The following is a 57671-nucleotide window of genomic DNA, read 5'->3' on the forward strand; positions in this document are numbered from 1 at the left end:
TAGGCTCAGGACTCATAGCCAGAAGATGACGGTTGCGGCGAGACAGATTGCCGAGAAGAAGACGGTCGGGCATCTGTCATAGCGTGTTGCGACCCGTCTCCAGTCTTTGATCCTGCCGAACATGATTTCGATACGGTTGCGTCTTTTGTATTTCCGTTTGTCGTATCTGACCGGTTTTCCACGAGATTTTCGGCCAGGAATACAGGGTTTGATCCCTTTCTCCTCCAGAGCATCCCTGAACCAGTCAGCGTCATAGCCCCGGTCCGCCAGCATCCATTCGGCTGATGGGAGGTTGTCCAGAAGGGCTGCGGCACCGGTGTAATCACTGACCTGACCTGCCGTCATGAAGAAGTCGAGCGGACGTCCGTTCCGGTCGGTGACGGCATGCAGCTTCGTATTCATCCCGCCTTTGGTCCTCCCGATCAGACGGCCTGGCCCCCCTTTTTTAACCGCAGGCTTGACGCCGTGCGATGGGCCTTGAGATAGGTCGCATCAATCATGATCGTCTGAGGCTCTGCCTTGCCGGTAGCCAGTCCCTCCATCATGCGGATGAATATCCCCATAGCACTCCAGCGCTTCCAGCGGTTGTAGAGCGTCTTGTGTGGACCGTATTCCCGGGGTGCATCACGCCAGCGCAGACCATTGCGGTTCACGAAAATGATCCCGCTCAACACACGACGGTCATCAACGCGAGGTTTGCCATGGCTCTTCGGGAAAAAGGGCCGCAGACGTCCCATCTGCTCGTCCGTCAGCCAATACAGGTCACTCATCTTCAGTCTCCTCAAGGAGCCTGAATCACATCATGACGCCCATATCAATGGGTCCTGAACCTAGGAAAGAGTCACCCTGCAGAAATCATGTTCTACCAGTCACTAGCCAAGTCTGCGCATGACGCGTTTACATGACGGTCGGGCCGGGCGACACTTCTTGAGCCGCCTCATTCGAGACAATAAAGAAAGCAATAATCCGGCATCGGTAAAGGCATCACAGACCGACGGCCACGATCCCGATCAGTACGACGACAGCCCCCGCGATCCGACGCGCGAGATGGTCCTCGTGAAAGAGCCAGCAGGCGAGAAGAGAGCCTATAACGATGGACGACTCACGCAGGGGCGCAACGAGCGCCACAGGCGCCGTTTGCATGGCGCTGAGTATGAGGATGTAGGCCAGAGGGGAAAGCACGGCGACAATAAGAATCGGCATGGCATTTGTGCGGACAGCAGTCGGGATTCGATGTCGCCGACGAAGTGCGCTTGGCGTTAGCAATATGCCCTGTAGCAGCAGCGTGCCGGTGTAATAACTTATTGGTGCGAGATGCAGCGAATTTACTGAATAACTGTCCCAGAGAGTGTAGCCAGCAATGGTCGCGCCGGTCGCAGCACCCCATAATGCACCCTGAAGCGGGTGGTGACTTGCGCGCCTGAACGGATTCCCTGTGACAACGAGGATTCCTGCGATGATCAGGGAAGCGCCAAGCATCGCGACTGCAGTAAGGTGTTCTCCCATCAGGAGAACCGCGAAGAGCATCGTCAGCAATGGCCCCGTACCGCGTGCTACCGGATAGACTACGCCTAGCTCAGCACGGTCATATCCGGCCTGCAAGATCAGGGAGTATGCGATATGGAGCACCGCCGAGACGGCCGCACCCAAGGCGAGCCGCCAGTCGAGCACCTGTTGCCCCGTGATCACAAGCGCGACGCAGATTGGCACACACAACAGCGCCGAGGTGCCGGTATAGGTCCAGACGAACAGCAGGGTATCGCCCCGCTTGTATTTCGAAGCCAGGTTCCACATCGCATGGGCGACCGCCGCGACAAGGATTATTGCAACGGTACTCGGCTGCATCAGGCAAGATCGGGCAGGTCGATACCCGCTCGCTCCGCTCTTCTACTACGCTCCGGATCGCGTAAGGCAAGTGCTGCGGCCAGTGCATCAATGACGACGAGTTGGGCCAGTCGGCTGCCGGCGGCGGCCATCTGTGCCGGCAGTGGTGCGCCACCAACGACCAGTGCAATGTCCGCAAGGGTGGCCAACGGTGTGCCGTACTGATTGGTGACCGCAATAAGCGATGCTCCTGCGGCAACAGCTGCATCGGCGACACCGAGCGTCGTTGGCGTGCGACCCGTCGAACTGACAGCTATGACGACGTCGCCCGGGCCGAGCAGGCGCGTGGCAATCATCGCCGACAAATAATCCGGGATGCCGATGGTCGTCACGCCAAGTGCGCGCAGGCGGAACACCGCGTCGGCGGCAACCGTCGCTGACGGACCCGCGCCAAAGGCGATCACCTGGCGGGCACTCTGGATAGAGGCAACGGCCTTGTCGAGCGCAGTCGTGTCGACGGCGCCGCCGAGCGCAGTCAGGGCGTCGATGCCCGCACGAATGGAGGTTTCGAGTACGGTAGTGGTCGTCGCATTCGCAGTGAGTGTTTCAGAAGGGGCGAAGAATTCGGCAGTGCCACGAGCGCGAGCGATCTCAATCTTGAGTTCCGTGAAGCCGCCGAACCCGATTGCACGCGCGGCGCGGATGACGCTTGGTGCTGAGACGCCTGCTCGAGCGGCTACCTGCGCAGTCGTGCTGGTGCCGACGAACAAGGGGTCGGTGAGCAGGAGTGCGACCACCTTCTCCTCGCTGGCAGCAAGGCCGCCGCTCCGTGCCTGAATGCTGCCAAGCCATTGGCCCAGCCGCCCCGCAGAATCCGAAAGTTTATTACAGAAATCAATCATGATGTGTAATACATTACAAAACACGCATCGAGCGCACAAGCTCCATGTGCGCCAATGCATTGCATATGAGCCGAAGGTGTCGCCAGGGAGATCGTTTTCATGAATACGGACAGGAATACCGCTGTGGCTGTCATAGGTCCCGGGGCAATCGGCACCGTGATCGCGGCGGCGCTATATGAAGCTGGCCACACTCCGGTGTTATGTGGCCGCACTCCGCGAGAGCATCTGACTCTTCAGGACAACGATTGCCTCATCACCGTCCCCGGACCGGTAAGGACTGACCCCAGACAAATCGCTTGGGGTGCTGACCTTGTCTTCCTCGCGGTCAAGGACACGCAAACCGAGGCGGCGGCAGAATGGCTGTCAGTATTGTGTCGCCCAGGGACCGTCGTGTGTGTGCTGCAAAACGGGGTGGAACAGGTGGAGCGCGTTGGGCCACACTGTCCGCATACGCAGGTCATACCTGCTGTCGTGTGGTTTCCTGTTCAGGCGCAGGCCGATGGCTCGGTGCGCTTGCGTGGGGATGTGCGTCTTACCCTGCCAGACATGTCGGCGTCACACATCGTTGTCGAGGCGTTGCGTGGCACCCGCTGTTCCGTAGACTTGGCCGGGGATTTCCTCTCTCAGTCCTGGCGCAAGCTGCTGCAGAACGCGGCGGCCGGTCTAATGGCTCTTACGCAGCGGCGCTCAGGCATGTTCAGCCGGTCGGACATCGCCAGACTTACGCTCGCTTATCTACGGGAATGTCTGGCCGTGGCTCACGCCGAGGGCGCTGAACTTGGTGACGAGGTGCCTCAAGCGATCCTCGACAAGTTTCAGGCATCTCCTTCTGACATGGGCACGTCCATTCTTACGGACCGTGAAGCGGGTCGACCCCTTGAATGGGATATCCGCAACGGTGTCGTCTTGCGTCGAGGTCGTGCCCACGGGATCCCGACGCCGATCAGCGATGTGATTGTGCCACTTCTCGCGGTCGCAAGCGATGGCCCAGGCTAATTCATGGATGAAACGATCGAAAGATTATTGATTAAAATTTTTGCGATCTGATTTCGATGGCAAAGAAAGGCGTTGAATGGCTTCCCAGCATTTGATCCGAGATTGGATCTTTCAGTCTCCATGCTAATCTGCGTATACGAACTGCTCACCAGCACCGACCTCCAGCCATACTATCCCACGCTCGCAGCGTGGGATAGTATGAATGTTCTGCCTTGGACCACCGTCCGCAATTGGTGGACGGCGTCCCATCCTTTCAGGATGGCGGCGGATGAAGAGGCTGCATCGCGCCTTCTTCACACCAGCCGACTTTAACTCCAGATGAAACGGCCGCCATTCGACCTCTGGCAATTGCTGTGCGTGCGAGCAATCGCACAGCATGGCAGTATCCATGGCGCGGCGCGTTTCCTGAACACTCGCCAGTCAGCCGTCAGCCGGTCCTTACACAACCTGGAGGAGCGGCTGAATGTCAGGCTGTTCACCCGCTCCCCGGCGGGTGCCGCTCCGACTGTCTTCGGTGAGGAGTTCGTCCGCTGGACCCAGACGATTCTGGACAATGTGGCGGGTATGAACGCCCGCGCACGGCGAACGGGCAAGGGCGAGCACGGGCAGATCTCCGTCGGCATCCAGACCTGCGTCCTGCCTGGACGATTTTCCGCCTTCACGGGCGAGTTCCGCACCACACATCCCGATATCGTCTTCCGTTATTCCGAGGGCACAGGCAAAAGGCTTTTGCGTCGCCTCCAGCGCGGACAGATTGATTTCGCGGTCGTCACGCGCCGCAATTTGGCTCCAGCCCTGCGGGTCATGCCACTGTGGAGCGACCGCATCGTAGCAGCACTCCCGGTCAGTCATCCACTGGCAAACCAGCGCGAAATCTCGTGGCATGATCTGCGGCACGATATATTCCTGATCGGACGGGATAACGCGGGTCAGGATTTCGAGGAACTTGTCGGACGAAAACTTGGCGAACCAGATATGCACCCGAAAATCCGGCGCCATGATATCGGCAGCAACCGGATCATAGCACTCGTCCAGAACAACGAAGGCGTCGCCCTGCTTCCTGCGTCGTGGCTACCGCTTGTTCACGATCAGCATGGGCACAACGTTGCAATCACGGACATACGTGACACGACCGGTTCGTCTCATCTGGAATTCGGGATCGTCTGGCGAGCCGACAATGAAAATCCCTGCGCCCGGAGCTTCGCCCGATATATCGAAGCCCGCAGAGCATGAAACTATCCCCCCGACGTCACCGCTTTTTCCTTTCTCCGTGCCCTGGCGAACCCCTTATCCGACATCATGAACTGCCTGAGCATGGGTGCGACCAGCCGGGCCGGGTCCGTTGCCCCATCACTACCGGAAAGAAGTGCTGCATAAGCCAGCAAATCACGATGAACGTCAGGTGGTAACGCCACGGTCATTTTCACCAGTTTCTCGTCGGGAAGCTCCCGGATCTTCAACTCTGTCATCGTGGACGTCCTCCATTCTGGTAAGGCCTGAGTAACAGGTCGTGTCCAACAAGAATCGTAAACGGCAGCCCCGGCCGATCGGTCAGGGTCGGCTGGACGTTGAGGCTGCGATCGATCAGCCGGTTGCCAACCATCGAGAAGCCGTTGCTGGCCCCGGAGCGGATAGCCTGGGCCAGATTGTTCTCGCTCTGGCTGGTTCCGGCCTCGGAACCAACGCTGAGAAGCGTGGTCACGATGGCGGCCTTGAAGAGTTGCCCCCAGTGATTGTTCACTTCATCGGACAGGCCGGACTGACCGATGGCATCGCCACCCGGCAGCTTCTCCAGCACCAGGCTGTCACCATTCGGGAAGATCAGCCGGGTCCAGATGATCTGGCTGCGCTGCGGCCCGAAAGAAATGCCGCTGTTATAGGCTCCAAACAGCAGACTCCCCTGCGGGATCAGCAGGAATCGGCCGGTCGGGCTGTCATAGACGTTCTGGGTCACATGCCCGGTAATATGGCCCGGCAGGTCGGAGCTGATTTTCGTGTTTAGCGCTCCCGCGATGACAGTGCCCGCCTGGAGGATATAAGGCGACACCGGAGGCATGATGCGATCCGGGCTCGTCGTCGCCCGGTCGGGCTGTCCCGCCAGAAAGGCACGGTTGCCAGATTGTGCGTCGGTCGCGGGAGACGGGTTCGCCTGAGAGGCAGAAGCACCTGGCGCGGGTAGCGTTGCCTGTTCGGTGCCCCGGTTCCGGTCCCCCGTCTGCACGAACAATTTGCTGGCGATCGCAGCCTCCACCTCCTGCGCGGCGCGGCGATCATCGCCACCGGACGCCCCCCTTCCCTGCTCCTGTGCTTTCAGAATGGTATGCCCCAGATCACCAGGCAGCGCTGGTCCCAGCTTCGGCACATCTTTGCCGAGATAATCGGACGGCAACCCCGCCAGACCATCGGCAGACGGGCGGGCGTCCGTGTCCTGGCTGACGGCCGGGGGTGAAGTCTGACGACTACTTTCCAGCGCATAGCCCAGAGCAAACGCCACCGCGATCATGCCCATGCCTCCCAGCGACCAGACCACGGTGCGCGACAGCCGCACCACACGGGGCCGCTCCGCCCTCAGCCGCAGATCTGGCGGTGACGACAGGGTCGCAGGGGGCACGTTTTCCGTGCTGCCATCACCCCTGTCATCCCGTGCTTCTTCCTGCCCGTCCGTCATGAGCGCCGTCCATCCGTCCGGACAATGCGCACCCGCTGCTCGGAGTGTTTATCCCCCAGCCGCAGTTCGGCGGCGGCAAAGAGGCGATCCACGATCATCCAGTTCTGTCGGACCCGGTAATTGACCAGTTCCGGGCCGCCATCGGCTCCCAGCACGAACAGTGGCGGCAGTTCCCCCTGCCCTATTCCCGATGGGAAGGCGATATAGACCTTGTGCCCGTCATCGAACGTCCGGCTGGGTAGCCAGGCCGGTGTGCCGCCCTTCACCGGCTGGATGGCGTAGCGAAAATTCAGGGCGTCGAGAGTGAGGCCCGCATCCACCGGCGCTTCGTCCTCTGCCGCACTGTCCTGCCGGCGCAGGGCGATCAGATCGTCTTCGGGATAGTTCCAGGAGACCGATGCCATATAAGTGGCTGGCGTTGACCTCAATTCGGCAAGATAGGTCCGCCGGTCCGTGTTGACGATCAGGTTGGTCGTGAGATCCGGCCTGGTCGGCTTGACCAGAATATGGATGCGTTTTGTCGCCCCTGCCCCGCTTTCGGTATCGCCTATGATCCAGCGCACGGTATCCCCAGCAGCAACCGGCCCTGTGCCCACCAGCTTCTCACCCTGCTGGAGCATGATGTCGGTGATCTCGCCGGGCGAGGTGTAGACCTGATAGAGTGCACCCGGACTATAGGGATAGACCTGCACGGCATTGATGAACCCGGCCCGCGTGGGCTGGATGCGCGCTGCCAGATTGGCCTCCGTGACGCGCACGGTCGGATCAGGAACCTCAGGAGGAGGACGAACAGCCCGTCGCACCGGAAGAGCTTTAAGCTGCCCCGGCAGGGGAAGCAGTTTCGGGACTTCCACCACCTGCACCGGTTTCGGCGGATCGGGCAGACGCGTCGCCTGCACGGCGTCATCGTAACGGATGACCGGCGGGTGATACTGCTGCGCGCATCCGGCCAGAGGCAAGACCAGCAGCGGCAGGACACGAAGCGCATGACGGATCATTGGCCCAGCTCCTTCGACCAGTTGATGCCAGAGACGTAGATACCCAGAGGATTTTTACGGAGATGGTCGGCGTCACGCGGCGTGCGCAGCACGATGGACACGATGGCCGTCCATCGCTCCTTGCCGGTAAAGGTGCCATCGCGGTAATGCCGGTCGGTCCAGGCGACACGGAAACTGCCGGGCGAGGCGCGGATCACCGAGGCGATGTCCACCTCGACCTGCTCATGCCCAATGCGTGAGAAGGGATCGTTGAGACGGGCATAGTCGTTCAGCGCCACAGCACCGGACGTGGTGGTGAAATCGTAGGCCCGCAGCCAGTTATGCCGGACCACCACGGCATCGGACGACAGGGAGCGGACATCGCCAATAAACTGCGCCAGATACCACGCGATCTGCGGGTCCGCAGGCGTATAACCCGCTGTTGCCGGAGTCACGACCTGCGCCTGCCCCAGCCGATCGACCTGCACCACCCACGGCGTGATGGTGCCACGGGCCGATTGCCAGACCACCCCCGCGCCCAGTCCGGCGGACAGGACTAATGAGCTGAAGGCCATCAGCCGCCAGTTGCGCGCCTGCACACGGGCGGAGCCGATGCGCTCGTCCCAGATCTGCGCCGCTTTCTGATAGGGTGTCACGGGCTCGGGCGTGGTCCCATAGCGTGTGGTGGAGCGACGGAACATCGCGTTTATTCCTTTTCCGAGAGATCAATGGACGCCGACCCGCCTCCGCCATCGGCGGAGCGGATGACATGAGCCGCCTCGGAGGCATGGGTGGCAGCGTTGCGGCGCTTCATGCTCCGTGCCCAGCGCGGTGGCTCGCCGCCGGTTGTCGGACCGGAACCGCCATCGGGACCAGACGGACCAGAACCGGCAGGGCCGTTACCCGTGGGGTCACCACCACCACCAGATGAACTGCCGTCACCGCCATCGCCCGTTGGACTGTCGCCCCCCATCCCGCGCGCGGCCCAGCGACCGCCGGCGGCGTAGCTTTCCTTGAGAGATGTGCCTGCACGCGAGGCCGCCCCTTTTGCCGCATTCGCGATATTCCCGCCGACAGCCCGGCCCATGCCTCCGATGCCGGCGGCCATGCTGCCCGCGCCACCAGATGCGTCAGCGGCTCCGGCCGAATAGGCTGACGTGGCGGCCCCGGCGATCGCAGCCCCGCCACGTGCAGCAGCGGCGGTCGCGCCAACGGCTGCGGCACCGCCAGAAGCGACGGCTCCCACACCGGCGACCGCCGCAGCGCCCATCGCGCCCACCGCCATACCAGTGCCAACGGCGGCCCCTGCTCCAAGCTGGGGTGCGCCGGAGATAAGCCCATTGGCAATGCTGCCGCCAAAAATGGAGAGCCCAACAATCGCTAGAGAGGCCAGCACCACTGAGGTCGCCTGTCCGACCGTGGGAACAGCATCGCCGTAGGACGTCGTAAACTGCTTGAAGAGCACCGAAGCGATGGCGGAAATGACCGCCAGCACCATGATCTTCACGCCCGAGGACACGACATTTCCTAGCACCTTCTCGGCCAGAAAGGCGGTGCGATTGAACAGGGCGAAGGGGATCAGCACGAATCCTGCCAGCGTGGTCAGCTTGAATTCGATCAGGGCGACAAAAAGCTGCACGGCCAGAATAAAGAACGCCGCCAGCACGATCAGCCAGGACAGACAGAGCACGAAGATCTGGATGAAATTCGTAAAGAAGGCGACCGGGCCGAGAAGATTATGTACAGAGTCCAGAAGTGGCTGGGCCGCATCGAAGCCGGTTGACGCCAGACGACCGGGACGCAGGAAATCCGAAAGCGCCAGCGTTCCGCCCCCTGCCCTCAGACCAAGCTGAGCAAAACTGTCGAACATCACCTTCGACAGATGGTCAAAATCATTGATCACAAAAGCAAAAAATCCGATATAAAGCGTCTTCTTCACCAAACGCTGGATGATGTCCTCATCCGCAGCCCAGGCCCAGAACAGCCCGGCCAGTGCGATATCCAGCACAGACAGCGTTCCGGCCAGCGAGATCACGTTGCCCTTCACCAGACCGAACCCGGTATCGATGGTGGTCGTGAAAGTGTTCAGGAAACTATCGATAACGCCAACGTCGCCCATTGCCATGACCTTCAGTTCCCGCTGCTGCCGAACATGGACACCGTGCCGGGCACATAGGCGTCATGCTGGGAGAAATGCTGATACTGCGCCTCGCTTTCCGCTTCCGTCGCGGCATCCCGCGCCTGTTGCAGGGCGGTGGCGCGGCCGTTGGCGGCGAGTTCCGCCTGGATGTCGGACAACTGGCGGGATTGCAGGGCCAGAAGCTGGTTTCCAGCTTGGGCGGCCTGCAACGCGCCCGTAGAGGTCTGGCTGGAGGAGACAAGCTGGCTCATGGCCGAGCTGTCGCTCGGGATATTTCCCACCACCCGCGCCTGCAATTTCAGGGCATCTTCGAACCCGCCCACAGAATTCTGCCAGCGGGTCTGCGCCTGGGAAAACAGGGCGCTGTCAGACATCCCGGAAGACACTGACGTATACGCCTGCTGGTATTGCTGTTCGACGGACTGGACGCTGTAGGCGATGTTCTGCGCCTGCGCGAGGAGTGCTGTCGTCTGGGAAATTGTCGATTGCAGCGTCGACAATGTCGAGAGCGGCAGGCTTGCCAGATTGCGCCCCTGGTTGACCAGCATCTGGGCCTGATTGGCCAGTGACGTAATCTGGTTGTCGATCTGCTGGAGAGTCCGTGCCGCGATGAGAACATTCTGGACATGGTTGGCTCCGTCATACACCGCCCATTGGGCATGAGCGGGTCGTGAGAGATCGAACGCCCCGCCGACCGCCAGCATTGCAGAAGTGAGAAGGACACCTCGGCGGAAATGTTTTTCGTGAGCGCGACCGAAAAATTCAGTCCAAGGCCGGAAAGTTTTTTCCGTCATGGCACGCCCTCCGATCGGAGGTTTTCACGCAAAAGATCCGCCGCCCATGACACGCCACGCGCCTCAAACCACGCGGGGAGAAAACCGTCGCGGCCGTGTTCCGCCAGAACCGCATCAATCAGCCTGTGATCGTCCTTGCCGGATGCGGCGCACAGGGCCAGCGCCACCGGACCAAGACCGAGTTCAAACAGCCGGTTTCCCCGCTGCGTCTGGCAGTAATACTCCCGCTTCGAGGCAGCCCGCGCGATGATGGCAATCTGGCGGTCGTTCAGACCGAAATCGCGATAGATCGCCATAATCTGCGGCTCGATGGCACGTTCGTTAGGCAGAAAAATCCGTGTCGGGCAGCTTTCCACCACGGCCGGAGCGATGGGCGAATTGGCAATATCTGACAAAGACTGCGTGGCGAAGATGACGCTGGAATTCTTTTTGCGCAGCGTTTTCAGCCATTCGCGGAGCTGGCCAGAGAAATTCCCGTCATCAAGAACCAGCCACCCTTCGTCGATGACCAGCAGGGTCGGGCGGCCATCCAGCCGTCCTTCGATGCGATGGAACAGATAGGATAGCACCGACGAAGCCGCCCCGGAACCGATCAGACCTTCGGTTTCGAAGACCACCACGTCGGCATCACCCAGTCGCTCGGCGTCCGCATCCAGCAGGTGACCATAGGGGCCGCCAAGGCAGTATGGGGCCAGCGCCTGCTTCAGCGCGTTGGACTGGAGAAGGGCAACCAACCCCGAGAGAGTGCGTTCCTGTTGGGGTGAAGACGCCAGGGAATTCAGGGCCGACCAGAGATACGCCTTGACGTCTGGCGTTAACGTTACCCCCTCGCCGGCAAGGATCTGCCCCAGCCATTCGCTGGCCCATTTGCGCTCGTCCGGATCATCGATCCACGCCAGTGGCTGGAGTGCAACACCGGGAAAGCCGTCCACGCCCAACCCGTCCTCATCCGTCAGACCACCACCGAGATCATGCCAGTCGCCGCCCATGCCGAATGTTGCGGCGCGCATCGAGCCACCGAAATCGAAGGCGAATATCTGCGCGCCCAGATAGCGCCGGAATTGCAATGCCATCAGCGCCAGCAGGACTGATTTGCCCGCGCCTGTCGGTCCCGCGATCAGCGTATGACCCACATCGCTTGCATGGAGAGAAAATCGGAACGGCGTGGCGCCTGCCGTCTTACCGTAAAAGAGCGGTGCGGCCTTGAAATGCGCGTCCTGGTCCGGTCCCGCCCAGACGGCGGAGAGCGGAATCATATGCGCGAGGTTAAGCGTCGAGACGGGTGGCTGCCGCACATTGGCGTAAACATGGCCTGGCAAGGAACCGAGCCAGGCTTCCACCGCATTCAGACTTTCCGTCATGCAGGTAAAGTCACGGCCCTGGATGATCTTCTCCACGAGACGGAGTTTTTCAGCGGCGATGCTGGCACTGCCATCCCACACCGTGACAGTGGCGGTAATATAGGCTTGGCCCACATCGTCAGCGCCGAGCGACTGCAACGCCAGATCGGCATCCGCCGCCTTGTTGGCGGCATCATTGTCCACCAGAACGGATGCTTCGTTGGTCATGACTTCGCGGACAATGGCCGCAATGCTCTTGCGCTTTGCGAACCACTGGCGCCGGATCTTCGTCAGAACCTTCGTGGCATCGGTCTTGTCCAGCAGGATGGCGCGGGTAGACCAGCGATACGGCATCGCCAACCGGTTCAGATCGTCCAGGATTCCGGGAAAGGTGCGGCTGGGGAAACCCGTGATGGTCAGAGTCTTGAGGAAGACGTCGCCGAGTTTCGGCTCCAGACCGCCCGACAAAGGCTGGTCGACCAGCAGAGCGTCAAGGTGCATCGGAATCTCGGGCACCCGGACCCGCTGATTCCGGGTTGAGATGGTGCTGTGCAGGTAAGTCAGCGTCTCACTGTCATCAAGCCAGGCGGTTTCGGGCATGAATCCGTCCAGCAGGGCAAGAAGCCGATCACTGCGATCCACGAACGCATGGAGCATGCCATATGGATCGGGACCGTCACGTTCCCTGCCCTCATAGAGAAACCGCGCTGCACGGTCAGAAGATTCCGCAGGCGGCAGCCAGACCAGGGTGAGGAAATACCGGCTCTCGAAATGCGCGCCCTCATCCTCGAACTGCTCCCGGCGTTCCAGATCGACCATCTGACTGGCTGCGTCAGGGAAATCGCTGTCGGGATAAAGTGTCGCCGGCACACGCTGTGCCTCCACGAACACGGCCCAACCCGAACCAAGACGCCGCAGGGCGCTATTTAAGCGCCCGGTCACACCCACCAGTTCAGCAGGCGTTGCACTATCGAGATCGGGACCACGTATTTTTGCGATGCGCTGAAAACTGCCGTCCTTGTTCAGGACAACACCTTTCGTAACCAGTGCTGCCCAGGGCAGGAAGTCGGACAGGAGGGAATTTCGATTGCGATATTCGCCAAAGGACATCATGGCCGGTCTCCCTATGCCCGCAGCCAGGCGGGATAGCGGAGATGCCGCCGCCCCACCTCGATGAACAGCGGATCACGCCTGGCCCCCCAGACCGCCAGCGTGTGCCCCACGACCCAGAAGGCAGCGCCGATCAGCCACAGACGCAGACCCAGCGCGATCGCAGCCGCCAGCGTGCCATTGGCAATGGCGACCGCGCGGGGCGCCCCACCCAGCAGGATTGGATCGGTCAGCGAGCGATGCACCGGGACATGGAATCCCGGCACAGCATCATCCTCATAGGCCGCCATCAGATCAGCGCCCCGCCCGAGAAGGAGAAGAAGGACAGGAAGAACGAGCTGGCGGCAAAAGCGATAGACAGGCCGAATACGATCTGGATCAGCCGCCGAAAGCCGCCCGAGCTTTCCCCGAAGGCCAGCGTCAAACCGGTCACGGTGATGATGATCACCGAGACGATCTTGGCGACCGGCCCCTGCACGGATTCCAGTATCTGATTGAGCGGCTCTTCCCATGGCATGCCTGCCCCCGATGCCCAGGCCGATGACCCAAGGCAGAGCGACAGCAGCATCGCTGTGCCGATCACACGACTATCGGGCAGGCAGCGAGCAGACCGGGCGACGGAATGGAGGCGTGAACGCGACATCATGATGACTCTCCCTTCCCGGAGAATGGTGTTTCGGAGGATGACAGGCTGGCCGGACGGATGCGGTAAGCGCCTTTGGCGGGATCAAGACCGTCGATTTCGGCCAACTCACTCAGACGACGGGCGGTGCCGCGCCCTGACAGCACGGCGACCACGTCAATGGTTTCGGCAATCATCGCGCGTGGCACAGTGACGACGGCCTCCTGAATCAACTGTTCCAGCCGGTAGAGGGCAGCCAGCACCGATCCGGCATGCAGAGTGCCAATCCCGCCCGGATGGCCGGTTCCCCAGGCCTTGAGCAGATCAAGAGCCTCGGGACCACGCACCTCGCCAATCGGGATACGGTCAGGGCGCAGGCGGAGTGCCGATCGAACCAGTTCGGACAGTGTGATGACACCATCCTTTGTACGCATAGCGATCAGATTGGGCGCCGTGCATTGCAGTTCGCGCGTATCCTCGATCAGCACGATGCGATCGTCAGTTTTCGCGACCTCGGCCAGCAATGCGTTGACCAATGTGGTCTTGCCAGTGGATGTGCCCCCCGCGACCAGAATATTTTTACGGTCCGCGACTGCCTGGCGAAGATATGCCGCCTGCCCCTCCGTCATGATCCCGGCAGCGACGTAATCATCGAGCGTGAACACCGCGACGGCGGGTTTACGGATGGCAAAACTCGGGGCCATCACCACGGGTGGCAGCAATCCCTCGAAACGCTCACCGGTCGGCAATTCCGCCGACACGCGGGGCGCCCCCTCATGCACCTCCGCGCCGACATGATGCGCCACCAGCCGCACGATGCGCTCGGCATCGGCGGGGGTGACGGTTTCGCCAGTGTCGGACAGCCCTTCGGACAGACGGTCGATCCACAACCTGCCATCGGGATTGAGCATCACCTCGACAATGGCAGGATCAGCGAGGTGCCGGGCAATCGCTGGCCCCATCGCCGTGCGCAGCATGAACATGCCACGCTGTCGGGCTCCACTTTCAATGGGTGTGACCGCCATGGAAATCCCCCGTCTCTGCGGGTCATCCGGCCTCTCCGGACGACGACGGGGACAATTAGAGAGTGCTGCTTTCTCCCGATTTCAACAGTATTTTCCAGCCATAGTACAGGATCGTACCGGATGCGGTTTTTACTTGCGGATTGCGGGATCAGGTTTCTGACCCTGGAGACACGTCATCGGGAATTTCCTGCCGGAAGACCGGTCCCCGACTGAGTCGCCTACCAAGCGCGGCCACGAACGCTTCATACCGTTCCGTCCCCTGTGCCCGCGCGGCAGCGGCTGCCGGTTCCGGCAAGGGTGGGCTGACCGTCATCCAGTAGCGGATGAACAGCGCCAGCGTCTCAAGGCTGATCCCAAGATCGCGCTCCATGCGGGCGACCTGCCGGTCAAGACGGTCCAGCCTGCGACTCATCGCCGCTTCCCGTCGCTCATCGGCATCGGGCGACAGAAAGGATGCGATAGCCGCTTCCGCCACCAGGGAAAGGGACAGATCGCGCCGCGTAGCGTGCGCGGTCAGGGCATCGAGCAGTTTCGGTTCCAGATACACCGACAGCCGCGCCTTCTTCGGGGATGCTGTCATTGCACCCTCACAACCCAAGGTCATTGCCACGGTCGAGCCCGGCCTGCCGGGCAATCCGCGTCAGGTCGGCACGATCACGCGCTTCTGGATCCTGTGGCGGTTCCTCACCAAAAAGGTCCGGTGCCGCACGCCGCTTGCGTTTGCCGGTCTCCGCCGGATCATGCTCGCGCGACCACTTCCGCCCCGTGCCGAGCGATTCATCGCTATCGGCATCGTCGGGCCTGTCAGGCTCTGCCGCCGACATCTGCTGCTCCGGTGGCGGAGTGACAGGAGACGGGCGACCACTCCAGTCATCAGATCGCACGGGCCGTGCCAATTGCGTGGGATCCGGCGGCGGCAGAACGCGCTCGACGAACCGACGGTCCCGGAAATACCGCGCCTTGTGCGCGCGAATTGGGGGACAACCCGCCACCATGACCACCTCATCCCGCGCCGGAAGCTGCATCACCTCGCCCACCGTCATCAGGGGACGGGCGCTCTCCTGCCGTGACACCATGAGATGCCCCAGCCATGGCGACAGTCGATGGCCGGCATAGTTCTTCTGCGACCGGATTTCGGTGGCCACCCCCAGACCATCGGATACCCGCTTTGCCGTGCGCTCGTCATTGGTGGCGAAACTGACCCGGACATGGCAGTTATCCAGTATGCTGTTGTTCTGGCCGTAAGCCTTGTCGATCTGATTCAGGCTCTGGGCAATCAGGAACGCCTTGATCCCGTAGCCCGCCATGAAGGCCAGCGCGCTCTCGAAGAAATCCAGCCGGCCTAGGGCAGGAAATTCATCCAGCATCAGCAGCAGACGACGCCGCCCCGCGCGACCGGTTAGATCTTCGGTCAGCCTCCGCCCGATCTGGTTGAGGATCAGGCGGATCAGTGGCTTGGTGCGGCTGATGTCCGAGGGCGGGATGACGAAATATAGCGAGACGGGCCGATCACCCTCCAGCAGATCATTGATCCGCCATTCACAGCGACTGGTCACGGTAGCCACCACGGGATCGCGGTAGAGACCGAGAAACGACATGGCTGTGGACAGCACGCCGGAGCGTTCGTTGTCCGATTTGTTGAGCAGTTCCCGTGCCGCCGAGGCCACGACGGGGTGCGGCCCCGCCTCCCCGAGATGCGATGTCCGCATCATGGCCGACAGGGTCGCCTCGATCGACCGCTTGGGGTCGGAGAGGAATTTGGCTACCCCTGCCAGGGTCTTATCGTCCTCGGCATAGAGCACATGCAGGATCGCCCCGACCAGCAGGGCATGAGAGGTCTTCTCCCAATGGTTGCGCCGTTCCAGCGATCCTTCGGGATCGACCAGGATATCGGCGATGTTCTGCACGTCGCGGACCTCTGACGCCCCACGCCGGACCTCCAGCAGCGGATTGTAGGCCGAGGACGCCGGGTTGGTGGGATCGAACAGCAGCACACGTCCGAAGGTTGCGCGGAAACCGGCGGTGATCTGCCAGTTCTCGCCCTTGACGTCATGGATGATGGCCGAGCCCGGCCAGGTCAGGAGCGTGGGGACCACCATGCCCACGCCCTTGCCGCTGCGTGTCGGCGCGAAGGTCAGGACATGCTCGGGGCCATCGTGCCGGAGATAGCTGCGGCGGTATTTCCCCAGCACCACGCCATCTTCGCCCAGCAGCCCCGCCGCGCGGATTTCCGCGTCCTCGGCCCAGCGGGCGGACCCATAGGTCGCGGCCCGTTTCGCTTCCAGCGCGCGATGAAGTGACAGCGCCACGGCGGCCATGAAAGCCAGCACCCCGCCCGAGCCCGCGATCCAGGCACCCCTCGCGAACACCGCCGGCGCGTAGGCGTCAAACTCATACCACCACCAGAAGAACAGCGGCGGGGCATAGACCGGCCAGCGATGCAGGATTGTGAACCACGGTCGGCCGAGTTCCGGCTGGAACGCCAGTTCCCAGGCCGTCCATTGTGTCGCCGTCCACCAGGACAGCACGATCATGGACAGGACCACGAGCGCCTGCCCCCACTGGATGCGTGTTCCCGGCTGGTCCATCGAGTCCTCCCCCTGTCATGGGAGATAGCGGAGAACCGGGATTTTCCGGGACGCAAGCAGAATCAGGTGGTCGTCGTACCCTGGCGGGCAGGAGCGAAAAAATACTTGCGTGTTGCGGTCTGGTGTCGGCATCCTCATCTTATGCGCACGACATGCGCATAAGGAGTCGGATCATGCCCAGCCGCACCAGCCTCGGCGTTTCCTATGATCGGAGCGCCCCCCGCCGCCCGGTCAACCTGTCGCTCAACACCGACCTGTTGGCGCAGGTCCGGGAAGTAACGCCTAATCTTTCGGCGACGGTCGAGACCCTGCTGGGCGACTACCTGCAATCCGCGCGGCAGCAGTGCGAAGGCGAACAGCGCAAGCTCGACGGCGTGATCGACGCGGTGAACGATCTTCACATTCGGCACGGCTTCCTGAGCGACGAATTCTCGACGCTCTGATCCGATGCCGCAATTCGCGATCTACCGAAACCCCGGCCGAAACCGGGACATCCCGTTCGTCGTCCAGATCCAGAGCAGTCGCCTGGAACGCAGCGTGGGCCGCGTCGTCATCCCGCTCGTCAGACGGTCAGGCAGCACGCCGCCGGATCATCCGCTAACACCGCATCTCCATGTCGAGGGAGAAGACGTCTTCGCCAACCCGTTCGACCTGGCGACAGTCCCTGCCGCGCGGCTTGGGATCGTCGTCGGCATCCTGGACGAACACGATCAGGACAAGATCATCAGGGCCCTGGACGAACTGGTCAGCAAGGCGTGAGGGGCGCGGAACTTCCGTTGTCGTCGTCATTTTCGGCATGCGAACCGCTTCACCCGCGAACTAATCGCTGACATACTCCGCTAACCGCTTGTAGAAATACAACGACATTACTGCCACCTTATTCAAAATTTTCTGACACAGAATCGAGTAGAATCATGCATCTCCGATCCGGAACAGACAAGTTAACGCCATGACTGCCAATCTGATTCGTGTTTCGGCTGCTGTTATCCTTATCCTCATCGCTCTATCGTGGATCTCATCGATCTTTCAGAGCTTTGCCTGGATTATTGGGCCGGCCTTGCTTGCTTTTGCGGCCTATCGCCTTTGGCAGGTGATGGAGAACGGGCCACCAGAAGCGACCCGCTACACAGAACGTGCTGTGACTTTCGGCCGGAACAAGGCGAAGGAAATGGTTGACCGTTATCGGCAGGAAAGCGAGGCGCGTTTCGAACGGGAGAGATTGCTTCGCGAACAAAATGCTCAGGCATTCAAGTCGTCGCCACCGAATGATCAGCCACCAATCGATCAGGGAACAGGTAATCCTTCTTTATCTCATCCGGACGTTGCACCTCGACCAACCCCACCAACGCGAAAGGCCGCCGCATTTCGAAAAGGCCCGACCGCGATTGAGAAACTTGATAATATGATCGGCTTGAAAGCCGTCAAGGATGAGGTGCATCGCTTGATGCGCCGGCTCGAACTTGAAAAAGAAAGGGAGAAATCCGGCTTCAAGGCCTCTGTCCCTTCTCTTCATTGTGTATTTCTGGGTAATCCGGGTACCGGCAAGACGACTGTGGCACGCCTTATGGGCGAAATTCTGCATGATTACGGCTATCTGCGTCGGGGCCATATGGTCGAGGCGGACCGTTCTCAACTTGTCGGTCAATATATTGGTCACACGGCTCCTATGGTTCAGGAGATCGTCACACGAGCAACGGATGGCGTACTTTTTATCGACGAAGCCTATACGCTGGCACCGAAGAATGCCGGGAATGATTTCGGCGCTGAAGCGATCGACACGTTGCTCAAGCTGATGGAAGATCGACGTGATCGCATATGCGTCATCGTGGCAGGCTACACGACCGAAATGGAGCGATTTCTCTCTGCTAATCCGGGTCTCAAGTCGCGCTTTACGCGCACCATCGAATTTCCAGACTATGCTGTCGACGAATTGGCCCAGATTTATGTGGGCCATGCCACGAAGGAAGGCTTCCTTCTGAATGAAAGCGCCGCTTCCGCCGTCTTTCCCGCCTGCCAGGAACTCATTCGTCAGGGAGGCGCCCATTTCGGTAACGGGCGAGAAGTGAGAACGTTGTGGGAGAGAACAAGAGAGTCGCATGCTGAACGTGTCATGGCACTGCAAACTCGCAATCAGGAAGCCCTGCATACGATCGACGCCGTCGACATCGAAGATGCTGTCAAAAGAGGATATCACGGATGAGCGAAGACGATCATCCCTCTTTGCAAGCCCGATCATTTGTTGAACGGCTTAAAGAGGCATTTCCTGTCGCGTTCAAGCAGGATGAGGCGTTTTGCTACGCGCTCATTCTGGGAATTCTCGCGCTTGCGATCGCCATACATGGTCATCATGCGACAAACATCGTCCGATGAGATACCGGTCGATATTTTTGTCGATCCTGCTGCGCATGTCGCGGTCAGCTTACCTGATAGAGTATTGTCTTTTTCCTACCTTCCAACTTTGCCGAACGAAGAAAGACAGAGTTGGCCGGGGATTTGCTCACAATCCAAGCTCCCGTTTGCGCGCGAACGACCAGTCAATCCCCCCATCACCGCGCATGATTCCCGACACCTCCCGTCCGCGCTGTTTTTCCAGCGAGGGCGACCATGGTACCAACTCGAAGCCCAGCCCATCGTCGATCATGGCGAACCGGCCCGACGCCAGATTGAAACGCTGACGATAGGTGCCGGTAACGGGATCACCCTCCCCACTCTGCCGGAACGGTATCCCTGATTTCCCACTGAGATTCCGTCCTACCATCTCAAGCTCCCGCTGACGCAGCGTGGCGATCAGGTTCCGGGCATAGCGGATACCCCCGCCGTCGCGGCTGGCCAGTCCCTGCTCCACCAGATGCTCCGTGCGCTTTTCCATCGCCCCTTTGACATCGGCACCGAACCCGGTGGACGCGAGAGCAAGAGGCTCCCGCGCGATGGCCTGCCGGTCGAGCCAGGTAGCGCCCTCCGCCGTCACCTGCCGTTCCAGCGTGACGTCCGAACGCACGGCCAGCGCGACACGGTCACGTCCCTGTTTGTCGCTGAAACGCCGCAGTTCGACGATGGAACCAACAGCCCCGTCGCCAGCTACTTCGAGGTGCGGCAGGCGGACATGGTGCGTGCGTCCGTCAATCCCATCGATGACGGCATAGGCCGTGCCGCGCAGTTCATCGTCGAGGCCACGATCGAGCAGCCGACCGATGACGGGATCGATGGTGTTTTCCCCCGCCAGTACCCAGGAGGACGCGGCGCGATCGATTTTCTGTTCCGCCAGCCCCCGGTGGATGCGTTTGATGATGTCGTTGCGCTCCCTGATCTCCCGCAAAGTCGCTTCCGCACTCTCGTCCATTCGCCAGCGATCTGATCCGACCTGATGCGCAAGCCCCATGGTTTCCAGACGGCGCAGACGACCCAGCTTCACCGTCGTGAAGGCGTCCGGCATTTCGTCCGGCGCGCGCCCGAGATCAATGACACCATCCGTTCCGGCATCCCTCTGAAGCTGTCGGTCGAGTTGGGTCCAGCGGTCAGCATTCACCTGACGCTCAACCGCCTGATGGATCTCATGATCCGTGCGCGGCCCGAGTTCCAGCGTCACCAGATCCTGGGCACGAGCGCGCATCCCCTCGCGGATATAATCACGGGCGATCACCAGGTCGGAACCGTCCTCCGCAACACCCCGGACGATGACATGCAGATGGGGGTGTGCGGTGTTCCAGTGATCGACGGCAACCCAGTCGAGTTTCGTGCCGAGATCGGATTCCATCTGCCCCATCAGATCACGGGCGAAGGCCCGCAGGTCCGACATCTCCGGCGCGTCTTCCGGCGAGACGATGAAGCGGAAATGGTGGCGGTCGTCATCGCAGCGTTCCGCGAAGTCCGAGGCGCGGATGTCGTCGCTGTCCCTGCCGAACAGGCGCGCGTCCTCCCCGTCCCGCGTTACCCCCTCCCGACGGAGATAGCGAAGATGCGCTGCCAATGGTGTGGCGCGCGGGGCATGGCGCACCACACGAGCCTTGATGACGACGCCCCGCGAACGGCTGGTGAGCAGGCGGTTCGCGGCATAGGCGGCGGCCCTCCCGCGCCCGAAACTGGAACTGCGGCCAGAGGTGATTTTTCCCGCACGAGACACCCTGCTACCGGCCCGCTGCACAGAGGCCAGCACCTGCGTCACGAATGGTCGCGCCTGCCGGGCGCGGATAGAACGTATACGCCCCGGGCGGACCCGGAATTCCTCATCCCTCTTCATGGAAAACACCCGCCCCTCGCAAAAGATCACGCCGGATCAAAGAGATGACACCTTGTCGTAAGGTGCGGAAAATCCACGCACCTCGCGACAAGAGTTCAAAAACCCCGGAAAGCAGCCACCCCAACCGAGCCGCGATGTGCGGCCTTTTATCCAGCCCTCCCTTTTCTGTTGGCTTTCCGGGGGTTTCACGCCTCACTGGACCTGATCCGATCCTCCCAGCGGGACCATGCCGGACCTCTCCCCGACATGCCCTGCGAAAAGGTTCTCGGGAGCAGAAACGTGACGTAACGTGGTACCCCTAAACGCATCGGGCTGGCTTGAAACGAAGAGCGCGGCCGTCACCCAGGAGCGAGCCGGAAAAGGTAAAAAGGCAGCGGGAAGATGGAGGGCAGACGATCGGTTTTTCATCAGCCGTGTGACGAATTCCACGTAGGAAATCGTCTCGGCAGGCAATGGCCGACCGGTCGCCAAATGGTCGTCATAACGACCGGGACCAGCGTTGTAAGCAGCCAGAAAACCCGCATCGCCATAACGGTCATGCAGCCATCGCAGATAGGCTGCCCCGGCCACGATGTTGTCATGCGGATCGAAGGGATCGGCGCCGAGATTCAGCGTGCGCCGAACATTCTTCCATGTGCCGGGCATGAGCTGCATCAGGCCCATCGCACCAGCACCTGACACGGCATGCGGATCGCCCGCACTTTCGGCTTGCAGGACCGCTCTTACCCACGTCGCCGGGAGCGCATTCCGTTCCGCCGCCTGACGCACCAGATCGTCCCAATCCTGTGCACGGGCGGGGGTCGGCGAGAGCGTCAGCGCGAGCACGGCCAGCATGCTGCCAGACACGAAAAACCGGCGCCTCATTCCCGACCTCCCGGACGTTTCGTGGGCCGGTTCCACACCAGTTGCCATTCACGCCCACCGCGTCCGGCCTGGAACAGCGTGGCTCGGATCGGCTGCATGAACGAGGGATCGTCCAGCACGATGGAGATATATTCACCGGCGCGCTCCCCGGTGCGGGTCCACCCGGCACCGATCTCTGGCCCAGCGCCTCCATCACCGAGATGGATGCGATAATCCGGCGCATGCTCCGCGCCATTGTTTTCCGCTGGCACGAAGGTCAGTTCGGCATCCAGAGACAGGGTGCGCACACGCCCGGCAAAACCATCGGCGGTGCGCGTGAAAAATCCGATCTGGCTCATGAGAAAAATCCTTGCGGAAGTATAAGAATGTGGCGATGGTGACTCCGCCTCGCCGATACGGACATGAACCGGCACAGCGCGCCCGATGACAGTGTCCACCGACAGGACGCCGAAATACCGCCCGTCCAGACTGGTCGGCACGGCGGTGTTCATGACGAACACCTGCTCCGGTCCGAGATGCTGACAGCCCTGCCAGACCGGCAGCTTGCGGCCCCGATGATCGACGGGTTTCGCGTCACCTGCCGCCTTACCGTCGATGGTGACATGGAGGCCGATGCGACAGACACTCTGCCCCGCCAGTGCTGCCACAGGCTTGAGCAGCGGCACGCCGAACGGCAGGTAGCCGCGTGACGCCAGCAGCGTCGCTTCGCGCTCTGGCAGGCGGATGGCGACAATGTCGCCAACACGGATCGGCACGGTTGGCTGGATCCGATACAGCCCCACCGGAACGCTGGCTGTTTCGTTCCAGACCCAGCGCGGCGTCGGATGAAACGCCAGCGAAGCACCCACACCAAGCACGGCGAAATACGTGGTGAAAAACCAGGCGCGCCGGGTCATGACGCGGCCCTCCGGCGCAACCATCCTTCATGCCGTTCACGCGTGTAGGGACGCGGTTCCTGCGCTGCCGTGAGCCGGTGATGCAGGTGCCGCCAGTGATCGGGACAGGCGGTCGTAGGATCAATTCCCAGCGCCTCCACGACGTCGATGGCCTCCAGCACGCGCCGCACCTTAGGCCATCCACTCTGCCGCAGCAGGCTCTCGCCACCAGGGCGCACGAACGGCACAGTCTGGCATGCCTCCTGAGCCTGCACGGCCCGCACGATGTCGATGCAGGACACGACCGTGCCGAAATCATTGGCGGCCCAGCGGATGAACGCGAACACGCTCTCCGGCGCAAAACTCATCAGCCTGCGCCGACGGTCGAGAATGCGATCCTCGACGGGATGACCGAAACGGATCCAGTGCTCGATGCGCTTCTCGATCCACGTCAGTTCAACCGTGGTCAGGACAGCGTCGTCTGGCTTGAAAGAGCGGGCGGTCATGGGACACCGACCAGGCGATCCGCGACCGCTTCCCGAGCCTGTTTTTCATGCCCCGATCGAGCTGCCGGAAGGGAAGCCGGAAGACCGGAATTTCCTACATAATAAGTTATTATATTAGTTATATAAGTTACGGATCTGATTCCGCATTTAAAAACAATACGTTGCGCCGATTTTCGCCAATGATCCCACGATAAATCCGCCGCTGCTCCCACGATATGATGCGCCGTTGATCCAACGACATGTTTAACATCGTTATCCACACCATCGGTGGATTGACTCGTGGGAACAGCGCATAAAATCCCCAGTTTTCCGCCAGAAATGACGCGAAACGCATAACCGGGGATGATCTGGCTGACGACAATGGCGCGGATTTTCGCGATGAAATCGCGACGCCGGGTCAGGCTGCCTGAGCGTGCATGCAGCTCTGCCAGATCGAAGCGCCATCCCTCCTTCTGTCGTCCGGCATGCCGACGCGCCAGGCGGTAAAGCCATCGCTCCAGACCGCCACGAAGGCAGAAATAGGCGGGATCAACGCTCAGCACGCGCGAGCGATCGCAGGCGGCTTCCATCAGCCAGTCCGGCAGCGTCAGGGCCACACCATCGTCACGGGATATCCGGACATCACTGATCCACGTGAACGGTCTTTCCCTCCAGTCATTACCCTGGCGGATGTTCGTCATGACTGTTGTCGTGGACAACCGTTCCAATGCACCACGAAGGCGATGATATTCATGCTGCCCGGAAGCCCAGCCCAGATCCTGAAACAGACGCCATGGTGTGAAGCGCACATGGCGTGACACCCACAATCCATGGTTCAGCGCATCGACGATCTGCCCAGTCAGCCAGATCAGGACGTCGACGTCCCAGACGGTCGCCATACCGCCGGCATTTTCAGCCCTCACCAAGACCGCAATATGTCGCGCCTGGTAATCGATCGGGGTAAGGCGCGGCGTTTTTCCCAATGCGAAAAACGGACGGCCCATCAGATCGCGGATGTCGCGGGGCCGTGCTGCCCCCGTGACCACGAAGCGGCGGTCGGGCTGACGCCAGTTATCAGCGGCCGGCATCATCGTCCGGCACTCCGCTGGGCCTTGCGGGCCTTCGCCTGCAGGCGGATGATATAGGCGCGCGGGTCGGACGGCATCGGGATGCCGCCACCGTCACCCGTGGAGAGCCGGACGTTCAGATCGGCCCAGGCGCAGAGGTCTTCCACGGCATAGACGATCCGGCCACCAAGCTGGCGGTAGAGCGGACCGGTACCGCAACTCCGGTGCTTTTCGAGGGTGCGGATGGACAGGCCAACGAAATTGGCTGCGTCCGGGGTGCGCAGATAGCGCGGTGGCAGTGTCGGCTGGACACGCATGAGGTGTTCCTCCCGTTGGATCGGGCCGCGTGCGGAATGTCGCGGCTCATGGGAGGACGCTGCCGGAGAATCGGACGCGGGGAGGGATGACAAAGTTCAGGCCGCCAGACTGTCACCCCCCTGCTTCAGCCCCTGAAGGAGGGCGATGTGGCCGCCGTTCAGGTAGAACCCGGCAGCGTCGAGATCGCGGTAGAAAGCCCGGTGCCATGAACTGGCGCGCCATTCATTGCGGGACAGGTGCAGGATGCGCTCGCCGTAGATGCCGGCCGCGATCCGGCGTGTCGCCACTCCTATGCGCCGGCCTTCCGCGATGCAGAGCATGCGAACCTGACGGAGTTTCTGCTGGGGACTCAGGCGCAAGGTGGAGGGAAGAGAACCGGGCATCTGACCGGCAAGCAGGCGGCCGAAGCGCGCAACGCAGGCCAGACGGGTCGGGAGGTGGCCGTCATCGATGATGAACCAGGTTCCTGACGCACCGGGCTGCCGATCGACGACAATGACGACGCGCAGAGGACCAGAGTCACTGTCCAATATGAGATGGACGCCATCCGTACCATCATGCCGTGCCCGCGCGTATGGCGCGAGGCGGGACAGAATATCACCCCCATCGCCACGCACGGCGACCTCCGGCGCGATGTCGGGATCCCAGAATGCGGGGGCAAGCCAGGCGGGGAGATCAGGGTCAACAGGGAAAACGCAACCCCCAGCGACGAGCAAAAGCGCGCCATGCCTCGGCGTCAATCTTGCCCGTCGTCATGGTTGCTGCATGATCGCGCCGGTAGGCCGGGTTATGTCGCAGCCATTCCTGGGCAAGGCCGGTAGGGTCGAGCCCGGCGTAGGCACGACGAAGGGGTGCGGCATCCCACGGCCGGATTGTCGGCACGTCCCCCTCCCCGATATGTCATGGATTCGACCCAGTATCCGGTGCAGGACCGAAACGGGTAGTCCCGAAGACTCAGGAAGGTGATCCCGAAAATATATGGGCTGATCGGGATTATTTCTATGTCGGGAGAAGATTGACGCCAGACGGGCCGAAAACGCTGACTTCCGGGGCATCACGTAATGCGTTGGAAGCATTACCCAACCGAACGGGGAACGTCTCCGTGTATTATAATACGTAGCGCGATAATACACAAATCGTTCCTATCCTGCGGATGGACATCCGAGGACTTTTCGGCGCGAACGTGAGGCGCCTGCGACGCGCCGCCGGTCTCAGCCAGGAAGCCCTGGCGGAACGGATGGGTGTCGACCGCGCCTATATCAGCTGGATCGAGACCGGACGCCAGAACGCGACGCTGCTATCGTTATGGCACGCGTCGCAGGCGCTGGGCGTACGGCCAGCGGCGTTACTGGATGAAAGTCATGTTGTCGCTACAGAAGCGGCACCGGCCAGCGGGAAGCCATAACCCGCCGGTGAAGAAAGCCCCTCCGGCGAACCGGAGGGGCTGGGGTGATCAATCCCCGTTGCGGGGGCGCTGGCGGCTCCAGACCAGGTTATAGGTGCCACCTTCCTCTTCGAAGAGGCTGGCGAAGATCGGACCGGGAAGGGTCGGATCGTCCAGCTTCACGCTGAGATATTCGCGCCAGTCCGTGGTGTGCTTGATCCAGGCGGCCCCGGCTTCGAGTTTCCCGATCTGGACCCGGAAGTTGGGAACATTGTCGCTGGCCCGGTTGGCTTCCGGCACGAAGCGGACGCCCCGGATTTTCTGTGTCAGGGTGACGATCTCGCCTTCGTACCCCTCGCCGACTTTCTTGAATGAACCGATGATCATTGTCCTGTCTCCTGGTTGTATCGGGCCGCGACCATCCTGACCTCGATGGCCATCGTCAGCCCGGAGACGACCGGCGGCGCATCCGAAGGACCGGAGCAACGCGGAGAACGGCAGCACGGAACTTTCTTGTTCCGCGCGGAATGGGCGCAGCCGGCAAGGGAAGAAAGTTGCGGGGCGCCGTTGCGCCAGAGCCGGGCGAGGCGAAGCCGGTCTTCGGGCAGATCGGCCATTATCTGAGGCCATGATGTGCGGCACCGTCAACCTTGTGTGGAGACAGGGCAATCCGTCGTGTTTCATGACTGGGGCGTGGGTCTGATGGGGATGTCTCCCGGCGGCTCGGGGCAATCCGGCGCCGTTACCAGTCCACGTATCGAACAGCGGGCCTGTGACAATTACTCCCCTCACGTCGGGGCAGGAAAACGGCAACTGGCAGCTCCGATCCTGCATTGCACCGTATGAACAGGCGTATCCCAGCATGAATCTGGACGATCCGACCTCCCATTCATCGGTCCGTGCCCTGCCCTTTCGATGCGGGAAGTGCGTCAACACATCCCATGACGCTGCCCTGCGCGATGTCATGAGCGACTGACCACCCCTGCCTCTCCGGTTCGCCGGAGGGACAATCTTTTCAAACAGGCTGGATGGCGCATAACCGCGTCCATGCGGCCCCACCGACGCACAGCGCTCCGAATGTCGCGAATATATACGAAGGAATAGCGCCCATATCGCCCAAGCCACTGAACCCCAGCGTCGTGCCAAACCCCGCCAGCGCGGCCGGTAAAGCAAGCAGGAGCGAGACCGTAATCCGTAGGACGGGATCGTGCGATGAGACGAGGATCGCCTGCCCGAGCACCAGAACCATGATTCCGGCGGCGATACCAGCAAGGATGGCATGAGAGCCGGACATCATGGCGTGGTCATAAAATGTGGTGCAGACCATTGCCGCCACAAACAGGGGAGCGGCATAGACCGCACAGAGAAACAGCAGCCAGCACAGGAAACCGATACCGGCGACGCCAAGAACAATTCCGAGACCGAGCAGCATGGAGCGCATCCTTTCCGTGGAATGGAATACCCCACACATGCCGGGACGGTTCCGATATATCCAGGGAATAAAAGCCAGTTTCTCGACATCGTTTTCACGATCGGGACAGCGCGCGGAGCGCGCCAGACAATCCCAACCGAGGCGCCCCTGTCGGCGCCTTCCGCTCGTGCCGGGAACGCGGCGCGTTGGCCCGACAGCGCTTAGAGTGGATCAACAGGCATTGGTCCAGCATTCTGCTCCACTGAACCTTGCGAGCCGGCTTGCCGGCGAGCGCCGCACGCGCGGGCAGCGTGAAGAAAGAAAGGGGCGGCTTACGCCGCCGCCCTCCCTGCCCCGTGCCAGGTCAGCCGACGGGTCGCCGTGGCCGTGTGCTCCGGGTCCAGTTCCATGCCCAGCCAGTCGCGCCCAAGATGCTGCGCCGCCACCAGCGACGAACCCGAACCCGCAAACGGGTCCAGCACCAGACCACCCACCGGGCAGAAAGCTTCCACCAGGGGAAGCAAGGCCGCCACTGACTTTTGCGTCGGGTGCAGTTTATTGCCCGAATAGGGCATATCGAGCACGTCGGGGATAGGTTTTGCCGGGGGCGTTACATTCCCCTTGGCCAGAAGATAGGCGCTTTCGTGTTCATACCGGAGAAACCGGGAAGAGGACGAATAGGACTTGCGAAAGACGATATGCCCGACCATGCGGAACCCCGCTGCCTTCCAGGCATCGGCAAACAGGTCGATACGGTTCCAGCCATAGAACGAAACGGCGAACCCGCCCCATTTCAGGACACGGTGCATCTGGTTGAAAGCCGGCCGGAGCCAGCGCGCATTATCGTCGTTGCGCACCTTCCGCCCGTCCCTGCCCTGATAGTTCACAAGGTAAGGCGGGTCGGTCAGGATGAAATCCACCGCATTGCGTGGGAGTGCGCGCATCAACTGCACGCTGTCACCGTTCAGAATGGTATTGCGGAAATCGGTTGCCGTGTTGGTATTGCCGGTCATGGTCTTTGCCCTTTGTTCCGCGAGGAACAGCCCCCGCTGTTTCTCTGCCTCGCGGCGAGCAGCGGGGTAGCAACGGCAAGGGCGACCGATGGGGAGGGGTATCTCCCGGTCTGCACGGAGCGTAGCGCAGGAAGATCGGGGACACCCCATCGGGCGGCGTCAGCGCGCTGACGCGCACCCTTGCCGGCGCGAGGGCGGAGCCATTAGCTTTTTTCTGTTTGAAATTCGCTGCTCGGTCACAACTGGAGATTGCCGGAGCAAAACTCAGGTCTCGGGCGACAGTGATGAGTCGCTAGGAACCATCACCATCAGAGTCGAGAACCCGCGTTCAGGCCAAAGCAATCTGTTCGAGTAGATCAGGTGATGACGAAAACGTGCCATCGAGCACCATCGCACGGACCATAAAAACGCCCCCAGTTGCAACTGGGAGGCACTCTGCCCGATCAATCAGGCGACGATAACGTTATATGCACCACAGCGAAGGCTTCCGCATAAAGCCCGCAGATTTCGTTTTTAATATAAAACACTTTATTCAAAGTATTTATCAATATACAACTTAAGAACGCTGGCACTTGTGTATGCTGCATATGGTTGGAACGTATCGCTTTTATCTGGACCGGCAAAATCACAAACCGATTTGATAGCAACAACCTCTGGCTTTGGCGCACACGCCATGGCGGCCGCGGCATAGACACCATATGCTTCCATCTCGATAGCACTGAGTTGTCTATGCTGTTCTTTGATCCGGCCGGCTGCCACATCATCGGCCAACACAACTGAGCCAGAAGCCATTGGAGCAACCTCTACGCGCAGAGGAGTTGGGATATCAACAGGCCAAGCTCTTCTTATAGCTTCAAGACTATCTCGATCTTTTTTTATTTCGTGGAACCGACTTCTCAGACTTTCGGACAACGGCAAATGGTGCGACGAAGGTTCAAATTTGCTCTCCGCACTTTCAGACGGTTCAAGTCTCCTTTTACCGCTTTGCCAATCCCAGCAAGGGTCTGCTACGATCACATCTCCTAGACTCACTTTGCCCTTTACGCCCGCACATATTCCCGTCATTGCAAGTAACCTTGGACGAAATCGTCCAATTAGCTTTGACGCCAGCAAACTTGATGAAACCATACCCATGCGCGTTGCAGCCGCAGCAACAATTTTCAGCTGCCTCTTACGCCCATCTAGAGTACCTTCGTGGACGAAGGTTACATCATCAATTGGGTGTGCTGAAGACTCCCACTTTATTGGAAGTCTTAAGACAGCGTCGAGTTCTGGTTGATGCAGAGCACATAAGATACACACATCTATATCGTACGAAACTACCGAAGCTTCGGATGCAGATGATATACCGTAATCCACGCAGCTTCTGACTTGGTACAGCCACTCATCATTGTCATCTCTAAACTCGATAATTGACCAAAGCTGTCTTCCAAAAGAGGGCGCGGCTCGAACGGCGGCAGCCTTGTCTGCAGTCAATCCAACAATTCGAGAAGGCCTAATCAAAAAGTCACCTTCTGCAATCTGCATCAACAGGTCAACTGAATTGTGCTCGCTAGGCAGATCGGTCGGGTTCAGAGGTATCACAAGATCCAATATAAGAAGATCATAATGCTTTACTTCCAGTTTCTCAACTGCATGTCTCGTGCAAACGACAACATCGAGGTTGTCAAGGCCAAGACCAAAACTAAGCAATTCTTCTGTTAATTTATTATATCGCCGCGGGTTATCATCAACTATCAAAATCTTCATTTTATTCAAATCCAGCATTGTTGATAATCTCTAGCAATCTTTCACGCCAATCGCCATAAGCAGAATTATAATGAAGCATACCATGAAAGTTTACAGGGTGTTCTTCTTTTAACTCGGCATTCAAAGCATCAAGCCCCACTTGTCCGCCCGCTTTAGAAAATGCTTCGTACCCTGTCAAAATGACGCAAGGGCACCGGATTTCGTCAAGTTCTATATTTCTCATCAGTTCTCTTCCCCCAAACCCTTGTGGCCGACCTCCCGTTTCTCCTGGCCCTATGTCAAATGTCGGAAGTGACATATCTAGAATAAGAAAATCCGGGATTTTTTCGTCGAGGGCTGCCAATGCAGAGCGAACAGATCGAGCGAGTCGAAGATCAATTGTGGGCCAGTGCTCCTTTAAGAAAGCCTCAATATGTCGTCGCTTGGGATCCTCATCCTCGACTAAGATTATATTCATGGCCGCTCCGCTGGCGTCATAACCGCCAAAATTATGTGCGCTGGTGTCAACTCCAAGGTCATTCGAAACTTGAAAGCATCAACGAAACCAAATTCAATTCGACCTCCGGCAGATGACTTGAGGGAAGCCGCTATTTTCAGAAATCCCGAGCCCCCTTCCCGCTTTGCCAGTCGTCCTACAACCCCAGACGCAATAGCTGTTCTCGTCCGCTCAAGTCTATCCTCAACGGCTTTGCACTTCACGCTGGAACCAACCGTATTAGTGATCATTAAAATCAGGTTATTTCTTTCGGCACTAAACTCACAAGATATATCAACCTCTATATCTTCATTCAATCCACTGTGACGCTTTATATTATCGAATGCAATGAATATTGAATCAACCACAACAAGTAGATCAGCTGAACTCAACTCAGTATCACCAGAAAAATTTCTAGTTATTTGAGGGTGAAAAGCCTTGTGAGATTTAAGCGCTGAATGTATTGCAATTTCGACGCTTTCCTCCAATGTAAATTTACGCGCCATGTTATTACCATCTGGACGCACAAACCATCGCGCGGCGTCGTCGAGATTCCGCTGTACCTCTGTTGAAGTTGCCCCAAGTGTCATAGAAAGTTGATGCCACCCACCATGCCCATCGGCAACATCTCGGAGGTTTGTCGAGAGGCCTTCGATCAAACTTGTCAATTCAGTCTTCAATTCACTTGCGATAGTTTGCTGAGCTTTTACAAGGCTGGGCTCTAGTAATTTCCAAAAATATTGATAACAAATACGAAGAAATTCTGGGAATTCAAAATTAAGCTTTGCTGCAGACCGAAGCGTCAGAACATCATGCTGGAATATTGGAAGATCAAACAAACCTAAAGGTTTATCAGATGTAAGTATCTGAAGCTTATCATCCTTCAATCTCAACAATGCATTATCAAATTCTTCTGAAAATTCGTTAAAATATTGCTCTACAAGTTTGATTTTTTCTTCGGTCAGCCCCTGCAGCCTTTCAATCCAAAAGGTATTAGCTTTATATGGGCCAAACTCAGACTCTCTGGTGGTAATTAAATGAGAAAATTCTAATGGCCCTCGTATTAATCCAATAAATGACTGATGCCGAATTCTTTTACTCAAAAAATAGTCGAGACCAAAATCGGAATTCAACATAAACTCATCGCGTAGATAAATAATAATATCCGTAATAATCGCACTAGATTCATCATTTGGCGTAAAATACAACTGCCGTACCGCTGCTTGGTCTAATATAGACCTAATAGTGGACGACAAGTCTTCCGGTTCAGTAAGACCTGCGTCGTTCAAATCCTGATAACGATTATATTCTTCCTCGAGCTCTTTCCTCGCCCATCTGGTTAGAGCGCCAGTATCAACGTGTATACGGCTGCTATCGACGAATTGCATTCCTTCGATAACTCTAAGACTGTTCACGCTAGCATATATTTCTGCATCATATGCCTCGGCATTTTCCGGATCTAATTCTTTTAATGAAGCACAAACTGCCTGCCGCTCTTTCAAAACATCATTTGATGATGTAAATGAATGAGCCATATCCATAACCCCAGGGATACAAATATTCTTTAAGTAATAAATCAGAGAGTTTAGATCGTAGTCGTCAGATGTGAACTCGGATGGACGCGCATACCCAGATTTCCTGAGCTGATACGTAAAAGCATACCGCAATAATGTTGCTGCGGCGTCATCGTCTGTCAGCTTCCAATATGCGTCTAGCGCTATAAGTGCAGATAAATCTTGTGCAGAACCACGATAATCGGCCCATTTATATTCCTTGAGATAATCGACTATCGGAAAAAGTGGAAGGCTTGCTTCATTTCTTGCTGTAGTATGTGCGATCAAATGAATAAGTGCAGACTGGTTCCCCAAATCACTCAGTGCTGCAAGTAATATTCTCGTAGAAAACAAAGATAGAGGCGGTGTCGTATGGCACAGTGAGGAGCTTAATGTAGTTGACACCGATTCCAAATCACGCGAACGAAGGAGATGAAGAGCGTAGGCGACTGACTCTTCTTGAGTATTTACGTTGATATCTCCATCAATTATTCCAATCCAATACTTAGCTGTTATCGATTTAAATTGACGTGCTGCTGTTGAATCGTTCTTCGTGTCGAAATCTTCCACTCCAAGATACCTAGAGTTAAGTCCAATTGTGCCAAACTTCAAAAAATTCTGACGTTCTTCGATCCTATAAGTATCGCAGAAATCCTTAAAAGCTACACCACAGGTTATTGAAACCAAATTTACGGAGAGTTTTTCGAGATTCCCAAAGCTGGTCGCACAGAACTCATCTTGAGAAATTATCGAATTCAAAAGATCGCCAAATGTTAATGCAGGCCGCCTGTCATGCCGATATTCATGTTTTTCCAAAGATCTAAGGGCCACCGAAGCAAAACAACTATAAATCAAATTCCACGGATCAAAATTTTCTGCTTTCCATGATTTGCGACCTGACCGTAGCGCCGTTTGTGGCTGCCCAGAAAATAAAGCATCGCTAATTTCCGTCACACGATAGGGACACTCCTCAGATTGGTCGGCATTACCTTCAAAGACGCGGATTACTTTACTTATCCTAAAATCTTTTATTGATAATAATCTCCTCACTTGAAAGATTATTTTTTCATGGTTTTTTTCCATGAATTCACTAAACAACGCACTCTGCACCAATCCAACAGATGTCTCGTAAAGGTCCACGATATTGTGGTGCTGTTCGATTTTTAATATGCTTGCCAATGATTTTGAGTCTCGGGGTATCTGTGCCAATGCTTGAAATCGTACATACGTCGCGATGTCATCATCATAATTGGCTTTTTTTAATACACTCTCTACAAATTGGCTAAACTTTGCAAATGTCGTCCGATCCTCGTTGCGAATTCCAAACATGTATGACAAAAGCGATAGTAAACCTCGTTGATGTATTCCTCGAAGCTGCTTTACATAGTCTTTTTGTGCTTCTAGGCCACCGATTTGTTGATGCAAGAAAATTGCTATCTTGATCGACCAATATGAAATTCCATAATTCTCTATGTGCTTTCTTACACACAGTAATGCCTCGGAATATTTTTGTTCTATTATGAGATTTTCTATTATTTCCGCTTCAATTCTGTGATCAATCAACTTATCGACATAATTTAGCAGTCTATCTGTCACCCAAGCAAGCTCACGTGTAAAATAAATGGCTGATCGCTTTCTTGGATATCCACCCAAGCAACTAAAATAGCTCGGTGAATTTTTGTACTGAGGCGCCAAGGCTTGAATTGTTCGATCAACCCAACCCAGAAAGATCCCGTATTGGCATTCATCAATTTCCAAACGCGCCTCAGATAATGCGTTACTCAAATTATAATGAAAAGCCTCTAATTTGTATTTTATATTTTCTTTCGAATTTTTTGATTTTAACTTTGCTATGCTGCCCCTTATCTTATGTTGTTGTTTGATATATGCACCTTCGGCCACTTTTTTTATGTGGGGGGAAAATTGGTGCACGTTCTTAATCCCAAATTCTATCTATCGATAACACATGCTGTTGCTGTTGGAACGGTCTGTCAACCTTAAGAAACTTGATTATGCTACTGTTGACCGTCTAGCTGCTCTCTTCACAATCAATGTTTCGATCATGTTTAACGCCACCACCACATCATTCATGATCACCATCTATTTTCAAGCCACTGCGATAGGCCAGTATTTGTACGACGCGCCTGTATCCGGGACTACCCATAACTACGATTCCTTACGCTAGAACACGCACAAGCGCGACGTTCCACAATGCGTATTTCCATTGAAATAACAGTCGTCTGTCCGGATCGTATGTCTGTTTTCCTTGCCTTACGGTCGGAAGAGAGCAACGATGACGGACAGACCCAGCCAGTCCATTGCCCCGGCGTATCAACCGCCCGAGCCTGAATTACGGCTCGTCCTGCGCCCCAACACTCCCGACCCGCGTCTGGTGGCGCTGGTCCGCCTCATGGCACGCCGCGCGGCACGGGACTGGTTCCTGTCACAGCAACAGGAGCAGCGCCGCCGCTCCGGACCGTAAGGGATACCTCGCCATGAAGGTCGCGCTCTACGCCCGCTATTCCTCCGACAACCAGCGCGACGCCTCGATCGCCGACCAGCTTCGGGTGTGCCGCACCCACGCGGAGAAACAGGGCTGGAGCATCGTCGAGGACTATACAGACCACGCCATTTCGGGCGCGTCCCTGATGCGACCTGGCATCCAGGCACTGATCGCCGATGCACAGCGCGGGCGCTTTGCGATCGTGCTGGCCGAGGCGATGGATCGCCTCTCCCGCGACCAGGAGGACATCGCCGGCGTCTTCAAGCGCATGAACTATGCCGGTGTGCGGATCGTCACGCTCTCCGAGGGCGAAGTCTCCCATCTCCATGTCGGCCTGAAGGGCACGATGAACGCCCTGTTCCTGAAGGACCTGGCCGAGAAGACCCATCGCGGCCTGCGCGGCCGGGTCGAACAGGGTAAATCCGGCGGCGGCAACGCCTATGGCTATGATATCGTGCGCAAGCTCGACACCAATGGCGAGCCGATCCGGGGTGACCGGACCATCAACGTGGTGGAAGCAGAGGTCGTCCGTCGCATCTTCCGCGACTTCGCGGCCGGGCTGGGGCCGCGCGCCATCGCCTTCCGCCTCAACGACGACGGCGTCTCCGCACCGGGTGGCGGTGCCTGGGGCTTCTCGACCATCACCGGCAACCGCGCACGGGGCACCGGGGTTCTCAACAATGAGATGTATGTCGGAAAATTGGTGTGGAACCGCCAACGCTTCATCAAGGATCCCGACACCGGCAAGCGTCAGGCCCGCCCCAACCCGGACACCGAATGGGTTATCCAGGAGGTGCCGGAATTGCGGATCGTCGATCAGGATCTATGGGACGCGGTCAAGGCACGGCAGGCCAGCGTCAGCGCCAGCCGCAATACACGCGATGCCTCCCTGCCCGACCATTTCCGCGAGAAGCGCCGTCCCCGTTACCTGTTCTCCGGCCTCAGCAAATGCGGCTGCTGCGGTGGCGGCTATTCCATGATCTCCGGCGCCTTGCTCGGCTGCTCGACGGCGCGCAACAAGGGCACCTGCGACAACCGGACCAATTTGCGCCGCGAGGAGCTGGAGCGCCGCGTCCTCGACGCCCTGCGTCACCACCTCATGGATCCGGACCTGTTCGCCGAGTTCTGCACCGCCTTCACCACCGAGATGAACCGGCTGCGCATGGAGGCTTCCGCCGACATCGGCGCGGCTGAATCAGAACTGAAGCGGGTGGAACGCGACATCCAACGCCTGATGGATCTCTACCTTTCCGAAGCCATTTCCATCGAAACGGTCAAGGAACGCGGATCCAAGCTCGAAGCCCGCAAGGCGGAACTCAAGGAGTTCCTCGCCACAGCCGAGGCACCGCCTCCCCTGCTCCATCCCCAGATGGCGGAGTTCTACCACCGGCAACTCGCGCGTCTGCACGAGATGCTGCATTCCGAGTTGGACGAGAAGCGCCAGGAGGCGGCCGAGGTGATCCGCTCGCTGATCGAGGCCATCATCCTCACGCCATCCGACAAGGGGCTACAGATCGATGTCCGGGGCGATCTCGCCGGCATCCTGACGGCGGCGTCGGGCAGCGGACAAAAGAAAACCCCAGCCCGTTTCCGGACTGGGGTTCGTGATGCGTTGGCATCGCAAGTTCAGATGGTTGCGGGGGCCTGCTTCCCCTGCTGTCATAAGCCGACTTTCCTTTTTGCCGCTGACGTCATTTGCAACGTCGAGAATACCCATCAGCTCGCCGCGTAATGTAATATGAACTTCTCCCCGCTTCTCGCCTGGGGTGAAAACAATTCCTCCGATAAGGGAGCGTAAAGCTTCGGTTGCTTCCTTGCCGCCGTCCGGATCGTCCAGCGCCTCGGTGAACCGCTCCACGTTCCGCCGATAGTGACTGGCAATATCCGGATGCACATTGGGAACATCAGGTGGGGCTTCACGCAGGCGAGCCACTATGTCCGCCTTCTGCCCCTCAAGGCTGACCAGTCGTGTTTTCATCGAAGGCTGATACATCCCGTCCTCAATTGCCGCCATAATTCCGGCAATGCCTCGCTCGACCTTCCCGAGCGCCTTACGATCAGCAGCACTCTGCACACGCCATGTCTGGTTAAGACGCTTCACTTCCTTTGCAAAAGCCTGAACGGCCTCTGCAACCACCTCGGAAGTCACCAGACGCTCTTGTAGCCCAGAAAGAACCCGAGCCTCGGCTTTCTCACGCATGATCGTTCGGTTATTCTCGCAAGTTCCCCGGCGAGAATGGTTCAAACACCCAAACCGCCCATTTACGATGATGCCAATCTTTCCACCGCAACACCCGCATGAGAGCAACCCTGACAGGAGCGACATAGGCCGATTTGCCAGGTGCAACCGCCGTGCTCGACCTTCTCGCGTATTCACAAGGCACGGACCGACTTTGGCAGCAATCTCCTTCTGGCGCGCCCGCACGGCTTGCCACAGATCGTCAGGGACTATCCTGAGTTCCGGCACTTCGGTCCTGATCCACAGATGTTCTGGATTGGGCCTGGAAACGCGCTTGTCGGTAATCGGGTCCTTGATAAAACGTTGCCGATTCCACACAATGACTCCCGCATATAATTCGTTATTTACGATCCCGGTTCCCCGCGACAGATGACCTCGGATGGTTGTGTCACTCCAGGCACGGCCTTTCGGACCAGGAACCCCCTCCCCATTTAATTCCACCGCAATAGATCTGGGGCTTCGTCCTGCCGCGAAAGCTCGAAAAATACGACAAACGACTTCAGATTCCTCAGTTATAATTTCCCGATCACCCCGGACGGGTTCGAAATTAGCATCAACCTTCTTGAGCGCCCGATAGCCATAGCACAGACCTCCTCCAGACTTGCCTTTCATCACCCGGCCCAAAAGCCCACGGTGCGTATTCCGGGCAATAGTTTTGATGTACAGAGCATTCATCGTTCCCTTGAGACCAACATGGAGTTCGTTGATTTCCCCCTCCGCCAAAGTAATGATGGCGATACCCTCAAAGGAAAGACGCTTGAACAATGTTGCGACGTCCGCCTGGTCTCGCGAAATGCGATCCAGCGCCTCAGCCAGTACAACATCGAACGCTCCCGCCTGCGCATCGCGCAGGAGAGCCTGAATGCCAGGCCTTAAAGTCATCCCGGAACCAGAGATGGCGGCGTCATGATAACTACCGACCACCGCCCACTTCTCACGCATCGCGAGTTGCTCGCAAAGTCGGAACTGATCTTCGATTGAACTGGCGCTTTGTTTATCAGTCGAATACCGCGCATAGTATACTACACGTGTCATTTTAGGGTTTCCTCGATTTTCTGGGAATTATCGGACAAAGCGCCGTTGTCGTTAGCTGCCCGATAAGAGGCGAAATACTCCCGTGCCATTCTCCGACCGATAAGCCTGGCAACTGCATAGACCGCTGCTTGAGCGGCTTTTTCGACACCTTCTGGTGTCAGATTGTCATTTGCGGATATCAGATCCGGTGTGGGATTTTCATGAGTCTGCGTCACTGTTTTTCCCCTGCGAAAAGCGTGACATCACTATTGCACACCAGCCTGTGGCAGCCTCAAAAGGGCACGCTACCTCAATTTCATACGCCACGAAAAAGTGATCAAAAATTCTTGATATTTTTTGTCTTTATTTTCAGCATATTGCGCGTTTTTTCGCGACTATCAGACGTTATGAAACACGTCATCGAAAAATCGAAATTTAGAACAAACTCCGACCCTCCAAAGAAACGGACCAGCCGTCATGGGCTGACCCGTGTCACTGGATAAGCGCTATCCGCTAATGTCTCTTTTTTCTTTCAGTATTTCATTTTTAGATAAAAACGAATTATGCATTTTTTGCTCGTTTAATAGCCTGACGAACCCGCTCTGTCTGGACGAACACATCGCAGACCTCGTCGATATGGATCACCTCTACAGGTGCAACACCCATGTAGCGCATCAGACGTTCCTCAATGCCAATACGGAATTTCTCAGCATTTTCAGAGACCGACTGCCCGGCACTCGTAACGGTCCCGGCAACCTCAATGTAGACTGTGGGGTGTCCTTTGAAATACAGACCGAAATCCGCAAATCCTCTGTTTCCCAATTCTCGAATGGGTGGCTGAACCATAATATTGAGGCCGCTCTCCTGTGCTTGCAGCAGGCGCCGATAAACAGCCAGTTCCACAATGGAGCCGATCCTGTAGTTATTGACGCGAACCTGCTCCTGCCAGGCAGGGAGATTCCGGTGATACGCTGCCACACGCTGACGAAAGGCGCGCCATAAGGCCTTGTCACGGTTATATCGGGCGACCAGTTCGGGGCCTCCATCACAGAACTCCAGCATCTGCGGCGTCGGCGTCACCAGCAGATCATGAGAAAGCTGAGCGTAACGCTCAATGTCGTTCGGGCGGAAAAAACCAGCGAACATCCAAGCTGGAAGAGCATTATTAAAACGATCATTGTTCGGTAAAGCGGGTGTCATTTGAAGTGTCCGTAATGTGGACGCACGTTCCCCATTACTCAGCGAGCATTCTGAGAACATGCGTGTATTATGAAAAGGGAAAATTAAGCTGTAGCGGCTTACTGCTCATTCGCAGCATTGGCTTCAGTCATCGCGGGAAGAGGCATCACTCCCCAGCACCCTGTTGGCAACCAGCCTGACCTTGTGGCCAACCATGCGTGTCAGGATGACCACGCCTTCCAGGACACTGTCATCCACGTTACCGGCAAGAGCCTCACTAACAGCAAAATCAAGCAGCCGGTGCAGGGCGACAATTTGCATGAGGTCCACCTCGGTGGCGGACGAAATCGTAGTGCGATCAGACATTGTTTTCTCTCGTTCAAAGCATGAAGGAACGAGACGCCCCACCCTAATCCTCACTCCCAAAGATACAGGGAACAAAATCCTCTGGGGAATTTGGGGTCATGCGCCTCACAACGCCCACCCCGAAAAATGACACCTTCACACCCCGTCATCAGGGCGCACCGCAGGTGCAAGAGCACTGGAAGCGGAGAAAAAGAGCGGCTTTGATTTTTGCGTCGCAAAAATGCCGCGATAGAACAAAAAAAACGTAGCGATTTCATATGTTTGCGGAGCATGCGTATGAAATTGAGGTAGCGTGCCCTCACACGCCCAAAAAACCGGGACACGCCGAAAAAAGAAAAATGGCTGTTTTCTGCCGTTTTCCAGGACTCATGACACCAATGACGCTTTGGGTGACAGATGTCATGACCCCGTCATGACGGCTGCAATAACAACTCCTGACAGTGTCACCGAACGCATGACACCATTTGAGGTGGTGTCATGACGCCGTCATCCCGGCCTCTCAGAGAGCACCAGAGGTACGATAGAAATGACACCCGAGTGACACTGTCATGACGCGTCATCACCCCATAAAGGCAAAATTTATAGGAGTGTTTCTCTGCACGAAAGCCAATGGTAAAATCCTGTTGACGCCGCTCTCCCAATCGCCTACCACAATAACATGAAACCAAATGGCGCACAGAAAATGGATCTTGTGGCAGTCGCCAACATCTCGGCGGGGCACCCGTTCAGAGGACGGATTGACCCCGTTTCTGGTGCGGAAACAGCTGTCGTGCAGATGCGGGACACCTCACCTTCTGGCGTGGACTGGGCGTCCTGCGTGCGCACCGAGGTGTCTGGTCGCCGTGAGCCGGACTGGTTGCGTCCGGGCGATATTCTCTTTCCGGCCCGTGGCAATGTGTCACAGGCAGTTCTGATTGATGAGAGCATCGGCAGCCTTCAGGCTGTCGCTGCTCCGCACTTCTTTCTGCTGCGCGTGTCACGTCCGGATGTGCTGCCTGCTTATCTGGCGTGGTGGCTCAATCAGGAACCCGCGCAACGGCATCTGGAGCAGAACGCCCAGAGTTCCACCCTGGTCCGCAACATTGCCCGGCCGGTTCTGGAGGCCACGCCCGTTCTGCTACCCCCTTTGCCTCGACAGGAACAGATTGTCGGACTGGCCAGCGCCATGCAGCGCGAGGAGGACCTTCTCCACCGCCTGCGCCAGACCAATCAACAGATCATGACCGGGCTTGCCAGAGACCTTCTGGCGAGCTGACACTCCCTTACGTTTTGAAACAGGATTTGAGTTCGTGACCGAGCAGATTTCACAGGACACCATCAACAAGGCGCTGTGGAGCGCCTGCGATACCTTCCGTGGCACCGTCAGCCCCGACACCTACCGCGATTACGTGCTGACCATGCTGTTCCTGAAATACATCTCCGATGTGTGGCAGGACCATTATGACAGCTACAAAAAAGAATACGGCGACAACCCCGCCCTGATCGAAGCCATGATGGCGCAGGAACGCTTTGTTCTGCCCAAGGGCTCGGACTTCTATACGCTTTATAAAGAGCGCAACGCCCCCGGAAACGGCGAGCGGATTGATAAAGCCCTACACGCCATTGAAGAAGCCAACGGCACCAAACTGAAGGACGCGGGCAAGAGCGTCTTCCAAGACATCAGCTTCAACTCCGACAAGCTGGGCGATGAAAAGCAGAAGAACACGATCCTGCGGCATCTGCTGGAGGATTTTCACAAGCCGGACCTCAACCTGCGCCCTTCCCGCGTGGGTAATCTGGACGTGATCGGCAATGGCTATGAGTTTCTGATCAAGAATTTTGCCGCCAGTGGCGGACAGAAAGCCGGGGAGTTCTACACCCCGCCGGAAGTCAGCGAACTGCTGGCCCGTATTCTGAGCCCGCAACCAGGTGAGACCATCTGTGACCCGGCCTGTGGCTCGGCTTCCCTGCTCATGAAATGCGGTCGGCAGGTGACGCAGAACCACAAGGGCAGCAAGGATTATGCCCTGTATGGGCAGGAAGCCATTGGCTCCACATGGTCCTTTGCCAAGATGAACATGTTCCTGCATGGCGAGGACAACCACCGCATTGAATGGGGCGACACCATCCGCAACCCCAAGCTGCTGGATGATAAAAACCACCTGATGCGATTTGACGTGGTGACGGCCAACCCGCCCTTCAGTCTCGACAAATGGGGGCATGATGAGGCGGAGCAGGACGTGCATCACCGCTTTGCCCGTGGTGTGCCGCCCAAGACCAAAGGCGATTACGCCTTTATCCTGCACATGCTTGCCACCTTGAAAGACCGCACGGGCCGCATGGGTGTGGTAGTGCCGCATGGCGTGCTGTTCCGGGGCAGTTCGGAAGGCAGGATCCGTCAGAAGCTGATTGAGGAAAACCTGCTGGATGCCGTGATCGGCCTGCCGGAAAAGCTGTTCTTCGGCACGGGGATTCCGGCCGCCATCCTGATTTTCCGCAAGGACCGCAAGACGAAGGACGTGCTGTTCATTGACGCCAGCCGCGAGTTCAGGGCGGGCAAGAACCAGAACGTGCTGACCGAAGAGAACATCACCAAGATTGTGGACACCTACCGCGCCCGCCAGGACGTGGACAAATACGCGCACCTCGCCACGCCGGACGAGATCAAGGAGAACGACTACAACCTGAACATTCCCCGTTATGTCGATACCTTCGAGGAAGAAGAGGAAATCGACCTGAACGCTGTTCGGGCCGAACGGGCGGAAATCAAGGCGGAACTGAGCAAGCTGGAAGCGCAGATGGACGCTTATCTGAAGGAGTTGGGTTATGCTTCCTGAGGGGTGGAAAAATGTTCAACTGGGCGAAATTTCCAAAGTCACGGGGGGAAAACGACTTCCAAAAGGCGGTGTGTTAGTTTCCCACGATACAGGCTATCCGTATATCAGAGTAACAGACATGTTGGATGGCGGAGTATGCATTTCAAATATAAAATATGTTCCAGAGAATTTGTCAAAATCCATTGAAAAATATAGAATATTCAAAGATGACCTATTTATTACTGTAGCAGGAACAATAGGAGTTATCGGATCAATTCCAGATGAATTGAACGGAGCAAATTTAACAGAAAATGCTGATAGAATTTCAGAAATAAAAGCAAACAAAATTTTCCTCATGGAATTTCTTAGATCACCTTTTATTCAGTCATACATTGAAAATGTAAAAACCAACAATGCTCAACCAAAATTAGCTCTTGAACAGATTAGAACTTTTCCAATCCTCCTCCCCCCTCTCCCCGAACAGAAGAAGATCGCGGCGATCCTCTCGACGTGGGATCGTGCGATTGAGGGGACGGAGAAGCTTCTGGCCAACAGCCAGCAGCAGAAAAAAGCCCTCATGCAGCAACTCCTCACAGGCAAAAAACGCCTGCCGGGGTTCTCAGGGGAGTGGGAGAAAACAAATATTGGAAATATCGCAAAGGAAATTTCTATCCGGAATAAAAACAGAAAAGATTATCCGGTTATTTCCTGCACAAAAACAAAAGGATTTGTAGATTCTTTATCTTTCTTCAATAAGAAAGTTTATAGTGATGATCTTTCAGGATATAAAATTATATCAAGAAATCAGATTGGGTTTCCATCAAATCACGTCGAAGAAGGTTCCATCGGCCTACAAAATCTTCATGACAACGCGATCGTAAGTCCTATTTATACTATTTTCTCAATGGAAGAAAACGCTGACCCGTTGTTTGTTTTTGCAGTTCTAAAAACAGATCATTATCGTCAAATTTTCGCCGCAGCCACCAATTCTTCAGTAGATAGACGTGGCAGTTTGCGTTGGTCCGCTTTTTCACAAATCAAAATCAATCTCCCCTCTCTCCCCGAACAAAAAGCCATCGCCGCTGTTCTGACCACAGCGGACGAAGAAATCACAGCGCTTGAATCCGATCTCTCCCGTCTGCGTCAGGAAAAGAAAGCCCTGATGCAGCAGCTTCTCACGGGCAAACGCCGCGTAAAAGTCGATTAAGTTATTTCAGTTCACAGGATATTTAAAACCATGGCTCCCGCCCCGAAATTTCAGGAAGAATACAGCGCCAAACTTCCGGCACTGGCCCTGCTCAGCACCCTCGGCTGGCGGTTTCTGCCCCCATCCGAAGCACTGGCCTTGCGGGGCGGCAAGCAGAGTGCCGTGGTGCTGGACTCTCTCCTACGGGCGGAACTGAAAAAACGCCGCTTCACGTTTGAAGGACAGGAACACGCTCTGTCCGATCAGGCCATTGAACGGCTTGTCTCTCACGTCACGCATCCGGACTTTGTCTCCGGCCTGCGTGACGCCAATGAGAAGATGACAACGCATCTGCTGTTCGGCATTGCCATTACCGAGTTCATTAACGGGCGCAAGGCCAACCCGACCATCGCCCTCATCGACTGGCAGAACCCGGCCAATAACAGCTTTACCTTTACCGAAGAATTCAGTGTCCTCCGCACGGATCTGACACAGACGCGCAGACCGGATATCGTGTGTTTCGTCAACGGCATTCCGCTGGCCGTGATCGAGGCCAAGCGCCCTGATGGCCAGCCGGGCAAAGGCCCGACGGTGGATGCCGGAATTTCCCAGAGCATCCGCAATCAGAACAAGGATGAAATCCCCCAGCTTTTTGCCTACAGCCAGCTTCTGCTTTCCATCACCGGGCATGACGGGCGCTATGGCACCTGCGGCACGCCGAAAAAATTCTGGGCAAGCTGGAAGGAAGAGGACATTCCCGAAAGCCGGATGGAGGCGCTCAAGAATGCGCCGCTTTCAGGTGCCCAGAAAGACGCGCTGTTTGCCGACCGGAAGCCCCCTGCACGGGACTGGTTCGAGGACTGGACGTCTCGCCCGCTGCATGTCACGGATCAGGACCGGCTGCTGATCGGCCTGCTCTCGCCCGAGCGTCTGCTGGACATGGCGCGGTTCTTCACACTGGTCGACCGCAAGGCAGGCAAGATCGTCGCCCGTTATCAGCAAGTTTTTGGGATCAAGCGCCTATTGGAGCGCATCAAGTCCCGCCGTAGCGATGGGGGGCGCGAGGGCGGGGTGGTCTGGCACACGACCGGGTCGGGCAAGTCCTTTACCATGGTGTTCCTCAGCCGTGCCCTCATTCTGGATGACGATCTCAAACAGTGTCGCATTCTGGTGGTGACAGACCGCAAAGATCTGGAGCGCCAGTTGAGCGCGACCTTCTCCACCGGTGGCGAACTGGCGGATAAGAAAGACAAGGAAGAGGCACTGGCCACCTCAGGTCGCCGTCTGGCACAGCAGATCGGGCATGGGCAGGAGCGCATCATCTTCTCGCTCATCAACAAGTTCCACACCGCCACCACTTTGCCCGAGTGTCATAATGACAGTGCGGACATCATCGTGCTGGTGGATGAAGGCCATCGCAGTCAGGGCGGTGAGAACCATGCCCGCATGAAGCACGCGCTCCCCAACGCCGCCTTCATTGCCTTTACAGGCACGCCGCTGCTCAAGGGGAGTGAGACCACCAGCCGGTTTGGCAAGATCATCCACTCCTACACGATGCAGCAGGCCGTCTCGGACGGCACGGTGACGCCCCTGCTCTATGAAGAGCGCAAGCCTGATCTGGATGTGAATGACCGCGCCATTGATGCCTGGTTCGAGCGCATCACGCAGGGACTGACGGAAGAACAGGTCACGGACCTCAAGAAGCGCTTTGCCCGCGCCAATCAAGTCTACAAGGCGGACGACCGCATCCGGCTGATCGCCATGGACCTGGCGACGCATTTCGACAGCAATATCGACAGCGGCCTCAAGGGTATGCTGGCCTGTGACAGCAAGCTCTCCGCCATCCGCTACAAGCAGTATCTGGATGAGGTCGGTCTGTTCGAGAGCGCTATCGTCATGAGTCCGCCTGATACGCGCGAGGGCCATACGGAAGTGGATGAGCGCAGGCAGCCGGAAATTCAGGACTGGTGGAAGGACAATGTCGGCAGTCAGAATGAGGAGGATTACACACGCGGCGTTATTGAGCGTTTTGAAAAGGATCCGGATCTCAGGCTGATCATTGTGGTCGATAAGCTGCTGACCGGCTTTGATGAACCGCAGAATGCGGTGCTCTATATCGACAAGCCGCTGAAGCAGCACAATCTGTTGCAGGCCATTGCCCGTGTGAACCGCCTGCATGACCAGAAGAAGCATGGTCTGCTGATCGATTATCGTGGTATTCTGGCGGAGCTGGACACCACGCTGGCCAAATACGATGAACTGGCGGCTGAGAATGTCGGCGGATATGACCCAAAAGATATTGCTGGGCTGTATAGCCAGATGAGCACGGAATACCGCGAACTCCCCGCTCTGCACAAAGCACTCTGGGCCATTTTTGAGGGCGTGAAGAACAGGAGCGACCTCCAGCAGCTTCGGGCTGTGCTGATGCCCCGTATGGTGGAGGAGCACGGCCAGATGGTGGACGTGAACCTCAAGCGCCGGGATGACTTCTATGAAGCGCTGACGAAGTTTGCCACCTGCCTGAAGGTGGCCCTGCAATCCGTGGCCTTCTTTGAGGACACCAGCTTCACGGAAAAAGACCGCGCCACCTACAAGGAGACGCTGAAGCAGATGACCAGCCTGCGCCAGATGGTCATGCAGGATACCGGTGAAACCGTGGACTTCGACCAGTATGCCGAGCAGGTCAAAAAACTGCTGGACCGGCATGTGGCGGGTGTGAAGGTGCATGAGTCCCAAGGGCTCTATGCCGTCGGCAAGATGGGCCAGAAGCCCGAAGACAACGAACCCGAAAACTGGAGCGAGGAGAAAACCCGCAACGAGACGGACCTGATCCGCACCCGTGTGACGAAGATGATCGACCACGAGATGCAGGATGATCCGTATGCGAAGGAAGCGTTCTCGGCCCTGCTGCGCAAGGTGATTGAGGAAGCAGAAAGCCTGTTCGACCATCCCCTCAAGCAGTTCATGCTGTTTCAGGAGTTTGAGGAGCAAGTAGCCGAACGCAAACTGGAGAACATCCCGTCTGTTTTTGACGGGCATCGCCATGCGCAGGCCTATTATGGCGTGTTCCTGAAAACACTGGCGGCCATCTTCAATCATAAGCAGACGGACGAAGAAAAACAGCGCTGGATTGATCTGGCGTTTGAGGTCGACAAGGTCGTGGATAAGGCGGTGCGGGAGAATTCTCTTAGTCGCCCGGATATGGAAAAGGCGGTCAGGAAAGAACTGCTGCCGCTGCTGTTCAGTGCGGGCCAGAAAGCAGGCTTTGGGGTGGACAAGGCGCAGGAAATCATCGAGCAGGTCATCCAGATCATGCGGGCTGGTCCTGCTGATACCCTACGCGGCTGAGCATGAAAGAAACTCCCACTCGCGTCCTGACCTATGGAGGGGAGCAGATCCGCATAAATCTGATCCCACGAACCCGCCCCGGCACAACCCTGCGGATCAAGGTGCATCCGGACCTGCGTGTGGAGGCTTCTGTCCCAGATGGCACGACAGAGGCTGATCTGGACAAGGCTCTACACCAGAAAACCCGCTGGATCTGGCAGAAGCTGCGGGACTTCCGGGCGGTGCAGGAACATGCCACGCCTCGCACGTATGTCAGCGGAGAAAGCCACTTCTATCTGGGGCGGCGGCATCTACTGAAAGTGCATCATCAACCGGATGCGCCTGAAATTGTGCGGATGCTGCGCGGGCGGCTGGAGGTGTCCGTGCAGGAACGCCATGCTCTGAGGATCCAGAAGATGCTGGAACTCTGGTATTTTACGCGGGCGCAGGAGGTGTTTCGGAACCGCCTGTCCGCACTCGTTCCCACAACACTGTGGGTGACAACGTCCCCTGCCCTGAAGCTTCAGATGATGCAGACCCAGTGGGGCAACTGCTCACCGGGAGGGACCATCACGCTAAACCCGCATCTGGTCAAAGCCCCGCGTGATTGCATTGATTATGTGATTCTGCATGAGCTTTGCCACCTGAAGGAGCACAATCATGGCCCTGCTTTCTGGGGGCTCATGGAACGTGTCATGCCGGACTGGGAGCGGCATAAGGTCCGGCTGGACGGGATGGCAGAGTTGATCCTCTCCTGCTGATACGACAGCTATGGGGGGATAGTGTTGAAAAACTCATGGTGAAGAGTGAAGGTGTTGCCCAACCACTTCGATATGCGTGCGGCTTTCTTGCCTCAGGTGGATAAGGCAGGCGCTCCGGGAGGTATCAGTTTCGCCATTTTGCGGAGATTTTGGGCAGCTGCGGCGAGATGAAACTCATCACGGGCGCCGTTTGGTCCTCTGAGCCTCAACCGATCGATCTTCAAAATGCGCTTGAGGTGAGCAAACAGCATTTCGACCTTCTTTCGTTCTCGTCTGGAGACAATATAGGCGTCGGTTAAGGCAATGTCGCGGGCCATATCACGAGCACCTTCATGAACAGAGCGCAGAACCTTACGATTGGGCTGATTGGGGCAGCATTTTTGTTTGAGAGTGCATACGTCGCACGCCAGTTTCGACGAACGGTATCGAAGTAGGTTGTCGGGAGGGGTGTTTGGTCGATCCGAGTTGATCTTGCGCCACTGCTGCTTCAGTTCCTGTCCACCAGGACAGACGTAAAGATCGTGCACGTGGTCATATGTGAAATCTCGGCGTTCGAAAGTCCCGTCCTGCCGGGCAGATTTGTCGAAGACCGGAATGTGAGGTTCTATGCCACGCTCATGAACCAGCCACGCAAGATTTTCAGCGGATCCATAAGCTGTATCCGCAGCAAGCCTTTCGGGCCATATTCCAAATATTTCCTGCGTACGCTCTATCATTCGGCGTTGCGCCGTAACCTCGGCCTGCCGGATGGCTGTCGTGGTTTCTACATCCATGATGACAGCCGATTTAAGGTCGATGAGGTAATTTGTGCAGTAGGCATAATAAGCTAGGCCACCGCTTGCAGCGTTCCAACGTGCCGCAGGATCGACCGGAGAGATATATTTTGGTTGTACGGGCGTAGCAGACCCAAATGCAGCATCGTCCAGCACCGAGAAATACTCCCGCACAGCACGATGGGCTGCCTCGATTGGCAGCTTGTCTGGGCTCGGAACACTGCGCTGCCGATTAGCGTCGGCCTTGATCGTGCTGGCATCGACCGCAAAGCCTTCACCGCCCACCAGCCCCTTGGCGATGCACTGCCGGACGGTCATTTCGAACATTTGGCGAAGCAGATCACTCTCCCGGAAGCGTCCGTGCCGGTTTTTCGAGAATGTCGAATGATCAGGCACAGGGCCGTTGAGACCAAGGCCACAGAACCACCGGTAGGCCAGGTTAAGATGGACTTCTTCACATAACCGTCGCTCGGATCGAATACCCATCACGTAGCCAACGATTAACATCCTGATGATCAGTTCGGGATCGATCGAAGGCCGCCCCGTGCCGCTGTAAAATGGGCGAAGATGCTCACGCAGGCCGTCTAGATCAACAAAGCGATCAATTGAACGCAAAAGGTGGCCAGCTGGCACATGATCTTCAAGACGGAACTCGTAGAACAGTGCCTCCTGTATTTTCGTTCGATCACCCATCATTTGCAGGTTCCTCCTGCGAAGAGTGAATCAGTGCTTCACTCTCAAAGCAAGAGCGACTTTTTCAACACTATCGGGGGTAAACGGAAGGTCAGCTTTGTGTAGGGCGATCGGTAAAACCGGACATTCACATGGATGACCCTCGCGAAGGTTTTCACCCCATTCCGGTCGTTCAAGTAACCCATGTGACTTTTTAAAAACCGACATTTGCTCACAAAAAGTCAAGCACCAGCCAATTGATTCAGTATAAGCGTTCGAATCCCACATGGTCCGGAGCCTACTCTACGGTATCCGGCAGTTCTCCATCATATCCGGGGCTTGTCAGTGGTTCGCTACGCCCCTCCCAATTACCTGGCCTTCGCCGTTGGAAAACTGCCGCTTGCCCTCGCTTTGAGAGTATCCACCACCCTCAGGAAGAGGCGAGAATCTGTGGCAGACCATCCGCGGCGCCTTCGCGCACCGACTCTTCCCCGACGGAAGTGGGGCGTCCCGTCGATTCCGGCATCTTGCCGTTGATAGCACTTAGTGCTACATATCGACCATGACCGAGGCTGAGGAAGCTACACGGGTCTTCAAAACCCGCTGGTTCTCCAAGGCGGCGAGAAAGGCCCTTATCACGGATGAGGAACTCTGCAAGGCCATCGCGGAGGTCATGAAGGGTCAGGCTGACGACCTGGGCGGGGGCGTTTTCAAGAAACGCCTCAACAAAAATATGCATCGCAGTATCATCCTAGCGCGGGGCCGTAAGTATTGGGTTTATGCCTACCTGTTCGCAAAAAAGGACAGGGAGAACATAGAGGACGACGAACTAGATGCCTTTCGCGATTTGGCCGATGTGTATGCGACTAAATCAGCGGAAGACCTTGCCAAGGAACTAGTTGCCAAGGAGCTTGTGGAGATTTGTCATGAGCAGAAAGCCTAAATACAAGAGCGACGCCTTCGAGGCGATCCATAGCAGCGCTGCAGGCATGTTACGGGCGGGAACGATCGACAAGGCGACGATGCGCCGATTTGACGAGTCCTGCCTGACCGTGCCGCCTCCGATCGAGCCTGCACAAATCAAGCAACTCCGCGAGGCGAACAATGTCAGCCAGCCTGTGTTTGCTCGCTATCTCAACACGAGCGAGAGCACTGTAGAGAAGTGGGAGACCGGCGCGAAGAAGCCGAGCGGTATCGCGCTCAAGCTACTCTCTCTCGTGCAAAAGCATGGCCTGCGGCATCTCGCATGAGCAAAGGGCTCCACGCAATCATAAGCATTGGAAGCTAGTTGATGAGCACCATTGTTGCCACGACAGGCTCCAATAGCCTTGTCGATCCGCAGGCTCAGCGCCTAGTGGATTTTCTGCGTGACGTGGGTCTACCTTATGACAACATCATGGCCGACCCGTCCGAACGCTCGATCATCGCGAGCAACCTTCCGGGGTATCTCCAATCGCTGCCGGCGGAGGTCAAACGCGACGCACGGTACCTTGCCAAGTTCGTGATCGGGGCTGGCTCCGGCCTGTTCGACTATGCGCTTAACGCGATCTGGAACGAGGTCGTGATCGACCTTCGGAAGAAGGCATCGCTCTACGGACTCGACATTTTCTTCGATGCTGCCGTGGGGGGCAGCAAAACGCGCGAATTTTACAAGACCGAGGATGATCTCGCCGCTCTCAAGGATGCAGTGCTCCTCGATACATGCCGTAAGTTGGAACTGATTTCCGATACCACTTACAAGAAGCTTAAGCACATTCTGGATATGCGGAATGATATCGGCATATCCCATCCGACCAACTACAACATCAACGCCTTTGAGCTGCTTGGCTGGTTGCAGACTTGTGTTCAGGACGTTCTGCACGACCGGCCGACCGAGGCGGCTCTTCAAGTCCAAGCCTTCATTTCCAATTTGAAGGGGCATACTACGCCTCTCGATCAGGCCACAAAACAGAACATCGAGCGCCGCTTTACGGAGCTGCCGAGCCACCTGTGCGGAAGCCTGCTTAGGACGGTGTTCGGAATCTACGTCGCCCCGGACACCGATCCGGGGGTGCGGAAGAACATCGCCGTCCTGGCGCCTGCGCTCTGGAAGACGTGCCCTGACGAGCCGCGTTACCGGCTAGGGATCGTACTGGAAGGCTACAACACCAATCTCTATAAGGATAAATATACCCTCGGGGAGCAGTTCTTCGGCCTTGTCGGTGGCAATGCCTACCGTTCAGCATCTGAGCGCGTCATTATTGTCGATACGCTTATTACGGAGTTGCTGGACAAGCACAATGGTTGGGACAATTTTCACCACGAGGCACCTGTGGCTGCCAACTTGTGGTCCTATGTTCCGGATCAAAGCTCGATCTTCGACAACCTCGCGGCCCGTCTTTTCAAGACGGTCCTGCTGTGCCGGATCGGAAGGGGTGTTTCCTACAACAACGGCGTCTCGCCCGGTGGCAAGCGCTATTATGACGCGATCCTGAACCTTGGCGGTGACAAGTTCGCGTCGCACGTCATGGCCGCGTTCACCTACTACGAGATTTCGGGTCAACTAGGCCGCGCGATCTGCCGGACCCAAGCTAAGCAGGCGTTAGAAGCCGCTCGTACCAACGTCATCAACCAACGGCTGATCGAGTGCCTGACCTACCTCATCGACCATATTGAGGCGAATCCAGGTTGCGCGACCAGCACCGAGTTCAAGCGGCTGTCAGCCGACTACATCCGTTGGAACTGACGAAGGTCTTGCACAGAACAATCCTTCAGGATGTTGGCACGACGAATGTAAGGAGCCTGTGACTCTTCATGGTTCGTACTGTATTAGATCGTGTTCCGGCTCCTGGATGGGCCAGCATTCACTAGGACAGCCATGTCGCTACAGTTCGATCCGCAGACGGGAAAAATCACTTACAGGGGGAAGGAGGTAGGCGAGCATGTTTTCAAGGATGGCCGTTCCACCGTTCGGCTTAACATTGAATACAAAGGCGACGACGATTGGATCGTCCCGCTAAGTTGGTTTGCCTACGGGCTTTCCAAGCTTCCTGAAAACCAGCCTGCTACAGCACTGCTGACTGTCGAAACATCCGAGGACAGCATTGCCGAGGAGTTCGAGGTCGTACGCTACCTGATTGAGAAACAGGTGAAACGCGGTGGCTACATTTGGAAATTCCACAAGAACGATGCCGACGAGTGGCCGTCACCATTGCACGGGCATGACTACGACAAGGGATTAAAACTCGATGCCATCACAGGGGAAATCTATGATGTGGGAACGCGGCAGCGTTGCAAGACCCTGAAATCGCGCGATTTGCAGGCCGTTCAATCCAATCTTAGGGAATCAAAGGACTTCAAGGATGCGGTCAGCACGCTAGTTGATAAGACTTCTGTCACTACTGCGCCTAGTAGTCCTCAGCTGTAGCATTCCGTTCCTCTCATCGGGAGATCAGGGCTCAACCATATCGCCATCCGATTCCATCCGTTCCGCAAGGGTGCCTAATGGCATGGAAGCTTACAGCGGGCTTTATTAGGTGTCTATGGTGTAGGTATAGTGCCAACTTCATCGTTCCCGGCCCGCTTGGTGAGATTCGAACCTCGACAGGGTAAAATGTATGCGCAAGTCCGCAATCCGGCTTTGCCAGCAGAGCGTCGGATGATTCATGTCGGCTTTCGGGAAACGCTCCCAACCGCCTGTATGTCTGACATGAAGGCGATAGCAGAGAGTCTGGTCTCGGCACGGGAATGAAAAAAGGGAGAGGCATTTTTATGCATATTGAGCGGTTAATTTGTATGTTTCCCGCGGTCCAAATCAAACCAAAATATCCACGATCTTATTAGATCAGACCGGGAAAGAGATTTTCGCGGCTTCCTTGATTAGCGTGTCGAGTAAAATCTGTAGCTTTGCAGAATTGTAGGTTCCATCGCGGAATGCTTCATCGGTCTGTTTATTGAAATGACGTGAATACGAGTCTTTGAACTCTAAAGCTCCATGCCAGCGATCGACATTCTCTCCCCTTTTGTTCCATTTAATTTTTGGAGGTCCGTAATTTGGAAGGTTGAGGTCAAGATAGCATTCGATCGCCGCGGCGCGTCCATTGATGTCTGCTGAACTCTCTCCACCGGGACCGCAAACGGGGAAGGTGCTAAATTCATCTAAATCCGGCAATCGCATCGAGCGCATGTTGTTTGGTAGGCATAGACATTGGAGACGCTGGAAACCCTGCCTTCCTTCTACGTCATTGTCGAAAATAAAGAGAATTTTGTTTTGGATATCGATACGCATGAGCCCTTCGGCGAATTTTACGAGGCTACTCACACTCCAAAAATGATGTGTGTTCCTCACATCAACAAAATTAAAGAAATCGGCAATATCCGGATGAAAGATTGTGAGCGATCTTTTGATAATTGTCGTATCCGATGAACCCTCTGTCGCTATCAACACTTTCTGGGGTCGTCGTGCGTTCGGCTGAAAATCGTGAATGCTAGCCCAGCCGTTACTAACAAGAGGGCCAAATTCCCAGGATACTTCAATATCCAAATTCTCGGGATTAAGAGCGAAGACTTGTAGCATCGATTCGGCACTTAAGATGCAAATATATGATGAAAAATAGCTTCCTTCTGAGTAGTATAGATTATCCAATCGATCGCTAGGCAGTCGTGAAAAATCGTCAGCATATACGGCGAAGCGACCCTGTGCAGTTCTCTCCCAATCTTGTGTTTCGTCTTCGATATACTCGTCGCTCATTGAACTGATCGGATAGCGACAGGCAAGCAAGCAGAAATCTTCGAAAGTTAGGAAAGAACTCTCATCATCCCGCGGAGGTACCACAGAACCGGCAATAACGGCCTCGTACTCCATTCGCGCAGTATCCAACGAATGGTTCAACAATTCTAGGCGTGGAACTATCCGACGCAATGTCCGTGCAAATACCATCCCTGAAATTTCCCGATCTTCCTCCTTTTCAGAATTCTCAGAATTGTTGTCGTTATCTATCTCCTCACTTCTACGTTGAGTTTGATCTCCTTCCTGAAACAAATGCCCGAAATCAATGCCCATGTGGTTTTTGGCGTAGGACAGCGAGATCCCGCCAACCATCAGATTGATTTCCGTGCCCATGCTAGCCCTACTCGTTCTTCATCCGTCCACAGTTTTGCGCGAACATAATGACTTGTCGAGCGCCACGCTGGGCGATTTGTTCGTCGATGTCTGCTTTGGAGACCGAACGCATGAGTGCGTTTCGTCCACCATGTAGGCGAGAGTAGAATGTCGGTTATCGGGAGGAAATGAGCGAAAGTAGCCATGTGCGGCGTCAACTCTCATGGCAACGATCGACCGAATTTACTCCATTCAGTGCAGAAGGCGCCGTTGTAGAAGCGGCCGCTTTCAGCGTAAACTGACGTTCAATTTTTAGCTTGGGAATGGCAAGTAAGTCCCAAATTTCTCTATAGGGAAATGGAAAAACCGACGCGTGGCTTCCTCGACGATCATCAATATCCCGACCGACGACAAGGTTTTTGAGAGCAACTGTATTCCGCTTTTCGCAGGGCTTCTCAATGATCCAAACGTCAAGCATGTGGGTACGCGAGGCAAGAAGCAGTTTGGCCTTGATCTGATCGGCAAGCGCGACCGAAATCCACACCAGCCGGTCGGCATCCAGTGCAAACTCATCACCCGTGGCGCGAAGCTCCGCGAAACGATGATCCGCGAGGAGGTCGAGCAGGCGATGAGTATCGAACCGGCACTAACGGAATTCTATATCGTCACCACCGCGACCAACGACGCCGCTCACGATATCCTTGCGATTGAGTTGGCCCAAGAACAGGCGAAGCGTGGCCGCATAGTCGATATTCAGGTCTGGGGCTGGGACACCCTCCAGGAAAAGATCAGAAACGACCCGAAGGCGCTTGCTGCCTTCGACCCTGATTACAGCGCATCGACCAATCGCCTGCTTGAGCTCGGAAGCGAGACGCTGTCGGGGCAAGCGGAGATCCGCGCTCAGAATGACCAGACCCTACAATATCTGGCGGAGATCCGGACGACGATTGCGATCGGTCCAATAGATACGGCCCGCAGTGCCTTCGATCAGCATCTCGATGCACAGATCGACCAATATCGCGATATGCTGAACGCAGGGAAGCCGCGTACCACGCTGGAATTGCTCCAAGCACTTGATAATACACTCGACGAGAAGAGTGCGGTCTCGGTCCGTGCGCGGGTCAAGGTCAATCTGGCGATCTCCCAGATGAAGCTTGGCGAAGAAATCAATGCCGCCCATCTTCTCGATGAAGCTTATACCCTCAATCCGACAGACCCACGCATGCGATCGAACAAGATCCTTTCACTCGCCATTCAGGGAGATTTGGTGAGTGCCTGGGCGTTTGCAAAGAAAACACTCGCTGAGGATTCTGGTAATACAGGTGCTGCCGGGTTCGCCTTCCAAGTGGCGGCGATGGACAGTGTCGAGAGAGACCCCATGGCCATCGTCCCTCTGGACCTTCTGGATGACCATAACGTTCGCATCCACCACATTAACTACCTGCGCCAGAAAGGTGCCCCGAATAGCTGGTGGGCTCTCGCTGCCGAGACGCTCGAACGCTTCCCTGAACATGGCAGTTCTATCCGTATGGCCGGTGAGGCGCTGGTCGACGAGGCTCTTTCCGGCAACGTCGTCGAACGCCTCGGCCCTGTTCGCGATGATCGACAGACCAAGCTTAGCAAGGGCGCGGAACTGCTGCAGCGCCACTGGGATGAGGTTCGTCACTTTGAGCATGCGGCTGAGCCCGATTGGTGCATGGTTGGGTATAATCTCGTAACTGCCTACCGGGCGCTGGGAGATCTTGAGCAGGCGAAACGCATTGCAGACCAAGTTCTGGCGACTGGGACCAAAGATCCAAATGCTACGCTGACGGCGGCATGGGTTGCTATTGATCTCGAAGCATTCGCCGAGGCGAAACACCTCCTCCGCAGAGCTCTCCTTTCCGACAATGCGGTCATTCCACTGCTTGTAGCACTTTCCAACCTCCACGAATGGCCGGAGGTCATCAAGGAGGCGACCGACGAGCGCCGTGAAAAACTGCCGATTGCTGCGCGCCAGCTTTTCGACGTGTTGGTCTTCCGCGCGCGGCAAGCTGGTAAGATGGGCGTAAATCTTGACGAAGATGTCGAGCAACTCCTCGAACGCTGGCCGCTGGGTGTCGGGGCCCATATCGCTGTGGCGGATATTTATCGGATAGCGAGACCTGAAGCGCTCGCAGCGATGGCCGAGAAGACGCGATCGCTTATCACGCCGGCGACAAGCTATTCAGACAGGGTGATGTTCGCCCAGCTCTCGCTGTTGCGTGAGGCATGGGAAGATATCATTGACGTACTCGATGGGTTTGTTGGCGTAGACCGGCCGTCAGAGCCGCTGGCTTGGCTTGCCCACGCCTTCGCAAACGCGCCGACGCAGGCGAGGACATCGCCTTTCTATCAATCGCTTGCCCCGGAGGTGATCGCTCTTCCGCTCTATGCGCGGCTGGCTGGCGCGGCTGAGTACAATCGGGGCGATCTAGGAGCTGCAGAGCGCTACCTTCGCTCTGCGATTTCTGCAGTGCCGACTGATCTGCGCGCCATTCTCCTGCTATCGCGCACGCTGGTCCGCGCCAATAAGGAAGGCGAAGCCCGGGATTTAGTCGCAGGCATTGATGACGACGTGGTAAACGGTTCTCCCGACGATTTCATGCGGCTTGCTCACTGGCATCGCCGCGCAGGTGAAGCCACGCGGGCGCTACGACTTGCTTATAGGGTGGCCGCAACCAATCGGCACGATGAAAACGTCGTGTCCTCTTATCCTTCACTCATCTTCATGAACGAGGCCATGCCTTCTCCGATTGGTCGGGCAGGTCCTGCACAGACTGACTTCTGGTTTGACCTTGAAGGGTTGGACGGCGCCAGGGATGTCACCGGCATCATCGGCGGTGAAGAAATTGTCGGGATTGACCGGTTTGCGTTGGATCATCCCTTGGCAGCTGCTTTGATGGGGAAATCTGTCAACGAAGTAATTGAAATCCCGGCGACAATCAGCGTTTCGAAGCTCTACAGGATAAGAGAGCTCAAGCACAAATATATCTGGCTACTCCACGATATCATGGCGAAACACGCGGCCCGGTTCCCATCTGCGCGATCCCTGTTCGAGCTGAGTGTGAAGGACGGCGACTTACAGCCGATCCTTGACGTGGTTCGCGACCTTCAGGACAAGGATGACGTGGTCGCCACGACCTACACGTCCCACCCTGTCCCGCTAGCGGCGATTGCGGCGTGCTCTAACCGGTCAGTCCTTCAACTGGCTGAATATCTGACGCGAACCGGAACCAATCTCCGCACCTGTGTCGGTACGGCTGACGAGCGCGAAGAAGCCACAATGTTCGTACGCCAAGCGCGCGGTAAGGGGGTTGCGCTTGACACACTAACCATCT

The 57671-nt window shown here is 57.0% G+C and carries 54 protein-coding genes and 2 pseudogenes (1 of these 56 running past the window's edge); 20 read left to right on the forward strand and 36 right to left on the reverse strand.

Translation table 11 applies throughout. The annotated features are described in order from the left end of the window. Positions 1 to 12: 12 nt before the first annotated feature. The 3 genes from JK199_RS13925 to JK199_RS13935 all read right to left on the reverse strand — a co-directional run bounded on the left by JK199_RS13925 (position 13) and on the right by JK199_RS13935 (position 2726). A protein-coding gene (locus JK199_RS13925; RefSeq protein ID WP_099050360.1) for an IS5 family transposase occupies positions 13 to 770 on the reverse strand; the annotation gives its coding sequence in 2 pieces (ribosomal slippage) (positions 13 to 449 and positions 449 to 770; 759 coding nt in all). A 214-nt stretch (positions 771 to 984) separates the two neighbouring features. Then, the gene (locus tag JK199_RS13930; RefSeq protein ID WP_077931504.1) at positions 985 to 1845 is read right to left on the reverse strand and encodes a DMT family transporter; all 861 of its coding nucleotides are present in this window, start codon (positions 1843 to 1845) and stop codon (positions 985 to 987) included. Continuing rightward, complete coding sequence (locus JK199_RS13935) at positions 1845 to 2726, reverse strand: MurR/RpiR family transcriptional regulator (protein WP_077931503.1); 882 nt, start codon at positions 2724 to 2726, stop codon at positions 1845 to 1847. The genes JK199_RS13930 and JK199_RS13935 overlap by 1 nt, the downstream gene beginning before the upstream one ends. A 99-nt stretch (positions 2727 to 2825) precedes the next feature. Here JK199_RS13935 and JK199_RS13940 point away from each other — a divergent pair, with 99 nt between their 5' ends. Both JK199_RS13940 and JK199_RS13945 read left to right on the forward strand, forming a co-directional pair. Further along, positions 2826 to 3722, forward strand: coding sequence for an oxidoreductase (locus tag JK199_RS13940; protein WP_077931502.1), 897 nt, complete (start codon positions 2826 to 2828; stop codon positions 3720 to 3722). Positions 3723 to 4040: 318 nt separating this feature from the next. Beyond that, on the forward strand, positions 4041 to 4955 hold the full coding sequence (locus tag JK199_RS13945; protein ID WP_077931501.1) for a LysR family transcriptional regulator: 915 nt from the start codon (positions 4041 to 4043) through the stop codon (positions 4953 to 4955). A 2-nt stretch (positions 4956 to 4957) separates the two neighbouring features. Here JK199_RS13945 and JK199_RS13950 read toward each other — a convergent pair whose 3' ends face one another. From JK199_RS13950 to JK199_RS14005, 12 genes are all read right to left on the reverse strand, one after another. Continuing rightward, a complete protein-coding gene (locus JK199_RS13950) occupies positions 4958 to 5191 on the reverse strand; it encodes a DUF2274 domain-containing protein (protein ID WP_077931500.1) in 234 nt (77 codons plus the stop codon). Further along, positions 5188 to 6390 carry a TrbI/VirB10 family protein gene (locus JK199_RS13955; protein WP_077931499.1) on the reverse strand — a complete coding sequence of 401 codons (1203 nt, stop codon included), beginning with the start codon at positions 6388 to 6390 and terminating at the stop codon, positions 5188 to 5190. The genes JK199_RS13950 and JK199_RS13955 overlap by 4 nt, the downstream gene beginning before the upstream one ends. After that, positions 6387 to 7388, reverse strand: coding sequence for a P-type conjugative transfer protein TrbG (trbG, locus tag JK199_RS13960; protein WP_077931498.1), 1002 nt, complete (start codon positions 7386 to 7388; stop codon positions 6387 to 6389). The genes JK199_RS13955 and trbG overlap by 4 nt, the downstream gene beginning before the upstream one ends. Further along, positions 7385 to 8068 carry a conjugal transfer protein TrbF gene (gene trbF / locus JK199_RS13965; protein ID WP_077931497.1) on the reverse strand — a complete coding sequence of 228 codons (684 nt, stop codon included), beginning with the start codon at positions 8066 to 8068 and terminating at the stop codon, positions 7385 to 7387. The genes trbG and trbF overlap by 4 nt, the downstream gene beginning before the upstream one ends. A gap of 5 nt (positions 8069 to 8073) precedes the next feature. Further along, entirely contained in the window at positions 8074 to 9492 is a 1419-nt protein-coding gene (trbL, locus tag JK199_RS13970) for a P-type conjugative transfer protein TrbL (RefSeq protein ID WP_077931496.1), read from the reverse strand. Between the two features lie 5 nt (positions 9493 to 9497). Beyond that, positions 9498 to 10301, reverse strand: a complete 804-nt coding sequence (trbJ, locus tag JK199_RS13975) for a P-type conjugative transfer protein TrbJ (protein WP_077931495.1) — start codon at positions 10299 to 10301, stop codon at positions 9498 to 9500. Then, entirely contained in the window at positions 10298 to 12754 is a 2457-nt protein-coding gene (gene trbE, locus JK199_RS13980; RefSeq protein WP_077931494.1) for a conjugal transfer protein TrbE, read from the reverse strand. The genes trbJ and trbE overlap by 4 nt, the downstream gene beginning before the upstream one ends. A gap of 11 nt (positions 12755 to 12765) precedes the next feature. Then, entirely contained in the window at positions 12766 to 13041 is a 276-nt protein-coding gene (locus JK199_RS13985; RefSeq protein ID WP_212377086.1) for a VirB3 family type IV secretion system protein, read from the reverse strand. Continuing rightward, positions 13041 to 13394, reverse strand: coding sequence for a TrbC/VirB2 family protein (locus tag JK199_RS13990; protein WP_212377148.1), 354 nt, complete (start codon positions 13392 to 13394; stop codon positions 13041 to 13043). Before JK199_RS13990 ends, JK199_RS13985 begins: the two co-directional genes overlap by 1 nt. Further along, positions 13394 to 14398, reverse strand: coding sequence for a P-type conjugative transfer ATPase TrbB (gene trbB, locus JK199_RS13995; RefSeq protein WP_212377089.1), 1005 nt, complete (start codon positions 14396 to 14398; stop codon positions 13394 to 13396). The genes JK199_RS13990 and trbB overlap by 1 nt, the downstream gene beginning before the upstream one ends. A gap of 148 nt (positions 14399 to 14546) precedes the next feature. After that, a complete protein-coding gene (locus tag JK199_RS14000; protein WP_077931493.1) occupies positions 14547 to 14978 on the reverse strand; it encodes a CopG family transcriptional regulator in 432 nt (143 codons plus the stop codon). A 7-nt stretch (positions 14979 to 14985) separates the two neighbouring features. Continuing rightward, positions 14986 to 16986, reverse strand: a complete 2001-nt coding sequence (locus JK199_RS14005) for a conjugal transfer protein TraG (RefSeq protein WP_077931492.1) — start codon at positions 16984 to 16986, stop codon at positions 14986 to 14988. A gap of 173 nt (positions 16987 to 17159) precedes the next feature. Between JK199_RS14005 and JK199_RS14010 the strand changes: the two genes are divergently transcribed. The 4 genes from JK199_RS14010 (at position 17160) to JK199_RS14025 (ending at position 19356) form a co-directional block, all read left to right on the forward strand. Further along, positions 17160 to 17429, forward strand: a complete 270-nt coding sequence (locus JK199_RS14010) for a type II toxin-antitoxin system CcdA family antitoxin (RefSeq protein WP_212377092.1) — start codon at positions 17160 to 17162, stop codon at positions 17427 to 17429. Between the two features lie 4 nt (positions 17430 to 17433). After that, positions 17434 to 17745 (forward strand): CcdB family protein, encoded by a 312-nt coding sequence (locus JK199_RS14015; RefSeq protein WP_077931491.1) that lies wholly within the window; start codon positions 17434 to 17436, stop codon positions 17743 to 17745. A 190-nt stretch (positions 17746 to 17935) separates the two neighbouring features. Further along, positions 17936 to 19186 carry an AAA family ATPase gene (locus tag JK199_RS14020; protein ID WP_077931490.1) on the forward strand — a complete coding sequence of 417 codons (1251 nt, stop codon included), beginning with the start codon at positions 17936 to 17938 and terminating at the stop codon, positions 19184 to 19186. Continuing rightward, positions 19183 to 19356, forward strand: coding sequence for a hypothetical protein (locus JK199_RS14025; RefSeq protein WP_157763030.1), 174 nt, complete (start codon positions 19183 to 19185; stop codon positions 19354 to 19356). The genes JK199_RS14020 and JK199_RS14025 overlap by 4 nt, the downstream gene beginning before the upstream one ends. 127 nt (positions 19357 to 19483) lie before the next feature. On the opposite strand, the gene JK199_RS14030 is transcribed toward JK199_RS14025, so the two are convergent. The 9 genes and pseudogenes from JK199_RS14030 to JK199_RS14070 all read right to left on the reverse strand — a co-directional run bounded on the left by JK199_RS14030 (position 19484) and on the right by JK199_RS14070 (position 25714). After that, positions 19484 to 21223 (reverse strand): relaxase/mobilization nuclease domain-containing protein, encoded by a 1740-nt coding sequence (locus JK199_RS14030; protein ID WP_212377095.1) that lies wholly within the window; start codon positions 21221 to 21223, stop codon positions 19484 to 19486. Positions 21224 to 21415: 192 nt separating this feature from the next. Continuing rightward, on the reverse strand, positions 21416 to 22087 hold the full coding sequence (locus JK199_RS14035) for a lytic transglycosylase domain-containing protein (RefSeq protein ID WP_212377098.1): 672 nt from the start codon (positions 22085 to 22087) through the stop codon (positions 21416 to 21418). Next, the gene (locus tag JK199_RS14040; protein WP_208864152.1) at positions 22084 to 22425 is read right to left on the reverse strand and encodes a DUF736 domain-containing protein; all 342 of its coding nucleotides are present in this window, start codon (positions 22423 to 22425) and stop codon (positions 22084 to 22086) included. The genes JK199_RS14035 and JK199_RS14040 overlap by 4 nt, the downstream gene beginning before the upstream one ends. Before the next feature lie 27 nt (positions 22426 to 22452). Beyond that, positions 22453 to 22983, reverse strand: a pseudogene (locus JK199_RS14045) (S26 family signal peptidase); the annotation flags it as partial. Next, positions 22980 to 23468, reverse strand: coding sequence for a DUF2840 domain-containing protein (locus JK199_RS14050; protein ID WP_077931489.1), 489 nt, complete (start codon positions 23466 to 23468; stop codon positions 22980 to 22982). The pseudogene JK199_RS14045 and the gene JK199_RS14050, both read right to left, overlap by 4 nt. Then, a complete protein-coding gene (locus JK199_RS14055) occupies positions 23465 to 24538 on the reverse strand; it encodes a replication initiator protein A (protein WP_212377101.1) in 1074 nt (357 codons plus the stop codon). Before JK199_RS14055 ends, JK199_RS14050 begins: the two co-directional genes overlap by 4 nt. After that, the gene (locus tag JK199_RS14060) at positions 24535 to 24831 is read right to left on the reverse strand and encodes a helix-turn-helix transcriptional regulator (RefSeq protein ID WP_012553482.1); all 297 of its coding nucleotides are present in this window, start codon (positions 24829 to 24831) and stop codon (positions 24535 to 24537) included. The genes JK199_RS14055 and JK199_RS14060 overlap by 4 nt, the downstream gene beginning before the upstream one ends. Positions 24832 to 24927: 96 nt before the next feature. After that, on the reverse strand, positions 24928 to 25449 hold the full coding sequence (locus tag JK199_RS14065) for a DNA -binding domain-containing protein (RefSeq protein ID WP_244284924.1): 522 nt from the start codon (positions 25447 to 25449) through the stop codon (positions 24928 to 24930). A gap of 64 nt (positions 25450 to 25513) precedes the next feature. Beyond that, positions 25514 to 25714, reverse strand: coding sequence for a transcriptional regulator domain-containing protein (locus tag JK199_RS14070; RefSeq protein WP_077931487.1), 201 nt, complete (start codon positions 25712 to 25714; stop codon positions 25514 to 25516). A 271-nt stretch (positions 25715 to 25985) separates the two neighbouring features. Between JK199_RS14070 and JK199_RS14075 the strand changes: the two genes are divergently transcribed. Then, positions 25986 to 26237 (forward strand): helix-turn-helix domain-containing protein, encoded by a 252-nt coding sequence (locus JK199_RS14075; RefSeq protein WP_077931486.1) that lies wholly within the window; start codon positions 25986 to 25988, stop codon positions 26235 to 26237. A gap of 48 nt (positions 26238 to 26285) precedes the next feature. Here the strand turns inward: JK199_RS14075 and JK199_RS14080 are convergent, their stop codons facing one another. Next, positions 26286 to 26603: a DUF736 domain-containing protein gene (locus JK199_RS14080; RefSeq protein ID WP_077931485.1), complete on the reverse strand. Its 318-nt coding sequence runs from the start codon at positions 26601 to 26603 to the stop codon at positions 26286 to 26288. Between the two features lie 385 nt (positions 26604 to 26988). Here JK199_RS14080 and JK199_RS14085 point away from each other — a divergent pair, with 385 nt between their 5' ends. Continuing rightward, positions 26989 to 27192 carry a hypothetical protein gene (locus JK199_RS14085; protein WP_157763029.1) on the forward strand — a complete coding sequence of 68 codons (204 nt, stop codon included), beginning with the start codon at positions 26989 to 26991 and terminating at the stop codon, positions 27190 to 27192. Between the two features lie 39 nt (positions 27193 to 27231). Here JK199_RS14085 and JK199_RS14090 read toward each other — a convergent pair whose 3' ends face one another. The 5 genes from JK199_RS14090 to JK199_RS14110 all read right to left on the reverse strand — a co-directional run bounded on the left by JK199_RS14090 (position 27232) and on the right by JK199_RS14110 (position 34349). Next, complete coding sequence (locus JK199_RS14090; RefSeq protein ID WP_077931483.1) at positions 27232 to 27648, reverse strand: hypothetical protein; 417 nt, start codon at positions 27646 to 27648, stop codon at positions 27232 to 27234. 311 nt (positions 27649 to 27959) lie between these two features. Then, positions 27960 to 28640, reverse strand: a complete 681-nt coding sequence (locus JK199_RS14095; protein WP_077931482.1) for a DNA methyltransferase — start codon at positions 28638 to 28640, stop codon at positions 27960 to 27962. A 528-nt stretch (positions 28641 to 29168) separates the two neighbouring features. Continuing rightward, positions 29169 to 30407 carry a phosphorylase family protein gene (locus JK199_RS14100; RefSeq protein ID WP_077931481.1) on the reverse strand — a complete coding sequence of 413 codons (1239 nt, stop codon included), beginning with the start codon at positions 30405 to 30407 and terminating at the stop codon, positions 29169 to 29171. After that, positions 30391 to 30846: a response regulator gene (locus tag JK199_RS14105; protein WP_077931480.1), complete on the reverse strand. Its 456-nt coding sequence runs from the start codon at positions 30844 to 30846 to the stop codon at positions 30391 to 30393. The genes JK199_RS14100 and JK199_RS14105 overlap by 17 nt, the downstream gene beginning before the upstream one ends. Then, a complete protein-coding gene (locus JK199_RS14110) occupies positions 30843 to 34349 on the reverse strand; it encodes a hypothetical protein (protein ID WP_077931479.1) in 3507 nt (1168 codons plus the stop codon). The genes JK199_RS14105 and JK199_RS14110 overlap by 4 nt, the downstream gene beginning before the upstream one ends. A 361-nt stretch (positions 34350 to 34710) precedes the next feature. Between JK199_RS14110 and JK199_RS14115 the strand changes: the two genes are divergently transcribed. Further along, the gene (locus JK199_RS14115) at positions 34711 to 34899 is read left to right on the forward strand and encodes a hypothetical protein (protein ID WP_212377104.1); all 189 of its coding nucleotides are present in this window, start codon (positions 34711 to 34713) and stop codon (positions 34897 to 34899) included. A 13-nt stretch (positions 34900 to 34912) separates the two neighbouring features. Next, positions 34913 to 36652, forward strand: coding sequence for a recombinase family protein (locus JK199_RS14120; protein ID WP_244985184.1), 1740 nt, complete (start codon positions 34913 to 34915; stop codon positions 36650 to 36652). Between the two features lie 441 nt (positions 36653 to 37093). Here the strand turns inward: JK199_RS14120 and JK199_RS15875 are convergent. The 4 genes and pseudogenes from JK199_RS15875 to JK199_RS14140 form a co-directional block, all read right to left on the reverse strand. After that, positions 37094 to 38194: pseudogene (locus JK199_RS15875) on the reverse strand (recombinase family protein); the annotation flags it as partial. Further along, on the reverse strand, positions 38191 to 38409 hold the full coding sequence (locus JK199_RS14130; RefSeq protein WP_131973884.1) for a hypothetical protein: 219 nt from the start codon (positions 38407 to 38409) through the stop codon (positions 38191 to 38193). The gene JK199_RS14130 and the pseudogene JK199_RS15875, both read right to left, overlap by 4 nt. Before the next feature lie 325 nt (positions 38410 to 38734). Then, a complete protein-coding gene (locus tag JK199_RS14135; protein WP_212377107.1) occupies positions 38735 to 39373 on the reverse strand; it encodes a hypothetical protein in 639 nt (212 codons plus the stop codon). Positions 39374 to 39496: 123 nt separating this feature from the next. Further along, on the reverse strand, positions 39497 to 39718 hold the full coding sequence (locus tag JK199_RS14140; RefSeq protein WP_045542134.1) for a hypothetical protein: 222 nt from the start codon (positions 39716 to 39718) through the stop codon (positions 39497 to 39499). Between the two features lie 658 nt (positions 39719 to 40376). Between JK199_RS14140 and JK199_RS14145 the strand changes: the two genes are divergently transcribed. The 5 genes from JK199_RS14145 to JK199_RS14165 are packed head-to-tail and all read left to right on the forward strand — an operon-like array spanning position 40377 to position 47787. Beyond that, entirely contained in the window at positions 40377 to 40973 is a 597-nt protein-coding gene (locus JK199_RS14145) for a restriction endonuclease subunit S domain-containing protein (RefSeq protein ID WP_212377110.1), read from the forward strand. A 34-nt stretch (positions 40974 to 41007) separates the two neighbouring features. Then, positions 41008 to 42534, forward strand: coding sequence for a type I restriction-modification system subunit M (locus tag JK199_RS14150; RefSeq protein WP_212377113.1), 1527 nt, complete (start codon positions 41008 to 41010; stop codon positions 42532 to 42534). After that, on the forward strand, positions 42524 to 43720 hold the full coding sequence (locus tag JK199_RS14155; protein ID WP_212377116.1) for a restriction endonuclease subunit S: 1197 nt from the start codon (positions 42524 to 42526) through the stop codon (positions 43718 to 43720). Before JK199_RS14150 ends, JK199_RS14155 begins: the two co-directional genes overlap by 11 nt. Positions 43721 to 43750: 30 nt before the next feature. Further along, a complete protein-coding gene (locus JK199_RS14160; protein ID WP_212377120.1) occupies positions 43751 to 47047 on the forward strand; it encodes a type I restriction endonuclease subunit R in 3297 nt (1098 codons plus the stop codon). Positions 47048 to 47049: 2 nt separating this feature from the next. After that, positions 47050 to 47787, forward strand: coding sequence for a M48 family metallopeptidase (locus JK199_RS14165; protein WP_212377122.1), 738 nt, complete (start codon positions 47050 to 47052; stop codon positions 47785 to 47787). A gap of 92 nt (positions 47788 to 47879) precedes the next feature. Here the strand turns inward: JK199_RS14165 and JK199_RS14170 are convergent, their stop codons facing one another. Continuing rightward, a complete protein-coding gene (locus tag JK199_RS14170; protein WP_212356889.1) occupies positions 47880 to 49256 on the reverse strand; it encodes a transposase in 1377 nt (458 codons plus the stop codon). Between the two features lie 538 nt (positions 49257 to 49794). Between JK199_RS14170 and JK199_RS14175 the strand changes: the two genes are divergently transcribed. From JK199_RS14175 to JK199_RS14190, 4 genes are all read left to right on the forward strand, one after another. Then, on the forward strand, positions 49795 to 50175 hold the full coding sequence (locus JK199_RS14175; protein WP_212377125.1) for a type II toxin-antitoxin system RelE/ParE family toxin: 381 nt from the start codon (positions 49795 to 49797) through the stop codon (positions 50173 to 50175). Beyond that, entirely contained in the window at positions 50159 to 50482 is a 324-nt protein-coding gene (locus tag JK199_RS14180; protein ID WP_212377128.1) for a helix-turn-helix domain-containing protein, read from the forward strand. The genes JK199_RS14175 and JK199_RS14180 overlap by 17 nt, the downstream gene beginning before the upstream one ends. Before the next feature lie 41 nt (positions 50483 to 50523). Next, positions 50524 to 51957, forward strand: a complete 1434-nt coding sequence (locus JK199_RS14185; RefSeq protein ID WP_212377131.1) for a hypothetical protein — start codon at positions 50524 to 50526, stop codon at positions 51955 to 51957. Between the two features lie 132 nt (positions 51958 to 52089). Beyond that, the gene (locus JK199_RS14190; protein WP_212377134.1) at positions 52090 to 52638 is read left to right on the forward strand and encodes a hypothetical protein; all 549 of its coding nucleotides are present in this window, start codon (positions 52090 to 52092) and stop codon (positions 52636 to 52638) included. A 417-nt stretch (positions 52639 to 53055) separates the two neighbouring features. On the opposite strand, the gene JK199_RS14195 is transcribed toward JK199_RS14190, so the two are convergent. Beyond that, entirely contained in the window at positions 53056 to 54333 is a 1278-nt protein-coding gene (locus tag JK199_RS14195) for a HEPN/Toprim-associated domain-containing protein (RefSeq protein WP_212377137.1), read from the reverse strand. 352 nt (positions 54334 to 54685) lie between these two features. Between JK199_RS14195 and JK199_RS14200 the strand changes: the two genes are divergently transcribed. Beyond that, positions 54686 to 57671: the 5' portion of a PIN domain-containing protein gene (locus tag JK199_RS14200; RefSeq protein WP_212377140.1), read on the forward strand. 986 nt of this gene lie beyond the right edge of the window; the window shows 2986 of its 3972 coding nt (coding positions 1-2986); its start codon is at positions 54686 to 54688; the stop codon falls past the right edge of the window.

Origin of the sequence: Acetobacter persici, assembly GCF_018256955.1 — a bacterium.
GTDB classification, from domain to species: domain Bacteria; phylum Pseudomonadota; class Alphaproteobacteria; order Acetobacterales; family Acetobacteraceae; genus Acetobacter; species Acetobacter persici.

Bases quoted from the DNA above. Each gene is read 5' to 3' on its own strand.
- trbB (WP_212377089.1), bottom strand. From the start codon at position 14,398: ATGGCGGTCACACCCATTGAAAGTGGAGCCCGACAGCGTGGCATGTTC.
- JK199_RS13950 (WP_077931500.1), bottom strand. From the start codon at position 5,191: ATGACAGAGTTGAAGATCCGGGAGCTTCCCGACGAGAAACTGGTGAAA.
- trbE (WP_077931494.1), bottom strand. From the start codon at position 12,754: ATGATGTCCTTTGGCGAATATCGCAATCGAAATTCCCTCCTGTCCGAC.
- JK199_RS14035 (WP_212377098.1), bottom strand. From the start codon at position 22,087: ATGAGGCGCCGGTTTTTCGTGTCTGGCAGCATGCTGGCCGTGCTCGCG.
- JK199_RS14185 (WP_212377131.1), top strand. From the start codon at position 50,524: ATGAGCACCATTGTTGCCACGACAGGCTCCAATAGCCTTGTCGATCCG.
- JK199_RS13985 (WP_212377086.1), bottom strand. From the start codon at position 13,041: ATGGCGGCCTATGAGGATGATGCTGTGCCGGGATTCCATGTCCCGGTG.
- JK199_RS14080 (WP_077931485.1), bottom strand. From the start codon at position 26,603: ATGATCATCGGTTCATTCAAGAAAGTCGGCGAGGGGTACGAAGGCGAG.
- JK199_RS14165 (WP_212377122.1), top strand. From the start codon at position 47,050: ATGAAAGAAACTCCCACTCGCGTCCTGACCTATGGAGGGGAGCAGATC.
- JK199_RS14055 (WP_212377101.1), bottom strand. From the start codon at position 24,538: ATGATGCCGGCCGCTGATAACTGGCGTCAGCCCGACCGCCGCTTCGTG.
- JK199_RS13930 (WP_077931504.1), bottom strand. From the start codon at position 1,845: ATGCAGCCGAGTACCGTTGCAATAATCCTTGTCGCGGCGGTCGCCCAT.
- JK199_RS14175 (WP_212377125.1), top strand. From the start codon at position 49,795: ATGACCGAGGCTGAGGAAGCTACACGGGTCTTCAAAACCCGCTGGTTC.
- JK199_RS14155 (WP_212377116.1), top strand. From the start codon at position 42,524: ATGCTTCCTGAGGGGTGGAAAAATGTTCAACTGGGCGAAATTTCCAAA.
- JK199_RS14050 (WP_077931489.1), bottom strand. From the start codon at position 23,468: ATGACCGCCCGCTCTTTCAAGCCAGACGACGCTGTCCTGACCACGGTT.
- JK199_RS13935 (WP_077931503.1), bottom strand. From the start codon at position 2,726: ATGATTGATTTCTGTAATAAACTTTCGGATTCTGCGGGGCGGCTGGGC.
- JK199_RS14090 (WP_077931483.1), bottom strand. From the start codon at position 27,648: ATGCTGCTCGGTCTCGGAATTGTTCTTGGCGTCGCCGGTATCGGTTTC.
- JK199_RS13940 (WP_077931502.1), top strand. From the start codon at position 2,826: ATGAATACGGACAGGAATACCGCTGTGGCTGTCATAGGTCCCGGGGCA.
- JK199_RS14170 (WP_212356889.1), bottom strand. From the start codon at position 49,256: ATGATGGGTGATCGAACGAAAATACAGGAGGCACTGTTCTACGAGTTC.
- JK199_RS14135 (WP_212377107.1), bottom strand. From the start codon at position 39,373: ATGACACCCGCTTTACCGAACAATGATCGTTTTAATAATGCTCTTCCA.
- JK199_RS14015 (WP_077931491.1), top strand. From the start codon at position 17,434: ATGCCGCAATTCGCGATCTACCGAAACCCCGGCCGAAACCGGGACATC.
- JK199_RS14180 (WP_212377128.1), top strand. From the start codon at position 50,159: ATGAGCAGAAAGCCTAAATACAAGAGCGACGCCTTCGAGGCGATCCAT.
- JK199_RS14020 (WP_077931490.1), top strand. From the start codon at position 17,936: ATGACTGCCAATCTGATTCGTGTTTCGGCTGCTGTTATCCTTATCCTC.
- JK199_RS14160 (WP_212377120.1), top strand. From the start codon at position 43,751: ATGGCTCCCGCCCCGAAATTTCAGGAAGAATACAGCGCCAAACTTCCG.
- JK199_RS14025 (WP_157763030.1), top strand. From the start codon at position 19,183: ATGAGCGAAGACGATCATCCCTCTTTGCAAGCCCGATCATTTGTTGAA.
- JK199_RS14095 (WP_077931482.1), bottom strand. From the start codon at position 28,640: ATGACCGGCAATACCAACACGGCAACCGATTTCCGCAATACCATTCTG.
- JK199_RS14000 (WP_077931493.1), bottom strand. From the start codon at position 14,978: ATGACAGCATCCCCGAAGAAGGCGCGGCTGTCGGTGTATCTGGAACCG.
- JK199_RS14190 (WP_212377134.1), top strand. From the start codon at position 52,090: ATGTCGCTACAGTTCGATCCGCAGACGGGAAAAATCACTTACAGGGGG.
- JK199_RS14105 (WP_077931480.1), bottom strand. From the start codon at position 30,846: ATGAATATAATCTTAGTCGAGGATGAGGATCCCAAGCGACGACATATT.
- JK199_RS13945 (WP_077931501.1), top strand. From the start codon at position 4,041: ATGAAACGGCCGCCATTCGACCTCTGGCAATTGCTGTGCGTGCGAGCA.
- JK199_RS14060 (WP_012553482.1), bottom strand. From the start codon at position 24,831: ATGCGTGTCCAGCCGACACTGCCACCGCGCTATCTGCGCACCCCGGAC.
- trbG (WP_077931498.1), bottom strand. From the start codon at position 7,388: ATGATCCGTCATGCGCTTCGTGTCCTGCCGCTGCTGGTCTTGCCTCTG.
- trbL (WP_077931496.1), bottom strand. From the start codon at position 9,492: ATGGCAATGGGCGACGTTGGCGTTATCGATAGTTTCCTGAACACTTTC.
- trbF (WP_077931497.1), bottom strand. From the start codon at position 8,068: ATGTTCCGTCGCTCCACCACACGCTATGGGACCACGCCCGAGCCCGTG.
- JK199_RS14075 (WP_077931486.1), top strand. From the start codon at position 25,986: ATGGACATCCGAGGACTTTTCGGCGCGAACGTGAGGCGCCTGCGACGC.
- JK199_RS14040 (WP_208864152.1), bottom strand. From the start codon at position 22,425: ATGAGCCAGATCGGATTTTTCACGCGCACCGCCGATGGTTTTGCCGGG.
- JK199_RS14195 (WP_212377137.1), bottom strand. From the start codon at position 54,333: ATGGGCACGGAAATCAATCTGATGGTTGGCGGGATCTCGCTGTCCTAC.
- JK199_RS14100 (WP_077931481.1), bottom strand. From the start codon at position 30,407: ATGCTGGATTTGAATAAAATGAAGATTTTGATAGTTGATGATAACCCG.
- JK199_RS14010 (WP_212377092.1), top strand. From the start codon at position 17,160: ATGCCCAGCCGCACCAGCCTCGGCGTTTCCTATGATCGGAGCGCCCCC.
- JK199_RS14140 (WP_045542134.1), bottom strand. From the start codon at position 39,718: ATGTCTGATCGCACTACGATTTCGTCCGCCACCGAGGTGGACCTCATG.
- JK199_RS14120 (WP_244985184.1), top strand. From the start codon at position 34,913: ATGAAGGTCGCGCTCTACGCCCGCTATTCCTCCGACAACCAGCGCGAC.
- JK199_RS14005 (WP_077931492.1), bottom strand. From the start codon at position 16,986: ATGGACCAGCCGGGAACACGCATCCAGTGGGGGCAGGCGCTCGTGGTC.
- JK199_RS14115 (WP_212377104.1), top strand. From the start codon at position 34,711: ATGACGGACAGACCCAGCCAGTCCATTGCCCCGGCGTATCAACCGCCC.
- JK199_RS13990 (WP_212377148.1), bottom strand. From the start codon at position 13,394: ATGTCGCGTTCACGCCTCCATTCCGTCGCCCGGTCTGCTCGCTGCCTG.
- JK199_RS14030 (WP_212377095.1), bottom strand. From the start codon at position 21,223: ATGAAGAGGGATGAGGAATTCCGGGTCCGCCCGGGGCGTATACGTTCT.
- JK199_RS13955 (WP_077931499.1), bottom strand. From the start codon at position 6,390: ATGACGGACGGGCAGGAAGAAGCACGGGATGACAGGGGTGATGGCAGC.
- JK199_RS14145 (WP_212377110.1), top strand. From the start codon at position 40,377: ATGAAACCAAATGGCGCACAGAAAATGGATCTTGTGGCAGTCGCCAAC.
- trbJ (WP_077931495.1), bottom strand. From the start codon at position 10,301: ATGACGGAAAAAACTTTCCGGCCTTGGACTGAATTTTTCGGTCGCGCT.